The following is a 57,671-nucleotide window of genomic DNA, read 5'->3' as shown; positions in this document are numbered from 1 at the left end:
GGATGCCGGCTGCCCACGCGGCTTCGTGGGTGGCGGCGGCCTGGTCGTCCACGACTTCCGCGTACAGCCCGGCCAGCGGCGCGGTGCCCAGGCCGAGACGGGTCACCGTGACGTCCGTGCGGCCCAGCGGCACCCGTTCGGCGAACCACTGCGGCTGCGCGGCGGCCATCACGCCTGCCCGGGAACGTGCCGCGACCGGCCGAGCCCGACCGCCGGCGGCGTCAGGTCGTGGGCGTGCTGTTCCCGGCTCACCGGGCCCGCACACGGCGGTCTCATCGGGTTCCTCCTCGGCGGGGGCGGGCGGGCAGCGGCCGGTCGTCGGTGGGCAGGGCGTCGCCGTCCCGGTCCACGTGCTCGCGCAGCCAGCGCTCGGTGGTGCTGATGTGCACCAGCGCGGCGGCCTGCGCGAGGGTGGCGTCCCGGTCGACCAGGGCGTGGTAGATCGCCTCGTGCTCGGCCAGGGTGCGGCTCGCCGCGTTGTCGTCGACCAGTCCGCGCCAGACCCTGGCGCGCACCGTCGGGCCGGAGATGCCTTCCAGCAGGGTCGTCAGCGTGACGTTGCCGGTGGCCGCCACGACCGCCCGGTGGAACGCGGCGTCGTGCTTGTTGAGCAGTTCCACGTCGTCGCGGGCGAGACGCATCGCGAGGAGGTGGCGTTCGACCTCGGCCAGTTCGGCGGCGGAGATGCGGGTGGCGGCGAGCCCGGTGGCGACCGGTTCGAACAGCAGGCGCACCTCGGTGAGCTCCAGCAGGGTGTCGCCCCTGAGCAGCTCCACCGCGGAGGCGATGCTGCCGAGCAGCACCTCCGGTTCCAGGCTGGTCACGTAGGTGCCGTCGCCCCGCCGGATCTCCAGCACCCGGGCGACGACGAGCGCCTTGACCGCCTCCCGCATCAGGTTCCGGGACAGGCCCAGCTCGGCGGCCAACTGCTGCTCCGGGGGCAGCTTGGACCCGGGTGGCAGCTCACCGGACTGGATCATGTCCCTGATGCGGTCGATGGCCTTGTCGGTCAGTGACATTCGGTGGCTCTCCCGGGAACGTGGCATCGGCGCCGGGGCAGGCTAGCAATACATCCCATCTCTGGGAAAGACATGGGATGTCGCATGAACACCGCCGACCAGCCCCAGATCCAGTCCAGCAGCCAGATTCGTGGGTTTTCCGGACCGAATCGGCCGATCGATCTGGACATCACCCCACCGAGAGCCTATACATTCATCCCATGTCCAGGGGCGGTTCGTCGCACCGCTGACTTGCCGGCGACACACGACGAGGGGTGGTTGCCATGCCGTCGAACCGACGTGGGGGCGCTCGGACCGAAGGTGCCCCGCACGATGACTGAACTGATCTCCGCGGTCGACGCGGTCGACGTGCGGTTCCCGACCTCGCTCGAACTCGACGGCTCCGACGCCATGAACCCCGAACCCGACTACTCGGCCGCCTACGTGACGATCCGCACCAGCGCCGGGGCCGAGGGGCACGGACTCGCGTTCACCGTGGGACGGGGCAACGAGGTCGAGGTCGCCGCGGTGCGCGCGTTGGCGCCGCTGGTCACCGGCCTGTCCGTGGACGAGGTGCTCGGCGACCTCGGCGCGTTCTCGCGGCGGCTGACCGGCGACAGCCAGCTGCGCTGGCTCGGACCGGAGAAGGGCGCCATCCACATGGCCGCCGCCGCGATCGTCAACGCCGTCTGGGACCTGTACGGGCGGCGCGAGGGCAAGCCCGTGTGGCAGCTGCTCTCCGAGCTGTCCCCGGAGCGGCTGGTCGACCTGGTCGACTTCCGCTACCTCGAAGACGCCCTCACCCGCGACGAGGCGCTCGCCATCCTCCGCCGGGCCGAACCCGGGCGTGCCGAGCGCACCGCCCACCTCCTGCGGCACGGCTACCCGGCGTACACGACCACGCCCGGCTGGCTCGGCTACGACGACGAGAAGCTCGTGCGCCTGTCGAAGGAGGCGGTCGCCGAGGGCTTCACCCAGATCAAGCTCAAGGTGGGTGCCGACCGGGCCGACGACCGCCGCCGCCTGCGGCTGGCCCGCGAGGCGGTCGGACCGGACATCCGGATCGCCGTCGACGCCAACCAGGCGTGGGGCGTGCGGCAGGCGATCGACTGGATGTCCGCCCTGGTGCAGTACGACCCGTACTGGATCGAGGAGCCCACCTCGCCCGACGACATCCTCGGCCACGCCGCCATCCGGCGGGCGCTGGCGCCGGTGAAGGTGGCCACCGGTGAGCACACCCACAACCAGGTGATGTTCAAGCAACTGCTCCAGGCGGGCGCCCTGGACATCCTGCAACTCGACGCCAGCCGCACCGCGGGCGTCACCGAGAACGTCGCCATCGTGCTGCTGGCCGCCAAGTTCGGCATCCCCGTCTGCCCGCACGCGGGCGGCGTCGGACTGTGCGAGATGGTGCAACACCTCGCGATGTTCGACTACGTGGCCGTCAGCGGCACGACCGAGGACCGCGTCATCGAGTACGTCGACCACCTGCACGAGCACTTCACCGACCCGGTGCGGATCCGCGCCGGCCGCTACCTCGCCCCGACCGCGCCCGGCATCAGCGCCGAACTGCACCCCGCGTCCATCGCGGCCCACCGCTTCCCGGACGGGCCGGTCTGGCAACGGCAGGCCACCGCGTGAGCGCACCGGCACCGACCTCGCGGTCGACGGCGACCTGAACGGCTCGTACCCGGCACAGCACCCCTCGCCCGCCCCTCCGAACCACACCGCACGCTAGGAGAACCGCCGTGCAGACCAGAACCCGCGCGCGCCTCGCCGCCGTCGCCACCCTCACCGCCGCGCTCAGCGCCTGTGGCACACCGGACTCCGGGCCGGGAGCCGCGGGCGGCGCGCCGGTGGTCGGCGTCGACTACCCCCGGTCCGACACCGACTTCTGGAACTCCTACATCCAGTACAGCCCGGGGTTCGCCGACGAGCTCGGCCTCGAACTCAAGACCACCAACTCGCAGAACGACGTCGCCAAGCTCACCGCCAACGCCCAGACGTTCATCAGCCAGGGCGTCAAGGGCGTCGCGATGGCGCCGCAGGACACCGCGGCCATCGCGCCCACGCTGGACCAGCTGGAGGCGAAGAAGATCCCGGTGGTCACCGTGGACACCCGACCCGACACCGGCAACGTGTACATGGTGGTCCGGGCCGACAACCGCGCGTACGGCGAGAAGGCCTGCCGGTTCCTCGGCGCCAAGCTCGGCGGCAAGGGCAAGGTCGTGATGCTGCAGGGCGACCTCGCCTCGATCAACGGCCGCGACCGCACCGAGGCGTTCAACGACTGCATGAAGTCCGAGTACCCCGGCATCACGGTGTTCGGCGAGGCCACGAACTGGGACGGCGCGATCGCGGCGCAGAAGCTCCAGACCGACCTCACCGCCCACCCTGACATCAAGGGCGTCTACATGCAGTCCAGCTTCGCGCTCGCCGGCACCCTCCAGGTGCTCAAGCAGAAGGACCTGCTGGTCGGCCCGGAGGACCCCAAGCACGTGTTCGTGGTCTCCAACGACGGGATCCCTGAGGAGCTCAAGAACATCGCCGAGGGGCGGATCGACGCCACCGTGTCCCAGCCGGCCGACCTCTACGCCAAGTACGCCCTGCACTACCTCAAGGCCGCGATCGAGGGCAAGACCTTCGCCCCCGGCAAGACCGACCACGACAGCACGATCATCCAGGTCCGCGACGGTCTGCTGGAGGACCAGCTCTCTGCTCCCCTGGTGACCGCGGACGGCGGCACCTACGACGGCGTTGCGAGCCTCAAGAGCGACGACCAGTCGTTGTGGGGCAACAAGCTCGGTTGACCGGGAAGGCGACACGCGAGATGGCTACGACTGCGCCCGTTGCCGAGGCGACGGGGATAACGAAGCGGTTCGGGTCCACGGTGGCGCTGCACGAGGCCGCCATCAGGATCGAACCCGGGCAGACCCACGCCCTGGTCGGGCGCAACGGAGCGGGCAAGTCGACCCTGGTGGCCATCCTCACCGGGCTCCAACCGCCGGACGAGGGCACGATCAGGTTCGGCGGCGAACCCGCACCGCGGCTGGCCGACCGCGACGCCTGGCGGCAGCGGGTGGCGTGCGTCTACCAGAAGTCCACGATCATCCCCGAGCTGACCGTCGCCGAGAACCTGTTCCTCAACCGGCACGACCGCGGCCGCGGCGGGTTGATCAGCTGGAAGACGGTGCGCGACCGGGCACGGGAACTGCTCGACACCTGGTCGGTCGACGTGGACGTGCGCACGCCCGCGCGGGAGCTGGACGTGGAGCAGCGGCAGTTCGTGGAGATCGCCAGGGCGCTGTCGTTCGGTGCGCGCTTCATCATCCTGGACGAGCCGACGGCCCAGCTGGACGCGGCCGCCATCAACCGGCTGTTCGCCCGGATCGACGACCTCCAGCAGCAGGGCGTCACGTTCCTGTTCATCAGCCACCACCTGCAGGAGATCTACGAGATCTGCGACACGGTGACGGTGTTCCGCGACGCCAGGCACATCCTGACCGCCCCGGTCGACGAGCTGCCGCGCGCCGAGCTGGTCGCGGCCATGACCGGCGAGGCCGCGGCGGAGGTCGGTGGTGCGCGGCGCGGCCCGTCGGAGGACGCCGCCGACGTGCTCAAGGTGGACGGCGCGTCCCTGCCCGGTGCGTACGACGACGTGTCGTTCCGCGTCCGCGCCGGGGAGATCGTCGGTCTCGCCGGCGCGGCGAGCAGCGGCCGCGTCGAGATCGCGGAGACCGTCGTCGGGTTGCGGGCGGCCGCCCGCGGCACCGTGGAGGTCGCGGGCTCACGGCCCCGGCCGGGCAGCGTGCCCGCCGCGCTGAAGGCGGGCGTCGGGTTCGTCCCGCAGGACCGGCACCACCAGGGTCTCGTGCCGGAGATGTCCATCGCGGACAACGCGACCCTGACCATCCCGGAACGGCTCGGCCGGGCCGGGTTCATCGACGGCCGCCGCCGTGACGACGTCGCCAGGTCCATGATCGGGAAGCTCGCGATCAAGACACCGGGGCCCGAGCTGCCGGTCTCCGGTCTCTCCGGCGGCAACCAGCAGAAGGTCGTCATGGCGCGCGCCCTGGCAGGCGACGCCGAGGTGCTCGTGCTGATCAACCCGACCGCCGGCGTCGACGTGCGGTCGAAGGAGTTCCTCCTCGGCAAGGTCGAGGAGATCGCCGAGTCCGGCACCGGCGTGCTCATCGCCTCCGACGAACTCGACGACCTGCGCCTGTGCGACCGGGTCCTGGTGGTGTTCCAGGGCCGCGTGGTCGCCGAGACCGCCCGCGGCTGGCACGACCACCAGCTCGTGGCCGCGATGGAAGGAGTGGACCTCGATGCCTGAGACCACGACCGCGGCCGCGGTCACCGGGAACGGCTCGACCGCCGATCCCGGCGGGAAGGGCCCGTCCGCCCGGCGTGCCGGTGGGCGGCGGCTCGCCTTCGCCCGCCTGCGCGACCTGGCGCTCATCCCCGCGATCATCGCGATAGCCATCGTCGGGCAGCTCGTCAGCCCGGTGTTCCTGCAGGCCGACAACCTCGTCAACATCCTGCAGACCATGTCCGAGATCGCGGTCCTGGTGCTGGCCCAGGCACTGGTGCTGATCGTGAAGAAGATGGACCTCTCCCTGGAGTCCACCGTCGGCCTCGCGCCCGGCGTCGCCGCGTGGCTCACCGTGCCCGTGGGCGCGGGCCACGGGCTGGGCCTGCTGCCGGGGGGCTGGTCGGTGCCCGTCACGTTGGCGGTCGGCGTCCTGATCGGCGTCGTCAACGCGCTGTTCATCATCCGGTTCGGGCTCAACGGCTTCATCGTGACGCTCGGCATGCTGATCGTGCTGCGCGGCATCCTCACCGGCATCTCCGGTGGCCAGACGTTCTTCCGGCTCCCGGAGTCGATGCTCTACCTGGGTAGCACCCAGTGGCTCGGCGTGCCCGCGTCGGTGTGGCTGTGCCTGGTCCTGTTCGCCGCCGGGATCGTGGTGCTCGGCTTCACCAGCTTCGGCCGGTCCCTCTACGCCATCGGCGGCAACGTCGACGCGTCGAAGGCGGCCGGCATCCGCACCGACCGCGTGCTGTGGATCGTGCTGGTGACCGCGAGCCTGCTGGCGGCCCTCAGCGGCCTGCTGCTGTCCGGACGGCTGGCCTCGGTCGCCTCGGGCCAGGGCAACGGTTACATCTTCACCGTGTTCGCCGCGGCCGTCATCGGCGGCATCAGCCTCAACGGCGGCAAGGGCACGATGTTCGGCGCCTTCACCGGCATCCTGCTGCTGTTCATGATCCAGAACGTGCTCACCCTCGGCGGCGTCCCCGCGCAGTGGATCGGCGCCCTCAACGGCACGATCATCCTCATCGCCCTGGCACTGTCCCGCGTCACCGGGGGCAAAGCACAGGAATGAGGCTGCGGCTCCCCCGCCGGGCGCGCGGAAATGTTGTCGTCAGGCGGCGTGGTGGTCCGTAGGGTGCCGCACGGTGTGGGGAGGGCGACGATGAAGGCAGCAGACGCCGCACGTGCGGTGACCGCGACCGTTTCCACGGCCGCCGAGCTCGGTCTGGTGGTCGACGAGGCGGTCGTCCTCCAGGACTCGAACCGGCTCACCCTGCGGCTGCTGCCGTGCGACGTCCTGGCCCAGGTGGGGCCCGTGGCGCGGCAGGTCGCGCGGTTCGAGGTCGAGCTCGCCCAACGGCTCGCCGGGGTCGGGTGTCCGGTGGCCGCCCTGGAGCCGCGGGTGGAGCCACGCGTGTACGAGCGTGACGGCTTCGTCATCACGCTGTGGACCTACCACGAACCCGTGACGCGGCAGGAGGTCCCGCCGGCCGACTACGCCGACGCGCTCCGACGGCTGCACGCCGGGATGCGCGAGCTCGACGTCCGCACGCCGCACTTCACGGATCGGATCGAGGAGGCGCAACGGCTCGTGGCCGACCGCGACCTCACTCCGGCGCTCGTCGACGCCGACCGCGAGCTCCTCGCCGACGCGTTGCGCAGCACGAGACGCGCGATCGGCGAACGCGGCCTCGCCGAGCAGCTGCTGCACGGCGAGCCGCACCCGGGCAACGTGCTCCCCACGGCGGACGGGCTGCTGTTCGTGGACCTCGAGACGTGCTGCCGCGGTCCCGTCGAGTTCGACCTCGCCCACGCGCCCGAGGAAGTCGCCGCGCACTACCCCGGTGTCGATCAGGACGTGCTGCGGGAGTGCCGGATCCTCATCCTGGCGATGGTCACGACGTGGCGCTGGGACCGGGGCGACCAGCTCCCGGACGGGCACCGGCTGGGCGTCGAGGGGCTGGACCGGCTCCGCGCGGCACTCGAACGGCACCGCTCGGACGCCCGTCGTTGACCACCACGTCCCGTGCGGCCACCCGCTGCGCCGGATGACGTCGGCCACCTGCGGTTACGGTGGGCACCCGGAGTCGGACAGGGGTGCTCATGATCAGTCTGGACCGCCTGGTGAACGTGCTGGGCGGCTACGGGGTGCGCCTGGTGTGCTGTCCGGTGTCGCGGTCGACGGAGTTGCGCAGTGTGGTGCTGCGCGAGTCCACCGCCGCCCGCGCGGTGGCCGGGGACGTGTTCCTGGCCGTGGGCGCCGGGTCCGTGCACCGGGCCGTGGAGTGGGCGGTGTCGGCACGGGCGAGCGTGGTGTTGGTCCACGGCGACGACGAGGTCGGCGGCGAGGCCGTCGCGTTCGGGCAGGCCGAGGGCGTCGCCGTGCTGGTCGTCGACCCCGAGGTGTCCTGGAGCCAGCTGGCGGGGGTGGTCTACGGCCTGGTGCTGGAGGGGCGCGAGACCGAGTCCGGGCGGGGGCCGACCGACCTGTTCGCCCTGGCCGACAGCCTGGCCGACGCGGTCGGCGGCGCGGTGACCATCGAGGACCGGTCCTCGCGGGTGCTGGCCTACTCCGGCGCACAGCAGGACGCCGACCAGGCCCGCCTGGAGACGATCCTGGGCCGTCAGGCCCCTGAGCGGCTGCGGGCGCTGCTCGACGACCGGGGCGTGTCCGCCCACCTCGCCGCCCACGACGGGCCGCTGTTCGTCGCCCCGGACCCGGCGCACGGCCTGACCGGCCGCATGGTGGTGGCGGTGCGCGCGGGCCGGGAGCTGCTGGGCGCGGTGTGGGTGAGCTGCGGCAGTGCGCTGACCGGCGCGCGCCGGGCCGCGCTGGTCGAGGGCGCCCGCACGGTGGCGCTGCACCTGCTGCGCTGGCGGGCCAGCGCCGACCTGGAGCGGCAGGTCGAATCCGACCTGGCGATCCGCCTGCTGGAGGGCACCGCGGACGCCGCGACGGTGGTCAGCCGGCTGGGCCTGCCCCAGGAGCCGCTGCGGGTCATCGCGGTCCGGGCGCACATCGCCGACGAGCGCCACGCCGCGCTGCTGCTCGCGTTCGAACGGGCCACCACCGGGTTCGGCTGGTCGAGGCCGGGGCGCAGCACGCTCGCCGGCACCACGCTCTACACGATCCTGCCCGGCGAGCGGGCCGACACCGCGCGGGAGTGGGTGGCCGCGTTGTGCGCCGCGCTGCCCCCGCAGGTGACGGTGACCGCGGGCATCGGCGGAACCGCGTCCGCGACCGAGCTGCCCGCGAGCAGGCAGGAGGCCGACGAGTGCCTGGCGCTGCACGAAGCACGCCCACCGGACGCGGCGCTCCCGGCGTACGACGAGTCGTGGGACGACATCCTGCTGCAACGCCTGCGCGACGCCGCGCGGGCGGGTCGGACCCCGTCGCGGGGACCGGTGGCCGAGCTGCGCCGCCACGACGACGCCCACGCCACGCACTACGTGGCGACGCTGCGCGCGTGGCTGGGATCCCAGGGCGACCTGGCCCGTGCGGGCGACCGGCTCGGCGTGCACCCGAACACCATCCGCTACCGGCTGCGCAAGATGGCCGAGGTGACCCCGCTGGACCTGGACGACGACCGCAAGCGGCTCGCCATGATCATCGACCTCGCCGTCGCCGGGGACGACTGACCACCCGTTGTCGGGATCGGACAAAACCACCGGGCCGGATTGACGGGAACGGACAGCGGTGTCCGGGGTCCTCGGGGCGAAGCTGGCTTCGACAGCAGCACTCGTCCCGGTGGAGGTGGTCATGGTCGACGTCGAGCGCATCGACGGCGGACCCCGGTCGGCGGTCGTGGTCGGCGCGGGCATCGTGGGTCTGTCGACGGCGTGGTTCCTCCAGGAACGCGGCGTCGAGGTGACCGTGGTCGACCGGACCGGCGTGGCCGCCGGCGCGTCGTGGGGCAACGCCGGGTGGATCGCCCCCGGTCTCGCCATCCCGCTCAACGAACCGACCGTGCTGCGCTACGGCCTGCGCTCGCTGCTGAACCCGACCGCGCCGCTGCACGTCCCGCTGACCGCCGACCCCGGCCTGTGGTCGTTCCTGACCAGGTTCGCGGCGAACTGCCGCTGGTCGTCGTGGGGGCGCGCGGTGGCCGCCAACCTGCCGCTGAACGCGGAGTGCGTCGAGGCGTTCGACGTGCTCACCGCCAACGGCGTGCACGCACCCACCGTCGACGCGCCGATCACGGCCGCGTTCGAGACGCCACGCCAGGCCCGGGGGCTGCTGCGGGAACTGGACAGGATGGCCGACGCCGGACAGCCGGTCGAGCACGTCGAGCTGGACGGCGACGGGTTGCGCGAGCACGTACCCCTGGCCTCGCCCGCCCTCACCGCAGGCGTGCGGGTCGACGGCCAGCGCTACGTCGACCCGGGCGCCTTCGTGCGGGCGCTGGCCCGGTCGGTGGTGGCGCGCGGCGCCACGATCCGCCTGTTCGAGGTCACCGACATCCGCGGCCACGGCAGGGGCGTCACGGTCCACCCGCGCCACGGCGCCGCCGTGCACGCCGAGGTCGCCGTGGTCGCCACCGGCGCCTGGCTGTCCCGCCTCGCCCGCCGCTGGGGCGTGCGCACGCCGGTGCGCGCGGGCCGCGGCTACTCGTTCACCGTGCCCGTGGAGCGCCCGGTACCCGGTCCGGTCTACCTGCCGGAAGCACGCGTGGCGTGCACGCCCTACCAGGACGGGTTGCGGGTGGCGGGCACGATGGAGTTCCGCGACCCCGACGCCCCCGGCGTCCACGCCCGGCTGGAGGCGATCACCGCCTCTGCCCGCCCGCTGCTCGACGGCGTGCGCTGGGACGAACGCCGCGACGTGTGGGTCGGCCCCCGGCCGGTCACGCCCGACGGACGCGCGCTGGTCGGGGCGGTGCGCGTGCCGCGCGTCTACGTCGCCGGCGGGCACGGCATGTGGGGCCTGGCCCAGGGCCCGGTCACCGGGCGACTGTTGGCCGAGCAGATCACCACCGGCAAACAACCCGAGGCGCTGAGGGCGTTGGACCCGCTGCGCTGAGGAGGACCGCATGGACACCGCGGAACCCGTCGACCGCAGCGTCCCGCTGACCGACGAGGAACGTGACGAGCTGGTCTGGCTGCGCACCGAGAACGCGTTCCTGCGCGTCCAGCGCGACGTCCTCACCCGCATCGCCACCGGCTACGCGCACGACGTCGAGGTCTTCCTCGGCCGGCGCCCGGACAACGCCGCCCGCCGCTGACCCCGCCGGCCCTCGACCACCGGCCACCGACCGCCGTCCACCACCGACCCTGTCCACCACCGACCCGCCGACCACCGACCCTGTCCACCACCGACCCGCCGACCGCCGGCCCCTGTCCACCACCGATCCCGCCGGCCACTCGACCACTGTCACGTCCGCGGCGCCGGCGTCCTGGAGACCCGGCAAGGCGGACACCTCCGCCGTCAGGGCGGCCCCGTCCTCCCAGGCCGCCCTGACGGCACCCACCGCACGTCCGCGAACGGGCGGGGAGGTGGCGTCACGCGACGGCGGTTCCCTCCAACTCGACCATCAGGTCGGGGATCGCCAGCCGCGCCACCCCGAGCATCGTCATGCTCGGCGCCACCCCGGCGGCGCCCAACCGCGACGCCAGCACGCCGTAGTGCCGGAACAGCAGGTCGACGTCGGTGGTGTAGACGTTGAGCCGGACGAGGTCCGCGAGGGACATGCCCGCCTCGCCGAGCACGGCCTCCAGGCTGTCGACGCTCAGCGCCAGCTGCGCCGCCATGTCACCGGCGTGCTGGGGCTCGCCGTCGCCGTTCATCGCGGTCTGCCCGGAGCAGTACAGGGTCCGGGTGTGCCCGGAGACCAGCTCACCCTGGTTGAATCCCATCTTGACCGACCACGTCACCGGGTTGACGGCCGTTCGCTGCACTGCCACATCAGCTCCATTCGGTCCACTGAGGACACCTACGTCCGCCGGCTCGGTAGCCGGCACCTTCGACGTCTTGAGGACAAGCCTCCCAACCAATCACGACATCCTGTGTCGTGTATTCCGGGCGAGTTTTCCGTTGGGCGTGAAGGCGCCTTGCTATCGTGCGGTCGTGCATCCGGCCTCGCGGCGACCCGTGCGATGAGCGGCCCGCGTCCGCCGAGGCGCCGGCTCTCCGCGTCGCGGACCGGTAAGGCGGTCGCCGGCAGGGGCGGCTACGCCAACAGCGGTATCCACATCGGCGATGTCACGGTGGCGCAGCCCGCGCGTTCGCGGTACTTGGAAGAAGTGCGCGCTCTCGCCCCCGAGCGACTGGTCGGACGGGCGCGCGAGTTGGACGAGCTCGCCGACTTCTGCACCGCCGACCCGGAGCCGGAGGCGGGCTACCTCTGGTGGCAGGCCGATGCCTGGACGGGCAAATCGGCCCTGATGTCGTGGTTCGTGCTCCACCCGCCGCCCGGGGTGCGGATCGTGTCCTTCTTCGTGACCTCCCGCTATTCGGCGCAGAACAACGCCGACGCGTTCGTCAGGACCGTCGTGGAGCAACTCGCGGACCTGCTCGGGGAGCCGCTGCCCGCCGCCGGCCACATCCACCTGCGCGGGCTGCTCCGCGAAGCCGCCGAGGCGCGCGAGCGCGCCGGTGAACGGCTCGTGCTCGTCGTGGACGGGCTGGACGAGGACCACAACGTCGACGGGACCGGCGAGGTCCACAGCATCGCGGCCCTGCTGCCCGCGTCGCCGCCGGCCGGGATGCGGGTGGTGGTGGCGAGCAGGCTGAACCCGACCCTGCCCGCGGACGTGCCCGACGACCACCCGCTGCGCGACGCGTCCGTGACCCGCCGGTTGGGGCCCTCCCTCCAGGCCAAGGTCGTCCGCGTCGACATGGAACGCGAGCTCAGGCGCCTGATGCAGGGGTCGCCGGAGGAACGGGACCTCCTCGGCCTGGTCGTCGCGGCGGGCGGTGGTCTGTCGGCGGCCGACCTGGCGGAACTGACCGGACGACCGCGCCGGCAGGTGGACGACCACCTCGCCTCGGTGGCGGGCCGCAGTTACCTGCCACGACCCGCGCAGTGGGCGCCGGACGCGGTCGTGTACCTCCTCGGCCACGAGGAACTCCAGGTCGAGGCGCTGGAGTTCGTGGCGGACGAACTCGACGGGCTGCACGGTCGACTCCATGACTGGGCGGATCGCTACCGGGAGCGGTTCTGGCCCCAGAACACCCCGGAATACCTGCTGAACGGCTACTTCCGCCTGCTGGTCCGCCTCGGTGACGTGGACCGGATGGTGGACTGCGCCGCAGATCCCGCACGGCACGGAACCCTGCTCGACCTGTCCGGTGGCGATGCGATCGGCCTCTCCGAGATCGACAGGACGTGGCGGGCGCTGATCCACCGGGGCGAGCCGGACCTGGAGGCGTTGACCCGGCTCGCGGTGCACCGCAGCCACCTCGCGTGGCGCAACGCCGCGGTTCCGGAACGGTTGCCGGCGTTGTTGGCCCGGCTGGGACACGAGTCGATCGCGGAGTCCCTCGCGTTGTCGATACCCGATGCGGAGAGGCGCGGGAACGCGATCCGCGCCTTGCGCGACGGGGTGCTGCCCGCCGCGGAAGCGCCGTCCCCCGAGCCGGTGCCGTGGCCGGAGGCGAGCACCGACACCTGGTCCCGCGTGCTCGCGCTGCTGGAGTACGTGCACCAGGCCGCATACCGCGGTGCTCGGGACGACATGCTCAGCGGAGCGTACGAGATCCTCAGGGAGGCGCACTCGCTGCGGTTCAACCGGGGATCGCGGGCCTTGGAGGACCTGGCTTCCCACCTCGCCCAGGGCGATGAATGGCACTTCGCCATGCAGATCGTCGAGCAGATCACCGACGACGCCCACCGGGTGGCCGCCCTCACCAGGATCGCGGAGCACTGTGCCGCACGTGATGAGCAGGAGGACGCCGAGTACATAGCGCTGCACGCCGCGGACGTCGCGCGGGTCCGGTTCCCGGCCACGGCGGTGTTCCCGTTGCTCACCGACGCCATGCAGGCCGCCGCCGACATCGGCGACACCGAAGCGATGAACGACTTGGCGCACTGCGGGACCTTCATGTCGTCGCGGATCGCCGACGACGTCGAGCGGGTGATCGTGCTGACGGCGTTGGCAACCGCGGTCCGCGGGTGCACGGAGGTCGTGACGTCGTTGACCACCGGTGTCGAGCAGTGGTTCGCCGACGACTACCTCGGCCCGAGGCTCCACGCGCAGGTCGTCCGGGCGCTGATCGCCGGTGGCGACCTCGGGGCCGCCGAAGCCGCCGCGGCGGGGATCACCGACCCCTTGCACGCGGCCGACGTGGGAGCCGACCTGGCGCACGCGGCGGCGCTGGCCGGTGACCTCGGCCAGGTGGAACGGCTCGTCAACCGGGTGGAGCACGTCTTCGACGCGATCCCGGCGCACTGGGATCCGGAGGCGCAGCTGGTCAAGCTGGTGGCGGCCTGTGCCGCCGCCGGGGACACGACACGCGGCGCGGCGGTCGCCACCAGGATCGTCGCGCCTCATCACCAGGTCAGGGCTTGGGCCGAGATGGCGACGGGCAGCAAGGACCCGGAGCTGGCAAGGGACTTCGCGGAGCGTTCGTACGCCGTCATGCGGACCATCCGGACTCGGGGGCAACAGGGCAACGGTCTGGGCTGGGTGGTGGGCGCGTTCGGCGCCATCGGCGACATCGAGCGCGCGTTGTCCCTGGCCGAGGAGGGGCACGAGCTGGAACGCGCGTGGATCGCCTTCGATTTGGCACGGCTCTCGGAGTCCGCCGCGCACGCCGACCGGATCTGGCAACTGGCGGCGGCTCCGCGTGACCGCGCGCTGGTGTTCGCCCACCTGGCCGCCATGCACGATTCGCTGGACTTCGCGCGGCGGGCGGAAGCACTGGCGGAGGGCATCGACGACCCCGATCGGTGGGCGGAGGTGTTGGCGTTGACGGCGACGCACGTTCCGGCCGTGCGCCGTCGACTGGTGGTGAAGCTGCTGGCCTCGGACCGGTGGACGGTCGGGCTTCCCGCGCTGGCACGGACTTCGCACCGGGCCTTCCGGCTCGTGATCGAGGAAGTCGAGGGACTGTTGTAGTGAACGCGCGGGGGTGGGTGGTGGCGCGTGCCCTCCGGGACACGGGCCGGCGTGCTGCGGGGATCAGGCGCGTCCGATGAGGGGCGACCGCCGCGTAGAGGTGACCGGCAGCGGTGATGCGATCGCCGGGCCGGGCGGGTACGCCAACACCGGTGTGCACATCGGGGACGTGCACGTGTGGCCGGGCCGACCGGTCCGCAGCGGCTACCTGCACCAGGTGCGGCGGATAGCGCCGGCCGAACTGGTGGAGCGCGACCGCGAGCTGGCCGAGTTGGCGGCGTTCTGCACCGGTGAGGGTGGCGCCTACCGGTGGTGGCAGGCGCCCGCGTGGTCCGGCAAGACCGCGTTGCTGGCGTGGTTCGCCCTCAACCCGCCTGCCGGGGTGCGCGTGGTGTCGTTCTTCGTCACGGCGCGGTTGGCCGGCCAGAACACCAGGGCCGCGTTCGTGGACCACGTCCTGGAGCAGCTCACCGGTCTGCTCACGGTGCCGGAGCCCGCCGCCGACACCGCGCGGGAGACTCGCCTGCTCGGCCTGCTGGACACCGCCGCGCACGCCTGCGCCGGCCGCGGGGAGACGCTGGTGCTGGTGGTCGACGGCCTGGACGAGGACTCGGCGGCGGTGGCGGGAGCAGGCGAGGACCGGAGCATCGCGGCCCTGCTGCCCGTCGCTCCCCCGGCGGGTATGCGGATCGTGGTGTCGGGACGGCCGAACCCGCCCCTGCCGGGTGACGTGCCGGAGCACCACCCGTTGCGTGATCCCGCCGTGGTGCGCCGCCTGGCGCCGTCGGCAGCGGCGCGGGTCGTGCGGGACAGCATGGAACGCGAGGTCACGCGGCTGCTGCACGGCTCGGCCGTCGGGTCGGACCTGCTGGGTCTGCTCGCCGCTTCGGGTGGTGGTCTGACCGGTGACGACCTGGCCGGGTTGACCGGGTTGAGCCGGGCCGAGGTCGAGGAGCAGCTGCGGACCGTCGCCGGGCGGAGCTTCACCCGGCGCGGGAGCCACTTCCGGCCGGGGACGTTGCCGGACGTGTACCTGCTCGGTCACGAGGAACTACAGGTGGCCGTGGTCGACCACCTGGGCGAGCGGATCGTCGAGTACCGCCGCCGCCTGCACGCGTGGGCGGATGAATACCGCGATCGCGGCTGGCCGGCCGACACGCCCGAGTACCTGCTGCGCGGCTACCACGCGGTGCTCGTGGCCATCGGCGAGTTCGATCGCGCGCTGGCGCTGTGCACCGACCCCGACCGCCAGGAGCGGATGCTGGACATGTCCGGCGGTGACGCGCACGCGCTGGACGAGATCCGCTCCTTGAGCGAAGCCCTCGCCGCCCGGGAACAGCCCGACCTGGGTGCTCTGGCCAGGCTAGCCGTGCGGCACGAGGTGCTCTCCGCTCACAGCGCGGGTGTGCCCGACGAGCTACCCGCGTTGTGGGTGTCGCTGGGCAGCGCCGCCCGCGCCCTGGCCCTGGCCAGGTCGGTGTGGCAGCCGTTCAAAGCGTTGGTGCGGGTCGCCGAGGAGCTGTTCGCGGCCGGCCACCGCGACCTGGCCGCCGAGGCGGTGCGGCACGCGCTGGCGGCCGTGCAGTCGGAGTCCCTGCACCTGGAACGCCGTAGCATGCTGGCGACCGTCGTCGAGGTGCTGGTCATGGCAGGCGAGCCGACCTGGGCCGAGGCGGTCGGCCAAGAGTTGGACGATCCTCCGTGGTGGGCGCACGCGCTGCTGAACGCGGCCGACCAGATGATCACCCGCGGCGAGTCCGAGCGCGCGCTCGCGTTGGCCAACCAGGCCGCGACGGACTCGTTGGTGCCGCCCGTGGAGAAGTCGGAGGCGTACGCCCGGTACTCCTCGGTCGCACGACGGGCGGGGGACCACAGGCTCGGAGGCGCGTTGGCGGCCAAGGCAATCGCCGAAGCACGCCCGTTGAGCGTCGTGACCAAGCTGTCCGTCGCGCAGGCGTTGGTCCGCTTCCCCGGTGGCGCGGGGTGGCGTGCCCGCTGGTTCGCCCGGCGTACCGCCCTCACGTACGCACGAGAGGCCGACGACAACGTCTGGACCGCGACGCAGGCGGCAGAAGTCCTCGCGGTGCTCGGGCACCTGCGCGCGGCCCGGCGTGTCGCCGACCGCGTCACCGGGACGTTCATGATCGGCGGAGTCGTGCGGCACCTCGTGCTCGGCTACGCCCGGCGCGGCCGACCACGAGAGGCGGTGGAGGTCGCCCGGCTCGGCCGACCATCGCTGGAGGTGGGGGTCGACTCAGATTCGACCCCGACGTCGGCGGCCGCCGCCGTGGTCCTGGCGGAGCACGGTCACCACGACGCGGCGGTGGCCGTCGTCGAGGAGTTGCACCGCGACACCCGGGCGGGCGCCGTGGCGCCGCAGATGGCGGAAGCCCTGTGCGCCGCGGGCCGGTGGGACGAGGCCGAGGAGCTCGCCTACGGGGTCGACCGAGCCGACTACCGGGCACAGGCCCTGACGGCGGTCGGCGCGGCCCTGATCCGGGTCGGCGAGGTCGGCCGGGCCCGCCGCCTGGTGGAGGACGCCGAGGTGGCGCTGCGGAGCCGGGACCGTCGGAACTCCTGACCTCGGGGCTGGTGGACACGGCGGTCAAGTCGGTCGAACTCGGCGACCTCGAACGCGCGGGTCACCTCGCCGCTCACGTCGCCGATCCGGTGGACCGGGCGCGGTTGCTGCACGTGCAGCGGCCGACCGGTCCGGACGTCGCCGGCCGGTTCACCGCGCTCGCCGACGAGGTCGACTACCCGGGCACCCGGGCGCTGGTCCTGGCGTGGGCCGCGGAGGCCGCGACCCGCTGGGGGGATGTCGAGCAGGCGTGGCGTCTCCTCGACCAAGCCGAGCACCTGGTGGACCACGACCTCGGTGGTGCCCACGGCGAGCTTGAGGCGATCGGTGTGGCCCTGGTGCGCGCGGGCGACCCGGAGCAGGCGGTGCAAGTGGTGCTGGCCCGTCCCCGATCCCGCGCCTGGCGGGAGGTCTGCACGGCGCTGGTGGAGGCTGAGCAGACCGCCTTGGCGCGGACCATGCTCCAGGTCCTGGAGATGCGCCACTGGACCGAGCCGAACCTCCGGGCGGAGCTGATCGGACCGTTGATCGCGGTCGGTGACGTCGTGCGGGCGGAGCAGATCGTCGGGGAACTGCGGGAACTGCTGCGCACCGAGGCCGACGAGGTGCCGACCGCGTCCCTGGCCGACATCGCCCGCAACCTCTTCGCCAACCGCGATCCGCACGACCTGCCTGAGGTCGTCGACCAGGTGCTCGCCCGCGTGCGGTCCGACCTGGGCGACGTCACCGGCCCGATCCCGGGCGACTTCGGGTACCCCCTCGCGGCGGCCATGACGAGGACCGACGACCTCGACGGCGCGCTACGACTGGTCGAGGACACCGACGATCGGGAAGAACGGGCGGAGATGGAGCTGGCCATCGCGGTCACCCTGCTGCACCGGAACCGGGTCGACCTGGCCACTCCCCTCGTCGCGCGGCTCCTGCACCCGGACAACCACTTCAACTGGTACCACCTGGTGCGCGCATTCGGCGCCCACTTCCCCGAGCTGACCGCCGGCGGCGCCGACGAACTGACCGCCCACCTGCGCCGCACCTGACCGCACGTCGACACGGCCGTACGTTTTTAGCCTTCAGCCCGCCACGTTTTCAGAACCTTAGTCGCGGCCAGTGTGCTCGGGTGTCGGTCGCCCAACAGGCGTACCGAGTCGGCGACCAAGCGCTCCGTCAGGGCGATGGCCTCGCTCATGCGACCGACCTGCCAGTACGAGACGGCCAGGTTGCCCCGCGCGGTGAGCGTGTTTGGATGGTCCTCACCCAACAGACGTACCGAATCGGCAACCACCTGCTCCTCGATGGCAATGGCCTCGCTGGTGCGACCGGCCTGCCAGTAGGAGCTGGCCAGGTTGACTCGCGTGATGAGTACGTCCGGGTGATCCTCACCCAACAGACGTGTCCGGTGGGCAACGACGTGCTCCAGCAGTTCGATGGCCTCGCTCGTGCGACCGGTGTACCAGTAGGAGACGGCCAGATTGGTCTGTGCGATGAGCGTCTCCTGGTGGTCCTCACCCAACAGACGTACCGAATCGGCAACCACCTGCGCTGTCAGATTGATGGCCTCGCTCGTGCGACCGACCTGCCGATAGGCGCTGGCCAGGTTTGCTCGCGTGGAAAGCGTTTCAGGATGTTCCTCGCCGAGAATGCGTTGGGCTTGTGCGATGGTGTGGTGCCAGTAGGTGACGGCGGGGTCGTGAAGTTGGGCACGGAGCAGGCTGATACCCGCCTTGTTCAGTAGTGGGTGGGCACCGGGGCGCCAGAGGCGGTCGCCGGCGATGGTGGTGAGCGTCGTGGTGTTGGCAAGGAGGGCGACGAGGAGATCGGTGGCGTTGTAGTCGTTGTCGGGCCACAGTTGCAGGAGTGCGTCGGCGGCGGTCCGGGCGGTGGTAGCGGAGTCGGTGGTGATGGTTTCGCGGGCGGCGCGGGCGGTAAGGGCGTGGATGCGGACGGCGCGGGGGCCGTCCCCAGGGGTGTGCGTAACCAGGCCGTAGCGGTGGAGGGTGCGCAGGGCTTTGCGGGCCTGTTCGGGAGTGATCGGGTTGCCCATGTGGGCGGTCAGGTAGTCGGTGACCGCCTCGGTGGCCCAGAAGGCGTCCGGGTGGCCGTCCGGATCGCAGAAGGCGGCCAGTGCCAGCGCTGGACGGGCCAGTCCGGCGGGTGGTCTGGTGTCTGCGGCCTCCAGGGCGAGCAGGAGGGCGACGGCCACCGGCCGGCCGTAGGCGTCGGGGTCGACGCCGGCGGGCATCAGGTCGTCCAGCCGTTGGTCCCCGGCGGTGTAGCGGGCGAGGTACTCACCGCACGCCTCGTCCTCGTCGAGCATGTAGGCGGCGGCGTGGGACAGCGCCAAGGGTAGGTGGCCCAGGGCGGCGGCCAGGTCCGCAGCGTGGTCGTCGAGCAGGTGGCCGCCACCGGCGTCGGTGAGCCGGTCGTGCAGGTAGCGGACGGACTCCGCGGGAGTGAAGGTGTCGACGTCGACGCGTTGCCGGCCCGAACCGGTGAGCGCGGCCTCGCGCAGTCGGGTGGTGGCCAGCGTCCAGCCGCCTGGGCGGTGCGGTGGCCACCGGCCCGCCAGGTGGGCCGGATCGGTCACGTCGTCCAGCACCACCAACCAGGTGCGGTCGGTGGTGTGCAGCCAGTCCACCAACGCGGCGGCGTCCGCATCAGGATTGGCACCGTCGGCTCCGGGCACACCCACCCGTGCCGCCGCCCTGGCGTAGGAGGTGATCACCTGCTCCGGGCCGGCGGCGTTGACCCACACCACCAGGTCCGTGCCGGCCGTCACCGCCTCCTGCGCGAACCACGCCGCCAACTGGGACTTGCCGACCCCTCCCCCGCCCGCGAGCACCCGCGTCCCCATCGCGCCCCGCCGGTCCGCCTCGTCCTGCGCGAGGACCACGTCCTCACCCCGGAGACGCGCGGCCAGCACCTGCTCGCGCACGTCCTCCCGGGGTTGGAAAGCCGAGGCCAGCGGCGGGGGTTGCCCCACCACCACCGGCCACACCGGCACCGCGGCGGGGTGATGGTGGTGCTCGACGCGCACGTCGCCCATCACGCCGGAGTTCGCCACACCCCCGCGGTCGGCCGTCGCGCCACCCGTCTCGTGGACCTCCACCGCGTCCTGCGGCGCGCCGGACGGGGGTGATCCGGCGGTCACGTCCGGGGGCGTCGCCGGACACCGGTGTTGGCCACCGAACCGGGTCCGTCGGCGACCGCGTTCCCCGATCGGGTGACCCGCACGGTGCCCGTGTCGCCGTCGACGGTCTCGGCACCGGTGTTCGCCTCACCGCCGCCCGTCGCGTCGGCGTCGCCGGAGTCCTCCACCACGACCTCGTCCGGCACCGCGGCCTCCTCCCGCCGGGGCAGCAGGTACGGCGCGAGCAACGCCGCCACGGCCGCCACACCACCGATGCTGCTGCCCAGCTTGTCGGCGTCCTCCAGACCGACCTTGAACAGGTACACCGCCAATCCGGCCACGATCAGACCGAAGACGACACGTCCTGCCCACACCCACCGCTGACTGCGCCGAACGACCACGTTCCACCCCTATCGGCAGGACCCCCGACGCCCCGTATTCAACCCTTCGCCGACAGCACGACCGCCGTTACCCCACCGTTCGGCGGCTCACCAGTAGCTGCGCCACTCCGGCCGCACGTGACGCGACAGGGCTTCCAGGTAGAAGTAGTCGCCCCACAGGTTGCCCTCGTCCACGCCGACGTCCTTGGGCTTGTCGTAGACGCCGTGCAGCAACAGCGGGCTCGGAGCGGCACCGGGGTCGGGGACGGTCGCGTAGGTGGTGGCCAGGCTGGTCAGGATGGCGTCGCCCTCGGCGCGGTAGTGCCGGGCGGCGTCCTGGTCGTCCAGGTGGTCGGCCAGTTCGTACAGACCGCACACGGCGATCGCGGCGGCCGAGGAGTCGCGGTCCTGGTCGCTGCCGTCGGTGAACACCAGGTCCCAGTAGGCGACGCGGTCCTGCGGCAGGCGGGTGAGGAAGTAGTCGGCGCAGCGCCTGGCGGCGTCGAGGAACGACGGTTCCCGCACGTGGCGGTAGCCCAGGGCGAAGCCGTAGATGCCCCACGCCTGCCCGCGTGCCCAGCAGGACCCGTCCTGGTGCCCCTGCTCGGTCGCGCCCCGGAGCGGCTCGCCGGTCTCCGGGTCCCAGTAGAACGTGTGGAACGTGGTGCCGTCCGGCCGGATGATGTGCTGTCGCAGCTGTTCGGTGTGCCGGATCGCGGCTTCGGTGGACGTCCGGGAACCGGTCACCTCGGCCGCCCAGTACAGCAGCGGCAGGTTCATCAGGCTGTCGATGATCGTGCGGCCTCGTTGCACGGGGTCGCTCAGGTCGCCCCAGGCCTGGATGATGCCCGCCGGTTCGAGGAAGCGGTCCATCAGGTGGTCGGCGGCCTTCAGCGCGGCGCTGCGGGCTCGCGGGTCGCCGAGCAGCCGCCACGGCGTCACGCACGACAGGGTGTAGAGGAAGCCCAGGTCGTGGGTGTCCAGGTCGATCCCCTGCACGACCCGGGCCTCGAAGCTGTCGACCTCGCGTCGCGCGGCACCCAGCACGGCGTCGTCGCGGGTGGCCTCCCAGACCAGCCACAGCATCCCCGGCCAGAAACCGGTGGTCCACCCGGCGTTGGCGCCCTCGGGCTGGCCGCCGCGAGGCGTGCGCGGCCGGTAGACGCCCGCGGTGGTCGTGTCGTCCGGGTACCAGGACGTGAACTCCGCGATGTTGTGCCGGACGGTCGCGACCGCGGCGTCCCAGGCCGCTGCCAGGTGGTCGGTGGTGATCGGTGCGGCGCGGTCTGCTTCCGCGGACATGGTTCTCCCTCAGAACGGGTGACAGGGACGACGGACGCAGGTCAGCGCGTGGCGGCGGAGCGCGGGTCGGTCTCCGGGGCGGTGCGGACGGGTCGCAGGGTCGCGCGGTTGCCCACCCAGACGACGTACAGCGCCGGTCCGGTGAGCAGCGCGAGCGCCGGGACGGGCAGGGCCACGACCGCCGCCGCCAGCACCCACAGCACCGCCACGGACACCGCGGTGAAGTGGGCTCGGCGGATCGCCAGGAACAGGCACGCCTTCGCGAGGCGCCGGACGGGCACGTCCGGGTGCTCGACCACACCGGTGAGCGCCACCAGCGCGGTCACGGCGGTGAGCACGACGAGCACGGCCAGGACCGGGATGACGACCGCGCCGACGGGTGTCCCCCAGGCGGCGTGGACGTCCACCACCAGCACGACCAGGACGGCGGTCGCGGCACCCGTGACGGTGAAGGCGCGGCGCGCGTGCCGGCGCCAGGCCCGCAGGTACCCCCGCAGCACCGGTGCGCTGTCGTCCTGTGCGGTGGCGGCGAACACTGCGTGGGCCGCGGCGACGGCCGGGCCGAGCAGCGGCGCGGTCAGCACCAGCAGCGGCCAGGTCGCCGCGACCGGCGTGAACAGCAGGACCGCCAGGAACGGCGTGCTCGCGCCCACCACGAGGGCGCTGGTCGCCAGCAGTGCGTAGGCGGTGGTGAACACCCGCGTGTAGGTCTCGTACCTCACGGCCGTCACCCCTTCAACCCGCTCGTGGCGACGCCCTCGACGAAGTACTTCTGCCCGAGCAGGAACACCACCGCGACGGGCAGCACGGACAGCACCGAGCCGGTCATGATCAGCGCGTGCTCGGCGTTGTACTCGCTGACGAACGACTTGAGCCCCAGCTGGATCGTCCACAGGTCGGGGTCGCGCAGGTAGATCAGCGGCCCGAGGTAGTCGTTCCAGGTGGTGACGAAGGTGAGCAGCGCCAGGCTGGCGAGGGCGGGCACCGACAGCGGCAGCATGATCCGGAAGTAGATGCCGTACTCGCTCAGGCCGTCCACCCTGGCGGCCTCGCACAGCTCGTCGGGGATGGTCAGGTAGTACTGGCGCATCAGGAACACGCCGAAGGCGCCGAACGCCTGGAGCGCGACGACCGCCCACAGCGTGTTGGTCAGGCCGACCTCGGACATCATGATGAACTGCGGGATCATGTAGGCCTGCCACGGCACCGCGATCGTGCCGATGTAGACCACGAAGAGCAGGTTGCGCCCCGGGAAGCGGGCCTTGGCGAACCCGTACGCGGCGAAGCTGCCGGTGAACAGCTGGAGCACGGTGACGACCACCGACAGGAAGACCGTGTTCTTCAGCCACCCGAGCATGTCGGAGATCCGCCAGATCTCGGCGTAGTTGCCCCACTGCGGCGACTCCGGCAGCCAGGTCACCGGGACGGAGAACACGGTGTTCGCGGTCTTCAGCGAGGACGAGATCATCCAGAAGAACGGCAGCAGCAGCGCGGCCGCGGCCACCACGAGGACGAGGTAGCCCAGGACCTTGCCGGGCGCGGGCAGCCGCCGGTCCGACGGCGCGACGGGTCCCCTCCCCCGGTCGACCGTCCCGGGTGCGGCGAGGTCGGGCAGGGCGTGCGGGGCGGCCATCAGGCGTTCCTCCTGCGGTTGATGGCGAACTGCACGACCGTGACCGCCATGCAGAGCGCGAACAGCACGACGGAGATGGCGGAGGCGTAGCCGAACCGGTTCTCCACCAGGCCCTTCTGGTAGATGTACTGGGACAGCACCAGCGTCGACTGACCCGGACCGCCGTTGGTCATCACCAGGATCAGGTCGAAGACCTTGAAGCTGCCGATGGTGAGCATCACCGTCACGAAGAACGTCGTGGGCCGCAGGCACGGCAGGGTCACGTTGCGGAAGCGCTGCCACGCCCCCGCGCCGTCGATGCGGGCCGCCTCGTGCAGCTCCGGTGGCACGGTCTGCAGCCCGGCGAGGAAGAGCAGCATGTAGTAGCCCATCTCGCGCCAGACGCCGACGACGATCACGGCGGGCATGGCCCAGTCCGACGACGCGGTCCAGCCGGGTGGGTCGTCCACCCCGAACAGGCCCAGGATCTGGTTGATCGGTCCGGCGTCGCGGCTGAACAGCAGGTTCCACGCGATCGCGATGGCCACGATCGAGGTCACGTACGGGAAGAAGGCCGCGGTGCGGAAGAACGCCACGCCGCGCAGCTTCCGGTTGAGCAGCAGGGCCAGGCCCAGCGACAGCGCGAGCGTGAGCGGGATGTGGAACGCGGAGTAGTACAGGGTGTTGAGCAGCGCGGTGTGGAAGCTCGCGTCCTTGAGCAGGCGGGTGAAGTTGTCCAGCCCGACCCACTTGGCGGTGCCGAAGACGTTCCAGTTGGTGAACGAGATGTAGAACAGCGCGACGACCGGGCCCAGGGTGAGCAGGCCGAAGCCGAGGAAGTTCGGCAGGACGAACGACACGCCCTGCAATGACCGGCGGGCCTTGTACCACCGCTTCGTGCGGTTCGCCCCGGTGCCGCGCGAACCCGGGTCGCGCGAACCGGAGCCGCGCGGGTCGGTGCTTCGCGGGCCCGGGCCGCGCGGACCGCCGACAGTCGTCGTGCTCATCGGCTCTCTGTGCTCCTGCGTAGGTGGTGTGCTCGGCGCGGCGCGGGCCCGGGTGTCGAGCCCGCGCCGGGTGTCACCGGGATTCGAGGACTTCGGTGCGAGCGCGGTTGCCCGCCTGGCTGAGGGCCTCGTCGACGGGCGTGCTCTTGGACATGATCGCGGAGTGGGTCTCCTGCAGGATGTTCTGCAGGGCGGCCGTGTGCGGCGAGACGGGGTTCTCCGCGCGGGTGTCGTGCGTGGTGAAGGAGAACCGGGACAGCTCGTCGGTCGGCACGCCCTGGACGCCGAAGTACGCCTTGGTCACCGGGTCGGTCAGCGTGGCCGGCGTGATGCCGATGGACGCCAGCGCGGTGGCGCCGCCCTCGCCCGCGACGAAGGTCAGGAACTTCTTGGCGGCGGCGACCTTGCCCTCGTCGATGGCGGCGTTGACGCCGAGACCGGTGGGGTCGCCGAAGGTGACCGGGTTGTCCTTGGTGGCGGCGTCGGCCTGCGGCGCCGGGGCGAAGCCCCACTGGAACGACTGCGCGTCGCCCTTCTTCTGCTGGGCGATGAGGGTCGCGACGTACCAGCTGCCCATCAGCATGGTCGCCGCCTGCTGCGTGCCGAACTGCGCCTGGTACTGCAGGGTGTTCGTGGTGGCCGTGCCGTAGTCCACCTGCGCGCCGGCTTCCTGCTGTTGCAGCGCACGCCGGTAGTAGGGCGCCAGGTAGCCGTAGTCGCCGCTGACCAGGTCGGCGCCGGACGTCTGCGCCAGCGCCAGGCCCTGCACCGTGGACTGCCAGACGTGCTGGTAGGCGGCCTTGGCCGGCGAACCCGCGGTCTTCAGGCCGGTCGTCAGGGCCGCCACCGCCTGCTCGTACTCCGCCCACGTCCAGGTCTTGTCGGGGGGCGTGACGCCCGCCGCCGCGAACAGGTCCTTGTTGTAGTAGAGGTACCAGGAGTCCTGGCGGTAGGGCACGGCGTACGTGGTGCCGTCCACCTTGTAGTTGCCCAGGCCGTTGACCTTGTCGCCGAGCCCGCCCGCGACGTCGGACACGTCCAGGAGCTGGTCACCGGCCTGGTAGGTGATGAAGTTCTTGAGGTTCTTCAGCACGTAGAGGTCGGGCGCGCTGCCGGCGGCCAGGTCCGCGGTCAGCTGGGTGTCGTAGTTGGTGGCGTCGTACTCCTTGAACTCGACCTTCACGTCCGGGTGCTGCGCCTGGAACGCCTCGGCGAGCTTCGCGAACTCGGGCGTGGTCTTCATGCTCCACGCGCTCATCGTCAGCGTGACCGGTCCGCCGCTGTCGGCGGGTTCGTCGGCGCCGCAGGCGGTGGCGGTGAGCGTGAGGGCGGTGACGGCGGCCGCGATGGCGGTCCACCTGGATCGGCGGTGTCGCATGGTCCTTCACTTCCTGGTCGAGCCACGGGGAGAGCGGGAGGGTGTGGGGCGGCGCCGGGTGGGCGGCCCGGTGGTCAGGACAGCGCGACGCGGGTGTGCGCGCCGTCGGGCCACCGCGTGGTGACCCAGGTCGTCGATCCGCCGCCCACGAGCCGGACCTCGGGCTCGGCGGCCGGGGGTCCGGTGTCGCGGGTCAGTTCCAGCAGCACGGCGAACCACTCGCCGGGGACGACGGGGCAGTGCGCCCAGGGGACCGCGGCGACCGGTCCCAGCGGGCCGGCGTCCGGGTGCACGGACACGCCCGAGTCGGTGGTTCGTCCCAACAGGACGCGCAGGGTGGAGTGCGTGCCGTCGGCGCCGCGGACGCACGGGGACCCGGTGGAGACGATGTCGACGTCCGCGCCCGCGACGGCCCACCCGGACAGCCGCAGCGTCGTGGGTGGGCGGTCCCGCGCGACGTCGTCCACGCGGACCAGGCGCACCTCCCACGGGCCGCGCACGAGCGAGTGGACCGCGACGGTCCCGGCGTCGTGGTGGCGGCCGGTCCAGCCGGACCCGTGGTGCTGCTGGGTCTCGTCGGGCTCCAACCAGCGCACGACGCCGGACGACGACCCGACTCCCACCGCCGTGCCGCCGGCGTCGACCACCTCGGTGGCGCCGACGTCCATGCCGGACCGGTGGGACGCCCGGCCGCGGGCGTCCACCAGGACGACGGCCTGGTCGTGCGGGTCGGTCCAGCTGTCCCGGTCCAGCAGGGGGCTGGTCGCGGTGGAGTAGCCGAGGCGCGCGTAGAGCGGGGAGTCGCCCTTGGTGTCGCCGGGGACCGCGTGGTCCGTGCCGTGGTTGACGACGCGCACGACGCCGTCGGCGGCGGTGCCGCTCACCAGCCAGCCCGGTGCCCTGATCGCCCGGACGAAGTCGCCCTGTTCGACCGGCAGCGGCAGTTCCTCGGCCGCCCACACCGGGTGGTCGGCGGGCAGGGCGAGCCCGAGCATGCCCTTCACCGCCCAGTAGGGCGAGCCGGGACCCGAGTAGGCCTGCGCGATGCGCGGCCACGGCCCGTGCCAGCCCAGGTTCAGCAGGCCGCGGTCGTCGGGGGCGCCGCGTTCCGCGAAGTGGCGCACGACGCTCGACGCGGCGCGGCGCAGGACCCCCGCGGGCGTGGACGGGACCTCGGCGAGGGCTCCGGCCCAGAACGGCGCCGCGGCGGCGAACCGGTAGGTCAGGCTGCGGCCCTGCACCAGCGGTGACCCGTCCGCGCCGACCAGGTGGACGGCGTCGAGCAGGAAGCGGTCGAGCGCCGCCGTGTCGCGCGCCCTGCGTTCCTCGGCGAAACCCGCCGCGCCCGGCATCCGCGCCCACAGCTGCGGGTAGACGTGCAGGGCCCAGCCGACGTAGTGGTCGAACGCGCGCTCGTGGCCGTCGGCCATCCAGCCGTCCGCGCGCCGGAAGCCGTCGTGGGTGGCCAGGTCCTCGGCGACGTCGGTGGCCGACCAGGGACCGCCGACCGACCGCAGGAACGCCTGCACCACGAGCCGGAACCACACCCAGTTGATGCGCGGGTACGTCGGGTCGCCCACGGCGGGGGCGAGGTAGGCGACCACCCGATCCCGCACGGCCGGGTCGAGGCGGTCCCACAGCCACGGGCGGGTCAGGTCCAGGGCGAGCGCCAGCGAGGCTGCTTCGACCTTGGCCTGCGGGTGTTCGTCCAGGCGCACCCAGCGCTCCGGGGACCTCGGGTCGGTGCCCGCGGCGATGCCCTCGGCGTAGAACTCGGCGAGGTTGTCCGGGTCGGCTCCGCGCTCACCCGCGATCCGGAACCCGGCGAGCAGGAACGTGCGGGCGAAGCCCTCCAGACCGTCCACCTCGGCCCCGTACCCCCCGACCGGTCCGGGCAGCGCGATCCTCGCCCGTCCCGGGGAGGCGAAGGGCCGCACGGCGCGCAGCATCGCGTCGGCCGTCCGGGCCCACTGGTCGCGGGTCCACCCGGCACGCGCGGGCGGCGCGTCGGCCCTCGGGAGGGGTTGCGGCGGCATGTATCTCGTCCTTCGTCGTCGGAAGACGTTCGATCACAACGGTGCACAGTTGCTTTCGTTTTTGATCGCTTTGCCTGTTAAGCAGTAAATACGTGCAGGAGTGATCGTGTCAAGGCTCACATGAACGTTTGTTACCCGCCACCGCGGCCGCCGGCGCCCGGCTCGGCGCCGCACGCCCCGGCCTGTCACCGCAGGGCACGGCGGACGGCCGACACATAATTGGTCGAGGTCCACGACGGGAGGATGTGCGGTGACGAGAGCGTGCACGGGGAACGGTGCCGTCAGCACGGAACGGGTGCCGACCGGGTCGCCGAACCGGCCCGACGTCCCACCGCTCGGCGCCCCACCGCTCGGCGCCCCACCGCTCGGCGCCCCACCGCTCGGCGCCCCACCGCTCGGCGCCCCACCGCTCGGCGCCCCACCGCTCGGCGCCACCGCGGCGGGAGCGGCGTGAACGCCGAGTCCCGCACCCTCGCCGCCAAGAGGCGCGCGTCGATCCTCGAAACGCTGCACCGCGACGGCGTGGTCCGCATCTCCGACCTCAGCGAGCGGATGGGCGTCACCGCCGTGACGCTGCGCCGCGACATCGCCCACCTGGACGGTGAGGGCCTGCTGCTCAGGGTCCACGGTGGAGCGACCCTCCGCGCCGCCTCACCGCCGCCGCCCGGGGAGCGGTCCACCGACACCCCGGCGGAGCCCGCGGTCCTGGGCGCCGCGGGCATGCTGGTCCCCTCGCTGGACTACTACTGGCCGGAGGTGGTCCGCGGCGCGGAGGAGGAGGCGGGCGCGCGGGGATTGCGGATCATGCTGCGGGGTTCGTCCTACGAGAGCGCCGACGACCGGCCCCAGCTGGAGCGGCTGCTGGAGCACGAGGACGTGTGCGGCCTGATCGCCGCGCCGAGCCTGACCGCGCCGTCCGCCGCCGCGACGATCGAGTGGCTGAGCACCATCGACACCCCGGTCGTGCTGGTCGAGCGGGTCGCGACCGTCGGCGCGCGCCAGACCGTGGTGGAGTCGGTCGTGTCCGACCACGCCCTGGGCGCGGCCATGGCCGTGCACCACCTGGTGTCGTTGGGGCACCGCAGGGTCGGCGTGGTGACCAGCGAGAACAGCCCCACCTCACCGCACGTGCACCGGGGTTGGCTGGACGCGTGCGCCGAGACCGGCCTGGACGCGGGGTCCACCGTGGACACCGCCGTCCCGGCACCCGGCACGGCCGGGTGGGACACCGCGCTGGACGAGGTGCTCGACCAGTTGGCGGCCACCGGCACCACGGCCGTGCTCGTGCACGCCGACACCGAGGCGATGGCGCTCGTGCAGCGGGCCGAGCAACGCGGCATCCGGGTGCCGTCCGGGTTGTCGGTGGTGGCCTACGACGACGAGGTGGCGGCGTTGTTCACCCCGGCGCTGACCGCCGTGCGCCCGCCGCGCCGCTCCATCGGGCGGGCGGCGGTGTCGCTGCTGGCGGCCCGGCTGCGGGACCCGGACCGCCCGACGCACCGGGTGGTGATCACCCCGTCCCTGCGCGTGCGCGGCTCGACGGCCCCACCGCCGGGCTGACCGCGCTCACCGCGCCAGCCAGCCGCCGTCCACCGGCAGCACGACGCCGTGGACGTAGTCGGCCGCGCGCGAGCACAGGAACAGCACGGCGCCCGCGATGTCGTCCGGTTCGGCCCAGCGCCCGGCGGGGATCCGTTCGAGGATCGACCGGTTGCGGTCCGGGTCCGCGCGCAGGGCGTCGGTGTTGTCGGTGGTGACGTAGCCGGGCGCGACGGCGTTGACGTTGACCCCGCGGTGCGCCCACTCGTTGGCCAGCGCCTTGGTCAGGCCCGCCACGGCCGACTTCGACGCGGTGTAGCCGGGCACGGTGATGCCGCCCTGGAAGCTCAGCATCGACGCGATGTTGACGATCCGGCCCGAGCCACGCTCCAGCATCCCGCGGCCGACGTCCCGCGACAGCGTCCACGTGGCACGCAGGTTGACCGCGAGCACGTGGTCGAAGTCCGCGTCGGTGTGCTCGGCGGCGGGCGCGCGGCGGATCGTCCCGCCGTTGTTGACCAGGATGTCCACCTGCGCGCGGGCCAGCAACGCGCCCAGTTCGGCCACCTGACCGGGATCGGCGAGGTCGGTCCGCACGGGGGTGAACCCGCGGCCCTCCGCCTCGACCGCCGCCCGGGCGGCGCTGTCTCCCTCGGGCATGGATCCGCTGATGCCCACCACGTCCGCGCCCGCGGCGGCCAGCAGTCGCGCCACGGCCAGGCCGATGCCCCGACTCGCCCCGGTGACGGCCGCGGTCTTGCCGGTCAGGTCGAGCAGGCCGGCCACCTCCGGCCTCATCGCAGCGTCGCCGCGGGGTGCGCGTCCATGTCGTCGAAGGCCTGGTTCTCGCCCGCCATGGCCCAGACGAAGCTGTACGCGGCGGTGCCCACGCCGCTGTGCACGGACCACGGTGGCGAGATCACCGCTTGGCGGTCCGCCACGACCAGGTGGCGGGTCTCGCTCGGCTCGCCGAGCAGGTGCACGACCCGGGCCTCCTCGGGCAGGCCGAAGTAGAGGTACACCTCCATGCGGCGTTCGTGGGTGTGCGGCGGCATGGTGTTCCACATGCTGCCCGGGTGCAGCGTCGTCACCCCCATCACGACCTGGCAGCTGCGGACGCCGTTCTCGTGGATGTACTGGGTCAGCGTCCGGCGGTTCGACGTCAACGGGTCGCCCAGCTCGCGCACCGTGCCGTCGCCCGGCTCGACCAGCACCGTCGGGTAGGTGGTGTGCGCGGGCGCGGAGAACAGGTAGAAGGCGGCGGGCGCGGCGTCGTCGTCGGACGCGAACGACACCTCCTGCGCGCCCCGGCCGACGTAGAGGCACGCGGTCGGCGCGAGCCGGTGCTCCCGGCCGTCCACCGTCACCGTCCCCGCACCGCCCACGTTGACGATCCCGGCTTCACGGCGCTCGAAGAAGTACTCGGACCGGATTTCCGGGAACGTCGGCAGGCGCAGGGGTCCGGTGCGCGGCAGCGCGCCGACCAGCACGACCCGGTCGTGGTGGCTGTACACCGCGCGGACCTCGTCGTCGGCGAACAGGTCTTCGACCAGGTAGTGCCGCCGCAGCTCGTCCGTGCCCATGGACGGGACCTGCTGCGGCGCGGTCGCGTAGCGCTGCTCCACGTACGTCGCCTTCTTCCGTCGATCGTTTCACCATCAGAGGGTCGGAAACAGTCAATCTCAGACACAAAGTAAGTACAAGACTGTACAGTTTGCTTGTTACGATCAGTTTCGATCAAAGTCGACGGGGCGGTCATGGCGGACAAACCGGCTGCGGATGCCCAGGGCGCGATGCTGCCCGCCGCCCGGCGGCAGTGGCTGCTGGAGCACCTGGCGGGCCGGGGCGTCCTGCGGATCACGCACATCGCCCGGATCATGGGCGTCACCCCGGTCACCGTGCGGCGGGACGTGAACGACCTGGCCGTCGAAGGTCTCGTGGAGCGCGTGCACGGCGGTGTCCGGCTCATCGCCGACGCCGTCGCCGCGTCGTCCGGTCCCGACGCCACGCCCGCCATCGGGATGGTCGTGCCCTCGCTGGACTACTACTGGCCCGAGGTCATCCGCGGCGCGCAGGACACCGCGCACGAGCGGTGCGCCCGCCTCGTCCTGCGCGGCGCGTCCTACCAGGTCGAGGACGTGCGGCACCAGGTCGAGTGGATGATCGGCAGCGGCGCGGTCGACGCGCTGCTCGTCGCGCCGCCCACCCGCGGCGCCGGTGCCGAGGAGCTCGTCGCGTGGCTGATCGCCCTGCCCGTCCCGGTGGTCCTGGTCGAGCGCTCCGCGGTGTCCGGCCCGTACCGCGAGCACGTCGAGTCCGTGCGCACCGATCACGCGGCGGGCGCGGAACTGGCCGTCCGCCACCTGCACCGCCGGGGGCACCGCGGCATCGGGCTCGCCGTCAGCGCGACCAGCCCCACCTCCGGCCAGGTCCGCGACGGGTGGCGGCGGGCGACCGCGGAGCTCGGGCTGCGCCCGGTGCCCGAGGTGCTCGTGGCCGCCTACTACGAGCCCGCGTGGGGCGTCGACGTCGACCGGGTGCTGGACCTGTGCGTCGAGCACCGCGCCACCGCGCTGGTCGTGCACTCCGACCGGGAAGCGGTGTCGCTGGTGCAGCGGGCCGAGGAGCGCGGCATCCGGGTGCCCGCCGACCTCTCCGTCGTCGCGTACGACGACGAGGTCGCCAGGTTCGCCCACCCGCCGCTCACCGCGATGCGACCGCCCAAGTACGCCGTGGGCAGCACCGCCGTGCAGCTCGCGCTCGACCGCCTGGCCCAGGGCGCCGAACGCCCGGTCCGCCGGGTCGTGCTGAGCTCCGAACTGCGGGAGCGCGACTCGACCGGGTCGGGGTCAGCCGAGCCGGAGGTCGGCCACCCGGATCGGTGACGGCGTGGTGCCCGACGACGTCTGCTGGTACTGCACCGACACGACACCGTCGACCGCCACCCGCGAGGCGTCCACGTTGACCTCGCCGAACGCCCGCAGCGAGGTCGGCTCGAAGGCGGTGGCCCAGTCGGTCCAGCCGCTGGCCCTGCTCGCCGCCACGACCTTGCCCCGCGGCATCACCAGGTAGGCGTTGTCCGCGCGGTCGAACACCAGCTTGGTGCGCTGCGAGCTGTCCGGCGGCACGGGCACCTCGCGCTTGGTCCACGTGCCGTCCGGGTCGCGCACGAGGTGGAACGTGCGGCCGTGCTCGGCGCGCTGCCGGGCGTAGTCCGAGACGCACCGCGTGAACCGGTCGGGCACGTAGCTGATCACCACGTGCGGCGTGCCGGTCGAGTCCGCGACCATGCTCTCCTGGTTCATGAGCCCGTGGTCGGGGTCCAGCGGATCGACCACGACGCCGGGGGACGACACCGAGACCGGCGTGCCACCGGTGGTGCCCACCACCGCGCCCGACGAGTTGCGCCACGTGCGGCCCCGGTCGTCGCTGTAGACGTACCCGGTGTCGTGGTTGGTCAGGCCGCCCGGCGCGCACGACACACCCGCGTTGCCCTCGCGCCAGGTGAACGCCGCGTGCAACCGGCCGCGGCCGTCGTAGTCCAGCCCGTGCAGGTACATGTTCCGGGTGGTGGACACGACGCCGTTCGGGCCGGTGTAGTCGCCGGTCGCCGACGACCACGCGCCGAGCACGCGCCACACCCCGCCGTCGTACTCGGCCAGTTCGTTCACCCCGTTGCCCGACCGACCGGTGCGGTAGCCGAACTGGAGCCTGCCCTCGGGCGTCACCAGGAAGCACGGGTAGGTCATGCCCCCCAGGTCGACTCCGCCCAGCGTCCGCCACACCCCGCCGAACGCCGACGACGTCCATGGGGTGGTCGACGGCCGGGTCGCCACGCCCGCGTTCGACCGCACGTAGTGGATCCGGTTGTCGTGGGTGTCCATGGCCACGTGCAGGGTGCCGTCCTGCGGTGAGATGCCCAGCGAGATCACGTTGTGCGAGTCGTCCACGCTCAGCCGGTGCGGGAGCGTGACCTTCTCCCAGCCCCCACCGAGCCGCCGGCGCGCCACCACGGCGTTACGGCTGCCCGTGTACCAGGTGGCGTACTGGTAGCCGGCGTGCGTGAGGATCGCGTGCTGCTGGAAGGAGTTGTTGTTCACCACGCCGTCGTAGGACACGAAGAACAACGCGGACGGGTCCAGCACCGTGTCCGACACCAACGTCACCCTCGGCACCACCGCCCGCGCGGTTCCCGGCGCCGTCATCGAACGGCCGGGCCGTGGGGCCGGTGGCCCACCTCGGCGCGGATCCGCTCCCCCGGGACGACCGCCACCGCGTCCACCACGAGCGTGCCGCTGAGCACCTTCACCTGCACCGAGTGCGGGCCGTTGGCCAGACCGCGCAGGGCGAAGGTCTGGTAGAACTCGGCCGCGGCCGACGTGGGCGCCGACGGGTCGACCACCTTCCCGTCCACGGTGACCTCCAGGACCGCCGACCCGTTGTTGGGCCCCAGGACGTCCAGCCCGGTCCCGGTGAAGGCGTAGGTCAAGGTCGCGCCCGCCGCCTGGCTGGTGGACAGGGTCCGCTGGATGTTGAACATGCTCTTGCCGCTCTCGTGCGCCCACGCGCCGCCGTAGCGGAGCTTCGGGGCGGGCACGGCGGCGAGGTCGTGCATCTCCAGGTTGTCCAGCAGCTCGGTGTAGTAGCCGATGGTGCCGTTGACCCGCTCGACCTTCAGGTTGTCGAACCGGGTGTGGTAGTAGCCGGAGGCGAGCTCGACCCGGCCGGACAACCTCGGCTTCGCGTCGGTGTGGGTGGCGAGCGCGACGCCGTCCAGGTACGCGGTCACCTTGTTCCCGGTGGCCTGCAAGGCGATGTTGTGCCAGGCGTGGTGCGCGGTGTCGAACCCCGGGATCGTCACGCCCCCGGTGCCGTCGACGACGTTCCCGCTCGCCACCGCGTTGTTGTCGACCAGCAGCTGCCACCCGCCGTCGAACCAGAACTTCAGCCGGTAGGGAGCGCCGACGTCACCGTGCTGCTGCCGGACGCCGATCGCGGCGTAGTTGGCGCCGGCCTGGGTGTCGTCGTTCTCGAACGAGACGTCCGCGCTCGCCTTGTAGTTCAGCCACCGGCTGTCGCCGATCCTGGTGATCGGGTCTCCCCCGTTCCACGCCCCGCCCAGGCCCATGACGGACCGGTCGAGCTGTTGGCGCAGGACGTAGTCGGTCGACCCGTCCGGGAGGTAGGCCTCGAACGCGCCGTTGTGGTCGCCCGTGTAGAGCGGGATCGCGCCCTTGGCGCCGCCGCGGGACGCGATGAAGTCCTCGGTGCCGGTGATCCGGCCACCCGCGCCGATCACCGGGACCGTCTTCCTGGTGTAGTCGAACTTGTCCGCGTAGAGCACGTGGTCCAGGGTGTTGCGGCCCTCGCCGGTCGCGCCGGTGTCGAGGACGGTGCGCTCACCCTCGACCGGCAGCGGGACGTCGAACCCGGGCTTCGCGCTGTTCGCCAACGTCGTGGCGGTCAGCGCCGAGTAGGGCTCCACGGTCACCACGTACGTGCCGCTCGGGTCGGTCGACACGGTGCCGACGTGCTTGAGGTAGTGGGTGTTGAAGGCCTTGCCCGCGTCGGCGGCACGGCTCTCCCACATCTCCAGCGAAGGGAACCCGGTGTAGCCCATGTCGACCGTCTTGAGCCGGTAGGTCTGGGTGAACTCGCTGTCGTTGACGAAGACCGTGGAGAAGTTCTTCTTGTCCGGCGCGGCGAGCGTCATGTAGCTGGGCGTTCCGTTGCGGCCGTTGACCGGGTTCGTGCCGCTCGCGCCCGAGTGGCTGGCCTTGGGCACGGCCCGCCAGATGCCGGCGGTGTTGTCGGCGTTCTCCCAGCCGGTCTTCGCGAACCAGCTGAAGTGCCGCAGGATGTCGATGGCCAGGTCGTAGTGCATCCAGCCCGACCACGGGTCACGGGCGCTGACCAGCTCCTTGTAGCTGTACTGCCCGCCCTCGTAGAACGCGCCGACCGCGGGCTGGTAGACGAAGTTGGTCCGGCGCGAGTTGGCGAACCCCTTGATGACGGTGTTGCCCATCTCCAGGGCGCTGTTCCGGCCGCCCACGCCGGTGCCCGCGACGGTGGGGTCCTTCATGTTGTTGTTGGGGCGGAACGCCGAGTTGCCGAACGTCGCCTGCGCCTCGCTGTTCCACACCTCCTCGTCGAACGACTCCGCGAGGCGCTTGAAGTCGCCGGCGGTCGTGTCGTCGGTGTTGTAGTGGTACGCGGCCACCGCGACCGCGTCCCGCAGGGAGGCGTCGGCCACCATCTCGTCGCCGAACGACCCGAGCCCGGCCTCGTCGGAGATCGTCACCCCGATCCTGCGGTACAGGGCCTGTTCGGTGGGGTCGGCGAACCCGGCGTCGTCGGTCCGGACGAGCTCGGCGTACCGCTTGGTCCACGTCAGGTCGGCGGTGTGCTCGTTGAGGCCGGGGTTGACGTGGTCGACCATGTAGCCGTAGTCGCGGTAGGCGGCCAGGATCGTCTTCTTGAACCAGGTGTAGACCTTGTCGTCGGTGTTCGCCCACGCCGGGGCGTTCCACCGCAGGATCGACACCTTGATGTCCGGGTTGAGCTTCTTGGCGTCGGCCGCGAGCTGGAAGCCGGGGTGGCGCTTGACGTTGGGTTCCTCGGTCTCCCACCGCATGGTCGCCGGGTCCGGCCCGGTGGAGTTGTTGCGGTCGTTGCCCATCTCGATCTTGATGTTCGTCAGGACCGGGTGCTCGCCGCCGAACAGGACCTCCAGCATCTCCAGGTACTTGTCGGGGTGCTGGGACTTGTAGTCCATGAGCAGCGCGCTCGTGCTGTTGGCGCTCAGCAGCCCGAACCCCTTGAAGGTGAGGCCGTTGACGTTGTCGGCCTTGATGTCGTCGCCGTCCAGCACGATGGTCGTCGGCCCGATCCCGGTCACCGACCACTGCTGGTTGTTGCTGCCGGAACCGCCGTACTGCTTCAGGTCGGCGCCGTTGTCGGTCCGCCCGGCGCCGTCGAGGTAGAGCCCCGTGGCGCGGTTGCGGAACTTGACGTGGTCGCCGACGACCTCCCGGGTCCACTGCCGGCCGGCGGAGGCCGGGTCGGCCCACTGCCCGACCACGGACCCACCGGTGGTGCGGCCCATGCCGTCCAGGTGCAGCCCGGTCGCCCGGTTCCTGATCCGCACGTGACCGTCCACGTCCTCGATCACCCACTGCTGGGTGTGGCTGGTGGAGCCGCCGTGCTGCGCGGCCGCCGCCCCGTCCGCCGTGCGCCCCATGCCGTCGACGAACAGGCCGGTGGCCCGGTTGGCGATCTTGACGTAGGTGACGTCGGGTTCGGCCTGCGCGGTGGCGGTGGGCGGTACCCCGGTCGGCGACACCACGCCCAGCGCCAGCAGCACCGCGAACAGCACCGCGCTCGCCGCGCGCGATCGCGGGTACCTCCGCGTTCGGACGAGTCCGGGTGTTCCCGACAGGGCGGGTGCAGGGCGGCGAGGGGACATGCCCGCTTCTCCGATCGGTTTTTGGCACGGCGGCGCGGCTCGCCGACCCGATTGCGGGGACGACGTGCCGAAATGAGACGAAGGGTGCCCGGCGGCAATCCGACACGGTCGTGGTGTTCGATGATGTCGAATTCTGTCCAGAAGCTTCCCGGCGCCGCTCAGTGATGTCAAGACCTTGTTACGTCCTACCGGATTGAACATAAGCGGCAATCTCCGGATAAATGTGATCCTTCGCGAAAAGAACCGCACACGACCGGGGTTCGACGGATACTTCGAGGATGAGCGAATTGGCGGAGGTACCGGACGAAGTGGTGTCGCGACTGCGCACCGTGTGCACGGCGTTCCCGGAGGTGGTCGAGGAACGGGCGTGGCGCGGGACGCGGTGGCGGATTCGGCAGCACGCCTTCGCGCACGTGCTGGAGGTCGAGGACGGCAAGCCGTTGTCGTACGCGCGGGCGGCGGGAACCCGTGGGCCGGTGAGCGTGCTGACGTTCCGGTCGGCGGGTCCGGAGTTGGACGCGCTGAGCCACGCACCCCACCCGTTCTTCAAACCCGCGTGGGCGGCGAACGTCGTGGGCCTGGTCCTGGACGACGACACGGACTGGGACGAGGTCGCCGAGTTGCTGACCGAGAGCTACCGGGTGTCCGCGCCCAGGAAGCTGGTGGAGCGGATGCCGTCGGCGTGAGCCCGCTTGCCACGACGGCGGATGAGTTCTAGAGTTCTAGAAGTGTCCGTTCAAGAGGTAGCCGGCGTGATGCGCGCACCCGACGCGGCCGGTCGGTTCGGGAGGTTCGGCGGGCGTTACCTGCCCGAGGCGCTCATGCCCGCCGCGCTGGCGGTGGAGGCGGCGTTCCGCGAGGCGTGGGCCGACGCCGCGTTCACCGCGGAGTACCGGCGGCTGCTCGCCACGTACGTGGGCAGGCCCACGCCGGTGACGGACTGCGCGCGGCTGTCCGAGGCGTTGGGCGTGCGTGTGCTGCTCAAGCGGGAGGACCTGGCGCACACCGGGTCACACAAGATCAACAACGTGCTGGGCCAGGCGTTGCTGGCCAAGCGCATGGGCAAGCGCAAGCTGATCGCCGAGACCGGCGCCGGGCAGCACGGCGTGGCCACCGCGACCGCGGCCGCGTTGCTCGGCCTGGCGTGCACCGTCTACATGGGGCACACGGACGTGCGGCGACAGCAGGTGAACGTCTTCCGGATGGAACTGCTCGGCGCCGAGGTCGTGCCCGTCACCTCCGCCAACGGCGTCGGCACGTTGAAGGAGGCGACCAACGGCGCGCTGCGCGCGTGGGTGAACGAGACCGAGGACGCGCACTACTGCGTCGGTTCGACCATGGGCCCGCACCCCTACCCGTGGATGGTGCGCGAGTTCCAGCGGGTCATCGGCGACGAAGCCCGCGCCCAGTGCGCCGAACGCCTGCCCGCCGCCGTGCCGGACGTGGTGGTGGCGTGCGTCGGCGGAGGGTCGAACGCGGCGGGCACGTTCGCCGGGTTCGCGGACACGCCGGCCCGGCTGGTCGGCGTGGAGGCCGCCGGTGGCAGCGCGGTCGACAAGGGCAAGCTCGGCGTGCTGCACGGGTTCATGTCGCACTTCCTGCAGGACGACGACAGCCAGGTCCTCGAAGCGCACTCGATCTCGGCCGGGCTCGACTACCCCGGCGTCGGCCCGGAACACGTGCACCTCGCCGAGACCGGGCGCGTGCACTACACGAGCGTCACCGACGACCAGGCCCTGCGGGCGCTGCGGCTGGTGACCAGGACCGAGGGGATCCTCCCCGCGCTCGAATCCGCGCACGCCCTGGCGTGGGTGGTCGACGCCGCCGCGACCGGTGAGCTCGCGGCCGGGACGACGGTGCTGGTCACCCTGTCCGGCCGCGGCGACAAGGACATCCAGCAGATCAGGGAGCACCTCCGATGAGCGTCGCCGTGGCCACGTTGGAACAGCACTTGCGGGCTCGGCGCGCCGGTGGGCGTCGGCTGCTGATCCCGTACGTGATGGCGGGTGTCGTGCCGGACTGGCTGGACCTGGTGCGCGGGCTGGTGGAGGCGGGCGCCGACGCGGTCGAGATCGGGTTGCCGTTCTCCGACCCGATGCTGGACGGGCCGACGGTGCAGCGGGCCGCCGCCCTGGCCGCGGGTCGCGGTGGGCGGCCGAGGCCGTTGCTGGACGAGCTGGCCGGGCTGGACGTCGACGTGCCGCTGGTCGTCATGACCTACGCGAACGTGGCCATGACCTTGGCACCCGAACGCGGTGTCGGCGGGTTCGTGGACCACCTGGCGTCGGTCGGCGTGCGCGGCGTGATCGTGCCGGACCTGCCGCTGGAGGAGTCGGCGGAGTACCTGGCGCGGGCGGCGGACGCCGAGGTCGCCGCGGTGCTGCTGGCCGCGCCCGCGTGCGATGACGACCGGTGCCGCGACATCGCGCGGGCGTCGTCGGGGTTCGTGTACTGCATGAGCTCGATGCGGATCACCGGTGAACGCGCCGACCTCGCCGCGACCGCACGCGAGACCGCCCGGCGGCTCAAGGCCGTCACCGACCTGCCGGTGGTGACCGGGTTCGGCATCTCCACGATCGAGCACGCGGTACAGGCCTGCGCTGACGCCGACGGCGTGGTGATCGGCTCGGTGCTGCTGCGGATGCTGGTCGACGGCGCGCCGGTCGCCGAGGTCGTGGACGAGGTGGCCGCGTTCCGCCGGGCGCTATCCTCGGTGCGCCCTCCCTCGGCAGGGGGTTGAGAGTCGGGAGTTCCCACCGGTGGACGACGGGCGGCGCACGGGCCGCGAGTACGAGACGCGCGTGCCCAAGTACCTCGCGATCTACCGGGTGCTGGCCGACCGGATCACCGACGGCCGGTACCCGGCGGACGCGCCGCTGCCCGCGCAGCGGGAGCTGGTCGACGAGTTCGGGGTCTCGTTGATGACGGTGCGCCAGGCGATCCAGGCGCTGGAGGCGGACGGGCTGCTGGAGACCCGCCACGGCGTCGGCACGTTCGTGCGGCCGCCCGGCTTCTCCTACGGCCTCACCGGGCTGCGGAGCCTGTCCCAGGACCTGGTCGACCAGGGCATCGAGCTGGAGACCGAGGTGCTGGACGCGCGGCTCGTCGTGCCGCCCTCGGACGTGGCCGCCCGGTTGGGTGTCGCGGACGGTGCCGAGGTGCTGGCGGTCGAGCGGTTGCGCAGCACCCGGACCACCGGCCCGCTGCTGTTGCAGACGTCGTACCTGCCGGAGCGGGTCGGGTCGCGGATCGGCGCCGAATCACTGCGCCACCAGTCCCTCTACCGCCTGCTGGAGGAGTCGGGGCGGCCGGTGCGGCGGGCGAGCGAGACGATCCGGGCGGTGGCGCTGACCGCCGAGCAGGCCGGGGTGCTCCGGCGCGCTCCCGGTTCGCCCGCGCTGCTCAGCTCCCGGCTCAGCCGGGGCGAGGACGGCACGCCGTTGGTGGACGACCGCGCGTTGCTGGTCGGCGACACCGCGGTGATCACCGCGGAACGTGCCGTGACCGGGACGAACCTGGCCTACGAGCACCGGTGACGCCGCATCAGGGGTGATCGGCGGACCGGCGGTGCGCGGCCAGCCAGACCTCGGCGTGGGCGACGGCGTCGGCCAACGAGAACAACCGGGTGACGGCCGCGCCCACCGTGCCGCGTGCGACCGGGCGTTCGGCGGCGAAGGCCGCTCCCAACTCCTCGAAGTCGTCGTCGTGCAGGACGATGTCGCGCACGGTCGTCCAGCGCCGGCCCTCCGGGGTCGTGACCGCGAAGGAGTTGTCGGTCTCCGCCGCCGGGATCCGGTACTCGGCCAGGTGGAACGCGGTGCAGGAGTCGAAGCCCACCCCCAGCAGCAGCACCCGGGCGTCGATCGCCTCCAACCGGGCCAGAGGGCTGCGCTCACCGAGCTGGCTGTCGAGGGCGTGATCCGCCACGACCTCGGCGGCACGCGGCCCGACGGCGGCGAACGACGTCTGCGGATGGGCGCTGCGCAGCGCTCCCGGCCAGGTCCGCACCGCCTCGGCGATCACGCCCATGCCGCTCGACGGGGTCGTGCGCGGGTCGTAGGGCGGCATCGACGCGCGGATCCCGGGCCACCACGACGCCGGCACGGGCGGGTACCGCCAGCCCGACGGGTCGGAGTTGTCGGCGGACTGCGTGGGCACGACCAGCGTCCCGTCCTCACCGAGGACGTCGAGCAACGCCTGCACGACCGCGACCGCTCCCCCGCAGACCCAGCCGAGCGAGCGCAACGAGGAGTGCACGAGGACGGTGTCGCCGGGGCGCAGACCCACCGCGGCGAGTTGGTCGCCGATCGACTCGCGCGTGCACAGCGGCCCGGTGGGCGGCTTCACGTCCCCACCGCTTCCAGCCAGGCGCGCCGGGCGGCGGCGCGGGTGAACTCGCGGACGTGCAGGCCGGCGCGCAGCCACGAGAGCGGGAAGTCGTCGCCGACGTCGCGCACCACCCGGCCGAACGCGTCACGGCCGCGGTCGCGCGAGGCGTCGGCCAGGTCGGCCAGCAGGTCGGCGGTGGCGGTGAGGCCGTTGCGGGTGAGCGCGGCGACCTCCCGTTCGGCTGAGGCGACGGCCGCCACGGCACGTCCGCCCAGCGCGATGCGGTGCAGCACGTTCTCCAGCGGGCGCACCGGGCGGGGGACGCGGTCGGCCGGTGCGGGTCGCGGCGGCAGCTCGCGGGTGCCGTCGCCCGCGACGTGGGAGCGTTGGAGCCGGTCCAGGCCGAGGTCGATGTGGTGGCGGAGTTCGTCCGGGAGGTCGAGGTCACCGGAGACGGCGAGGGCGAGCGCCGTGCCGGGGCGGTCCGGCAGCAGGCGTGCCACGACGCGCAGCCGGAGACCGGCGGCGTTCGCGAGCACCCGCAGGTTCTCCCGGGCCCGCTCCCCCTCGCCGACGAGGTCGACGTGGCTCTCGTCGGTGGCCAGCCGCACCGCGTCGCCCGCCGCACCCAGCACGGTGCCCGCCAGGAACAGCAGATCCGCGCCCGCCGGGCGGTGCGCCTCGGGTCGGGTGCGGGCGTGGAAGGCGCGTGACACCTGGTCGGGCAACGGTCGTGTCCACAGGTCGGCCAACGGCGGCTCGTCCCAGGACGCTGCGGACGCGGCCACCGCGCGGACGCTCTTGCCCGCGCCGAGCCGGTGGTCCGCCGACGCCGTGCCGCCGGACAGCAGCAGACCGGCGCGGCCCAGCGCGCGCTGGGTGAGCCCGGACTCGCCGATCAGCACCGGCCCGCTCGCGGCGGCCAGGACCCGTTCCGCGCCGCCCGGCAGGATCGCCGGGACGGTCCACAGCACACCGCTGTCGTCCACCAGGTGCGTGACGACACCCGCGTAGCCCGACGTGGCGACGACCGCTTCGGTGCACAGGCCGTGCAGGCGCAACGCCCCGATGGGCCGGTACTCACGCCGAGCGGTGCCACGCAGCTCCGCCGCCGAGCCGGGGCCGGCGGTGGTCGGCGTGCCGGCGGTGGCGGCGGTGGTCGAGGTGCCGGCGGTGGCTGCGGTAATCGAGGTGACGGCGGTCGAGGTGCCGGCGGTGCGCAGGTCATGGCAGAGCAGCATCAGCTCGACCAGTTCGGCGGTCAGCAGCTCGCGGTCGAAGGACGCGGCGCCGGACCGGGCGGCGGCCAGCGACGCGGCGATGCGAAGACCGTCGGCGGCAGCCCGGTGCAGGCCCGCGACGCGCGCCGAGTGGACGGCGCGCAGCAGTTCCGCGCGGACCACGGCGCCGCTGCCCGTCGCACCGGCCCGCAGCACCGTCGCGCACGCTTGCCACAGGGCGGTCGCGGCGGCGCGTTCGTCATCCGACACCGGGTCCTCGACCTCGGGTCCGGGGTCCGGTTCGGTGGCCTGGGTGGACGCCGGGGTGGTGTCCGGAGTGCCGTCCGAGGTCCCGCCCGAAGTGCCGTCCGCGATGTCGGCCGCCGCCACGGCGATGCCCCGGTGCAGGCACTTCGGTGCGAGCAGGCAGCTGCACACCAGGTCGTCCGCCGCCGCGAGCACGCCCTCGCGCAACGTCCACGTGAGCGTGGTCTCGGGATCGAGCGTGGCCCGCGCGGTGACGGCGTCGGCGGTCACCTCCCACTCGGCGACCCGCCCCACCGCCGCGTCGACCCGCTTGCGCAGCCGGGGCGGCAGGGCGTCGAGCACGTCCGCCACCACCGCCGGGAACACCGGGGGCACGCTCATCCGCGCACCTTCTCCCCCACCCAGCGGGCCAACTCCTGCGGGCTCAACGCGGCCACCGGCATCCCCGCCGCGACCAACGCGCCCGCTACCGACGTGGAGTAGCGGGCGGCGCCGCGGTCGTCGAGGCTCGCGCACCCGAGCACCGTCACCCCCGAGGTGACCAGCTCCCGCACCTGCGCGAGGAGCGGCCCGACCGGACCGCCCTCCTCGAAATCGCTGACCAGCACCACCATCGTCCTCTCCGGCACGGCCACGAGGGAACGGGCGTGGCGCAACGCTCCCGCGATGTGGGTGCCGCCACCCACCCGCACCTCCAACAACAACGACAACGGGTCGGCCACCCGCTCGGTCAGGTCGACGACCTCCGTGGAGAACGCCAGGAAGTGCGTCGACAACGCGGGCACCCCGGCGAACACCGACGCGGTCAGCGCCGACCACACCGTGGACGCCTCCATCGACCCGGACACGTCCACCACCAGCACCAACCGCCAGTCGCTCGCCTTCCGGCCGCGGGTGCGGAACACCGGGCGCTCCGGCACGACCACCACCCGCCCATCGGCGTCACGGCGCGCGGTGGCGAGGTTGGCCCGCAGGGTGCGCGCCAGGTCCAGCCGACCACCGGGCCGACGGGTCGGCGTCGGCAGCTGGATCCCGGTCAACGCGGGCCGCACCCGGTTGGCCAGCTGCGCGGTCAGCTCGCGCACCAGCCGCGCCACCAACGGCCGCAGCCGCGCCAGCGCCGACTCCGACAACCCGCCCGCCAACGACAGCACGTTGCGCAACAACTCCACCGACGGCCGCACCGAACCGGGGTCGATCTCCAGCGCCGCCTCCAACCGACCGCCCTCCGCGGCGGCGGCCAGGACTTCCTCCCGGACGTGGTCGCCGAACAGCTCGCGCAGCTCCTCCGACCACTCCCGCACATCGGGGAACGGGCTGGAGCGGTCGGCGCCGAGATCACCCCGAGCCGCACCCTCGCCCCGATCACGCCCGTACAGCTCGTCCAACGCGGCGGCATAGCGCGCCCCACCCGCCGGACGCTCGCCATTCGCGCCGAGGATGAGCCTGTATCTGATTTGCCGCTGTGTTATTTGCCGCTGCTCCGCAGACGGCGGCTCGGTCGCCACGAAGTCGACCGTTCGCGCCTGATTTCCCGACGATCGAAAAGCGTGATCGTCGGGAAATGAGTCGCGAACGGTCGACGCGACCTCGCGTGGGGGTTGCGTTTGAGTGGGGAGCAAGTGGTGTGAGCGCAGAGTGTCGGTGGCGGTTTGTTCGGCGTGCAGCCACACGGCCAGCAATTCTGGGTCGAGGGCGTCGGTGGAGTCGATCCGGTCGCCGATGCGTTCCTCCACGACGGCCAGGATGCGGGCGCGGGCAGCCGGGCCGATGGAGGTGAAAGCACCGCGCAGGGAAGGTAGTCGGTCGAGGAAGTCTCGATCACTGAGGTTCTCGACGCGGTCCAGCAGTGGGGTCAGGGCTTCCGGGGTTTCCAGCAATGGGGCGGCGGCTGCGAGGACGCCGGTCAGGGCTTGCCGCAGCACGCCCCGCTGCTCCGGTGTCGTCGCGCTGTCCACCCAGGACGCCACGCGCTCACCGAGTGCCGAAGGTGGCGTCAGGCCGAGCAGTACTCGGGCGGCACCGGCGGCGCCGGCGATCAGCGGGGCGCCGGAGTCGGCCAGGCGGCGCAGGCACGCTTCGAGTCGCAGCCCGTGCACCTCGGGGCGCTGCCCCAGTTCCACCAGTGCCCGCGCGTCGGCGACGTCCTCCGACCCGGCGAGCCCGTCCAACTGGGCCACCGCGGCGGTTTCCAGTTCGCGCGCCAGCAACGGGTGGGCGTCGAGCACGTCGCCGGGGGTGCCGGGCACGTGCCCGGCGCGCAACCGGTCCAGCAGGTCCAACGCCGCCAGCAACTCCCGCAGCGTCGCCGACGACGGCAGCACGGTCGCCACGTCGTGCAGCAGGCTGCCCACGGTGTCGGGCAGGCCGCACAGCGCGGCGTCCAGGAGGTCGGCCAGGACGGCGCCGGCTGTGTGCCCGCCCTGCCGTTCGCGTTCGGCACGACGTGCCCGCAGCCGTCCCGACGCGGCCGACTCCACGGTCGTGCCCCACAACCCGGCCACCGGGAGCGTGGCCGCCGTCGCCGGGGTCCACGCCACCGTCCACCGGGTGGTGAGCGCATCACCACCGCCGACACCGGTGGTCGCGGTCTCCTCCGCATAGGTCACGCCGAGCACGGTCAACCGCCGCAACGCCACCTCGCGCCGCGCGTCCAACGCCGACCGCAACGGGTCCAGCCGCAACGACACCGGCTCGCGCGAGTCGGGGCCGGGCAGCCGCAGCGACGCGACCAGCTCCTCCACCGCCGGCGCCAGACCGGACCGGGGCGTGCCGGGTGCGAGCACCCCGGTGCGCCGCCCGACCAGCACGTCACCGGCGGCGCGCGCCACCACCCGCCCGCGGCCCAGCGGCTCGGCGTGGGTCAGCACGGTCTGCACCGCCTCGACCAGCTCGCCACGACCCGGCGCGGGCAGCCCACGCAACCGGGCCAGGTCGACGGCCAGCCGCAACGCCTCCCGCGCCTCGCCGGGACCGGCCGGGTGGCCGAGTTCCCGCACGCGCGCGCAGATCCGCACGATCAGCGACGCGGCGGCGGCCTCGACCGCGTCCGGGTCGCCCGCCGCCTCCAGCACGGCCTGCTGCCACTCGGGGTCGCGGATGCCCGCCGGGTAGCCGGAACGCTCGTCCAGCAACGCGAACCCGTACGGCACCAACGACGTGACGACGTCGGCGTCACCGGGGTCAGCGGAGTCCACGGGCCCGTCCAGCAACGCCGCCGCGTGGAACGAGCCGATCACCGCCGCGCAGCGCCGTCCGTCCACGGCCTGGACGGCCCGCCGCATCCACGCCTCCCGCCGCAGGTCGAACGGGTCGATCCCGGTGGCCTCGGCGTCCTGGCGCAACGCCCACCCGACCATCAACGCGGCCCGCCGCACGGCCTCCGGGGTCTGGCCCGGCGCGGAGGCCTCCACCAGCCGGTCCCACATGTCGTCGCCGTCACGGCCGGTCGTCGCGCCGCGCAACGCGTCCGTCAGCGGCGACGCGCCCCGCTCCGGCGGCCGACGCCCGTCGTCGCGCGACGCGAGCGGCAGGTCGCAGGGCCGGACCTGCACGCCGTTGCGGTGCGCCCAGCGGATCGCGGCCAGCTCCGGCGAGAAGTCCGCGAACGGGTAGAACGCCAGGTCGCCGGCCGGCGACGCACCCGACAGCGCGACCGGCGCGACGAGGTCCGGATCGGCCAGGAACGGCAGCCACCGCCCCAGCTCCTCCGGCAGCTCGACCAGCACGACCTCCGGCCCGAACGCGTCCAGCAGGGCCGGCACCGCACCCGCCAGCGCGGGCGAGTGGTGCCGCACCCCGATCAGGAACGGGTGCCGGTGGTCGGCCACCTCATGCATCGAGGACGTCACGGAGTTCCCACAGCCTGCGCCAGGTGCGCGCGCCGGACTCGGCCCGCCGCCGCACCGCGCCGTCCCAGTAGCCGAGCAGCCGGGCCGCGTCGCCCGGGTCGTCCTTGCGGACCACGCCGAGCAGGTGGCCGGGCAGCAACGACAGCGGGTCGCGGTCGCCGGGGAAGTAGGCGTCGGCCAACCCGAGCGAGGTGGCGACCGACACCGCTTCCGCCGTGCTCATCACGGTGGACGGCCGCTCGACCGCCCACCCTTCCTCCGACACCCCGTTGCGCAGGTCGCGGAACGCGGTGACCAGGACCTCCAGCACGACGTCGTCCACCGCGAACGGCGCGCTGACCCGTTCCAGCGCGGCACGGGCCTGCCGCCGCACCAACGCCGTCTCGGCGGCCAGGTCGCCGATGGGGCCGACGGCCTCGAAGTTGAACCGCCGCTTCAACGCCGCCGACATCTCCGACACGCCCCGGTCGCGCAGGTTCGCCGTGGCGATCACGGTGAAGCCGGGCGCGGCGTGCACGGTCGCGCCGTCGGGGCCTGACAGTTCGGGCGCGGAGAGCTCGGGCACCGCGATGCGCCGGTCCGACAGGATCGACACCAGCGCGTCCTGCACCTCGGGCAGGCACCGGGTGACCTCCTCGACCCGCACCACGCCGCCGCCGCGCATCGCGGTGAGCACCGGCGACGGGACCAGCGCGCGCGTGCTCGGCCCCTCGGCGAGCAGCAGCGCGTAGTTCCAGCCGTAGCGCAGCTGGTCCTCGGTGGTGCCCGCGGTGCCCTGCACGACCAGCTGGCTGCTGCCGCACACGGCCGCGGCGAGCAGTTCGGACAGCATCGACTTGGCCGTGCCGGGTTCACCGACCAGCAGCAGCCCGCGTTCGCCCGCCAGCGTCACCACGGCCCGCTCGACCAGTGCCCGTTCGCCGACGAACTTGGGGGTGATCACCAGCCGGGACGGCACGCCGTCCACCTTGACGCCCTTGGGCAGCGCCAACGGATCGCCGCTGCCCATCACGAACGTGACCACGGCGCGCGGGGTGAGCCGCCACCCCGGCGGACGGGGGCCGCCGTCGTGCGCCGCGAGGAACGCCAACTCCTCTCGGAAGGCGTCCTCGGCCGGTTCGACCTGCCTGGGTGCGGTCACCTGCGTCCTCCGGTCCTGAGCTCTTCGTATGCGGGGGTGTCGCCGTCGAGCACCCGTTGCCAGGCGCGGGCGAACAGGTCGGCGACGGGTTCCAGCGGCACGATCGCGCCGGGCCGGTCGGCGGTGTAGTCGAACATCGGCGCCTTCCACACCTCCAGCGGCAGGTGCGGCGCGGACAGCGCCAGCCACCCGCCGGGCAGGAACAGCGACCGCCCGGCCCTGGCCCGCTTCGCGGTGAGCACCAGGTCGGTCCCGGCCAGCGCGGCACGGGCGTGGCGCAGCCGGGCGGGCTTCCACCCGGTCCACCGGGCCACGTTCGCGTCCGTGGGGTCGGGCAGGGCCAGCAGCTGCAGGTACAGCGCCGCCGCGTCCTCGGTCAGGTCGAACCGGGTGGCGACCTCCGCCACCAGCGCGGGCACCGACACCGTCGGGTCCTGGTGGTAGGCCTCCGGGTCGACGCCCTCGGGCGCCGGGACCGCGCACAGGGCGGTGAGGCGCTCGTCGGCCAGCCGGTCCAGCATCCGCAGCACGTCCTGCCCGCCGCCCAACTCCGCCACCGCGACCAGCAGGTCGCGGTCGGCGGGCCCGACGAGGCCGGGCCTGGCCACCAGCCGGCAGTACTCGTCGCCCGCGCGGGTCAGCTCCAGCCAGTCGCGGTACCGGTGGACGCCGCCGTCGGCGGGCACGTCCACGCCGAGCAGCGCGCAGACCCGGTCCAGCGCGACCCACCGGCCCAGTTCCACGGCGAAGCCGGGGTGCGCGACCCGCTGCCGCGCCGCCGACAGCGCTTCGAGCAGCCTGGGCCGCAGCGGCGAGCCGGCCGAGAGCCGGTGCGCGAGCCACGGCAGCGCCTGCGGCACCGCCCACAGCGCGGGGCGGCCGAAGCCCTCCGGGTGGCGTGCCTCCAGTCCGGTGCCGGTGAACGTCCAGTCGGCGTCGGTGGTCAGCCACGGCGTGAGGTCGGGGTTCACGACACCGGCCACGCACTCGCCGGGGTTGGGCACCTGCAGCAGCTTCGCCGCGTCCACCAGCACGTCGTCCGGCACCGGGGAACGGCGCCCGTGCCGGGCGGTCCACACCCGCGCGACCGCGGCCACGTCCGGGCCGCTCGTCCACAGGTCGGCCGGGTCGGCGGGCACGGCGGCGGCGAGCAGCTCCAGCCGGGCCCAGCCGGGCAGCCTGCGGAACCGCTCCTTGGCGGCCTTCGCGCCGGCGGCGGACAGGCCGAGCAGGTGCCGTTCGGCGGTGGTCAGGTAGTGGGCGTCCCACCGGGCCACGCCGGGCAGCCCGGCCAGCAGCAACGTCGCCTCGGCCGTGCCCAGGCCGGTCAGCTCGACCAAGGCGGGCACCGCCTCGGGGAACCACGGCGCGGGACCGCGCTCGGCGAGCACGTCGAGGAACCCGGCCACGCGTTCGGGCCCGAACGGCGTGCGCACCTCCTCGGCCGACTCGACGTGCCAGTCCTTCGGCAGGTCGAACACCCCCGGCGTGCGGCTGAACTGCACGCCGTCGAACCGGCTGCCCGGATCGTTGCGCCACTGCGTCTCGAACAGCGCGATGAACCCGTCGCGCACCGGCGTCACCCGGTCCTTCGGGTTCGACTGTCCCTTGTGGATGACCACGCCGACGGTGCGCCAGTGCCCCGACCCGTCGGCCAGGCCGTTGTCGGCCACCGACCGCAGCACGAGCGCCAACGCGGCCCGCTGGTCGTCCGGGGTCAGCGGCGACGCGGCGCGGTGGGCCAACGCGGCCAGGTGCGGCAGCACGTCGAACCAGCGGGGCGCGTTCGCCGGCGGCAGGGCGCGCCCCTCGGGGCTCGCGGCCGCCTCGCCGAGCGCGGTGAGCAACGCGGGCAACGTCGTCGGCACCGGGCCGCGCGAGTTGTAGGACCGGTAGCCGCCGAACCAGTTGAGCGCGGCGTCGACCTCGTCCTCGGTGACCCTCGGACCGGTGGGCGCGACGACCGGGTCGACCTCGCGGGCCGCCGCGGCGATCTCGGCGTAACCCCGGTAGGAGCGCTCCAGCTCGGCGGCACGCCGGACCAGGTCGACCACACCGGAGATCAACGCGGGGTGCGTGAGGCCGGGCAGGGAGGCGGCGACGACATCGGCGAGCCCACCGCGCTCGCCCTTGAACAGCGCCGTCAGCCGCTCGCGGATCGTGCGCTTGTCCGGCCCTTCGTCGCGGGCGGCGGCGAGCATCCGGTCCACGGCCTCCCGCGTCACGCCGCGCAGCGCGGCGGAACCGACCTCGTCGCGTGGCCGCAGGAGGTGCCACCACTCCGCCGGCGGCACGAACGGCGTGCCCGTCGCGTACACCGGGTGCTGCGCGCCCGGAGACACCGTCGCCAGCGTGACGCCCTCCGCGTCGAGCAACACCGTCGTCTGGTTGCCGGACGCCACCGTGACGTCCGCGCCGCCGGGCAGCCGCAGCACGCCGGTCGGACGTTCCGGACCGGCGGCCAGCCGGACCCGACGGCCGTCCACGCCCTCGCCCACCCACGAGCCGTCCGCCTCGCGGCGCACACGCCACCCGTGCAGGCCGTCGGCCGCACCGAGCGGGCTGGCCTCCGTCGCGGGGACGACGGGCCGCAGGTCGCACTCGGCGAGCTGGAGCGACGCGCCGTCGGCGGCGAAGTCCTCGATGAACCGGGGCAGGCTCGCCCGACCGCGCCGGCCGGTGGCCGGGTCGACCTCGAACCAGCGCCACGCGTGGTCGTGGTACTCGGCGGTCCACACGGTGGTGCCGTCGCCGTGCGCCTCCGACAGCGCCGACACGTCCGTGTCTCCGGGGTGCACGACCCGCTCACCGGCGAACCGGCCGCCGCCGGGCAGCGCGATGGACGCCTTGGCCATCTCGTGCCGGTAGTAGCTCCGGCTGCCGTCGCCGGACGCGAAGACGCGGTCCGGCGCGTCGCTCCAGTAGGCCAGCTCGCCGTCCGGGCCACGCCAGCGCACGAGCAGCACGCCGTCGAACCACGACGCGGTCGGCGCGAACCCCCAGCGGTGCCGGGCGTCGGCCGGGATGCGGGAGAGGTGCTCGGCGAGCACGCCGTCCGGGCCGGCCACCACGAACGTCTCGCCGCGGCGCAACACGAGCGCGGGCCACCCCTCGCCGCACACCACCACGCTGTTGTCATTGGGCGTCCCGGCGGCGGCCAGGCGCGCGACGGCTTCCTCCAGGCCAGGCCACCCCAACTCGTCCAGCAGGCCGGCGCGCAACGTCCGGTGCAGGGCGGCGGCGACGTCGGTGCGGGAAATCGTCTCGGCCGCCCCCGGCACGTCCACGTACGCCTCGGGCAGCCGCACGACGGCCAGCTTGTCGAGGTGGTCGGCGAGGTCGGGCAGGCCGGTGGCGGCGACGCGCTCGACGCGCGCGCCGATCCACGAGCCCAGCGCGCTGCGCAGGCCCGGCACGGCCATCGCGGACGACAACACGTCCGGTGCGACGGCCGTCGGACGGGTGTGGGAGCGGGCGTGCGCGACGAACCCCTCGCCGAGCGCGCCGCCGAACCGCTCGGACGCGGCCAGCGCGGCGAGGTCGCGGCGGCCCGGCTCGTCGTCGGCCAACCACCCGGCCACGTCGAGCTGCTGGTCCCGGTCGGCGGGCGCGATCGGCACGTCCCGCGACACCAGCAGGTCCAGCACGTCCAGGTCGCCCTGACGCCAGTAGCGCAGCGCCCGGACCGGCACGCCGTCGGCCGCGAGCCGGCCCGCCATCGCCTCGACCAGCTCCAGCAGCCGCACCGAGCGACCGGTGCCGCGCCACCCCGACGTGCGGACCGCCAGGACCGACGACAGCCACTCGGCCGGGTTCGCCTCCACCTCGTCCGGCCCGATCAACGCGCGGGTCGCGCCGCACGAGGCCAGGAGGTCCAGCCACGTGTCGAGCACGGACGCAGAGTCCGGCACGAACGACAGCAGCCGGCCGCGCACCTGCGCGTCGTCCGACGCCAACGCCACCAGCGAACCGCGGTAGGACTTCCAGAACGCGCCGCCCGCGCGGCTGATCGCGGAGCTGTCCAGGATCGCGCGCAGCAGCCGCTGGTCCTCGACCACGAGGTCGCGCTTGGCGGCCTTCGCCAGCCGCCGCAGGTCTTCCGGCATCCCGGTGTACGGCGGCAGGCCACCCCGCGTGCGCTCCACGCACAGCGTGAGGAACAGCTCGTAGGCCGCGTCCGGGTCGTGCTTGCGGGCCAGGCCCTTGGCGTGCGCGGACAGCGCCTTGGCGGTCAGCGCGCCGGCGAAGGCGAACTCCAGGAACACCTCGCGCGTGCGTTCCGGGTCGACCGCCAGGTCGTGCACCTCCTCCGCCTCGCGCGCCTTGCCGAACATGCTCGCCGCGTAGGTCGTGTTGCCGTGCTGGAGGAAGATCCGCCCGGCCTGCTCGTAGAACGTGGGCAGGAAGTGCGGCGCGGAGCGGCCGAGCATGGTGCCGAGCCGGGTGAAGCCGTCCTTCGCCGAACCCGCCTTGGACTTGGCGGTGCGCGCCAGCCGTTCGACGTCCTTGACCAGGTTGAGCGCGTGGTGGGCGTTGGCCGGGTCGTGCACCAGCGCCCACGCGGGGAAGCCGAGCGCGCTGCGCTTGCCGGTGCCGACCTCGGCGATCCGGGCGGGCGCGGCGAACCCGAGGTACTCGCAGGTCAGGTCTTCGGCCCGGCCGAGCACGGCGGGCACCAGCCGCACCACGACGCGGCCGTCCAGACCCTCGTGGGCGTAGTGGCGGGCGGTGATGGTGTCGCGGTCCTCGCCGACGTCGTCGGTGCCGGGCAGCACCGCGCCGGCGGCGATCAGCGCCTTCTGACCCGGGGCGTTCAGGCTCCCGGCGTTCAGGTTCCGGGCGTTCGGGTTCCGGGCGTTCACGGGGCCACCACCGCTTCCTCGACGACGCGACCGGCGTGGATCGCCGCCGCCATGCGCATCCCCTCGGACCACGCGACCGGTCCGACGTCGGACAGCGGCAGCGCGGTTCCGTCCTCCAACGCCCACGTCAGCTCGCCGGTCCACGTCTCGCTCTCGGGGTAGTCCGAGCCGAGCCAGTAGCGCGCCTCCACCACCCGGCCGTCCTCGAACGCCGCGTAGACCGCGTCGCCGCCGCGCACCGGGTAGCCGAGCGTGCGGCAGCGGCCGAGCGCGTGGTTGAGCTGCTCGAACTTGCCGCCCGAGTAGTCGTCCACCGAGGTCTTGCCCGCCAACCCGGCGGGCCGGGTGTGCGTCTGCCGGAACAGCTGCTGCACCTTCTGCTCGACGCCGAGCTCCGCGCCGAACTCGCGCAACTCCTCCAGGTCGTCCAGCAGCACCGGGTGCGGGATGTCCACCACCTGCGGCCGCAGCCGCCGCGTGTCGCCGTCGAGGGTGACCACGCCCAACCCGCGCTCGGGGTCGGCGTCGCGCAGGAACCCGGTCTCCGCGCCGCTGCCGTCGTCGGCCGTGATGACGAGGTCGCGCAGCGCGTCGGCCCAGGCGGCGTCCGCCCAGACCTCGGCGATCAGGGCCGCGGGCACCGGCAGCGACCGCACCATCCAGCCGTCCACGGTGGCCAGGCACTCGGCCCGGTGCCGCGTCAGCCACTCGGACAGCTGCCGCAACTGGACGACCTGGGGGGATTCCTTGATCGACGCGGGCACCGAGGAGAGGAGCTTGCCCTTGGCGTTGCGGCACTGGACGCGCCCGTTCTCCGCGAGCCGGACCTGGTACCCGGATGGGTCGCCCTGGTCATGTCGGGCATCGAGCCAGCCCACGGTGCCTCCTGCTAGTCGTTCACGACGGTGTGGCGCGGAGGCTAGCGACGGGGTCCGACAGAACGATCACCAACGGGGGGTTCGTCGCCTCGCCGTGACCGTCGGTCACGGGACCCGGTCACGACCGTTATCTCAAGTCTTCCCCAAATCGGTGTCGTTGTGACCCGCATCTCCCTAACCTCTGGTTCATGAGACTGCTGCTGTGGATCGCACTCACGTGCGCGCTGGCGGTCGAGGGGGCCATGGTTCTTCCGCTGTTGGCGGGCTTGGCGATCATCGGCTGCGCCGAGGCGCGACGCCGGTCGCCCCGGCCACGCCCGCGGACACGCCATGATCTTTTCGCCAGTTGACCGAAATAGTTGCGACCAATAGAGACGAACAATTTCGTGCGTAGTGTGGCGCACGTTACTTGACCTGCCCGCCGACGAACGGTTTTACTGCGGTCGCGCATTCGCCTACTGACCGGTAAGCGATCTTCGCGCGTACCGAAACGAGGGCGGGCACGCCCATTGTTCCCTGTTGGGTCCGACTTTGTCGTCGTGATCGACAGTGGGTGCTGCCTGCCGTACCGGGAGTCCGGCATGTCCCTGTTCAAGCGGAATGACCACGTTCGACACCGGCTTGCGCGAAGCGGCCGGACCCGCATACTGCTCTCCGTCGTGGTCGGCGTCACGACTGCTGCGGCGCTGATCGCGCCCACCGGCGCGGTGGGCGCGGGCGAGCAACCGGTCGCGAGCGGAGGGGGGAACGTGCACTCTTTCTGGCTGCACATGAACTCCACCCCGATCTCGGACGAGGTGCTGGCCACCGAGGCGCGCAGACGTTCCTACGTCGTGCTGAACGCCTGGGAAGGCGCGTTGATCCCGAAGCTCAAGGAGGCGAACCCGGCCGTCCAGGTATTCGTCTACAAGGACCTGTCGTCCACGCGCTCGTACGCGTGCCGCAACGGGGTGGACGACGCTCAGTTGCCGGCGGGTGTCGGGTATTGCCAGGCGGAAAAGGACCACCCCGAGTGGTTCCTGCTCGACCCGAACGGCCGCCGGTTCGAGTACAGCGGCTATTCCGGCCACTGGCAGATGGACGTCGGCAACACCGCCTACCAGGACGCGTGGGCGGCCAACGTGATCGAAAGCAGCACCGCCGCCGGATTCGACGGCGTGTTCATGGACAACGCGCTGTTCCCCTGCGACGCCTACCACCAGGACGTCTGCCCGGCGAAGTACCCGACCGACGCCGCGTTGCAGGACGCGTACAAGTCGATGTTGGCCAACACCCGGGACGACTTCGTCGGCGCGGGGTTGAAGACCGTCGCGAACCTGTCCAACGCCCGCCTGCACGCCGGCGCGTGGGACGCCTACACCGAGCACCTCGACGGCGGCTTCGACGAGTGGTGGCTGACGTTCGACGACACGAACCTGCTGTCGGAGTACCCCGAGGGCTGGAGCAGGCAGGTCGCCGAGATCACCTCCAACGAGGCGCGCGGCAAGATCACCTGGGTGCAGCCGCACCACACCGACGGCGCCGACCGACCGTTCCGGTTCGCCCTGGCCAGCTACCTCCTGGCCGCCGGCGACCAGGCCGCGATCGCGAGCATCGACCAGACCGACGGCTACGGCGACGCCTCCCCGTGGCACCCCGAGTACGACTGGGACCTCGGCAAGCCGTCCGGCCCCTACCGGTCCGTGGGCACCAACCTCTTCGTCCGCGACTTCACCTGCGGCACCGTCGTGGTCAACGCCAACCGCACCGACAGCAAGTCCATCACCGTCCCCCTGGACGGCGGCCACGTCAACGAACGCGGCACGTCGGTCAACGAGGTCTCCCTGCCCGGCACCTCCGGCGCCATCCTCCGCAAACCCTGCTGACCACCCCACCGGCCGCAGACAGACCAGAGGTGTCACCGGGCTCGGACACCACCCGGATGTCAGCGTCGTGGCGCTCGACCACGATCCGCCACGAGATGTCCGAGCCGAGCCCGGTGACCAGGCACCACACCCGGCCCTGGCCGTAGTTCACCGACAGCCACGACCCTGTGGCACCCGGTGCGCCGCGGCGTGCCACACCCCGAACAACGGAACGGGCTTCGCCGTGCCCCGCAGGTGCATGATGACGGTCCGGGGGTCCGACGACCGGCCGTCCATCGTCGGGTTGAGCTCCAGCACCGGCTTGTGGCCGACCAGCTCCTCGATGTCCTGCGGCTTCTTGATGGCGTCGGCGCAGAGCTGGGTCGCCGCTTTCGCGGCGTCGCCCGCGTTGATGTTGTCGATGAAGGCCCGCATGGCGGTCAGCGCCTCGGGGTCGACCGGTTTCCCGCCGGCGGTGAGCGTGCCGGGATCGGTCGGGGCCTTCGTCGGTCTGGTGGACTCGGGCGCCCGCTCGGCGGTGGCCCCGCCCTCGACGGGAGCGATGTCCTGCCAGCACCACTCGCGGCCGTTCGGGATGAGCGTCACCTCGAACTCCTGCGTTCGCTCGGCGCCGGTGATCTCGACGGTCCCCACGGCCTTGTCGGCGGAGGTCTTCGGCTCGCCCACCACCTCGGCCCTGCTCACCGAGGAGACGTCGCTGATGGCCCGGTGCACGGCGGGTCGCGTGTCCGGGCAGGTGTAGCCCCTCAGGGTGGAGACCTCCTGGGAGGTCAAGCCGCGGACCAGCGCCGGCAGGAATTCCTCCGGCTTCGAAACCGGGGCGGAGGACGTCGTGGGCGGCGGCGTGCCGGTCGTGCTGGTCTCGACGGTGCCGTTCCCGGCCAGGAAGAAGCCGGGCGTGACGAATCCGGTGACTCCGACGAAGACCAGGATCAGCACGGCGGTCACGACCGCCGCCACGTTCGCCACGGTGTTCTTCTTCCGCGGCGGTGGCGGTGGCGGTGCGCCGGAGCCGCCGCCGTACTGGGCGGTCGGGTCGTGGTACCCGTGGTGCGGTCCGGGCTGCGAGGACGTGCCTGATGGGCCCTGTCCGCCGAACGGCTGTTGCGGGTACGTCATGCGGCCTCCGTGGTCGTGGTCGTCACCGCCTCTGATGGGCGATCGGCGGCCTTCGTTCCCCCGGTTCGCCGAGAAGTGGTTCCCCAAGGGGCCATTCGGCTGATCCACGCGGTCGTCCGGTCCCGGCGGGGAACCGCTCACCGTCCTGCCGCATCGGATCGGACCAGTTGTCCGGAAGTTGTCGCAGGGGGAGCTCTCAGCATGGCTTCAGCCCATCGCCTGGTCGCCGCGGTGATCGGAGTCGTCGCGCTCGCGACGACCACCCCACCCGCACACGCCGGGCCCGGCACGCCGGGCGTGGTGACCGGCCAGGTGCTGACGGTCGCGGGCATCGGCGAGGAGGGGTACTCCGGCGACGGCCACCCCGGCCGTGACGCACGGCTGGGGACCAGCCTGAGCGTCGCGGTCGGACCCGACGGCTCCGTCTACATCGCCGACATGATGAACGGGCGGTTGCGCCGGGTCGCCCCCGACGGCGTGATCGACACGGTGCCCGGCACCCGCGCGCTGCGCTCACCGAAGGACGACAGCCCCGAGATCGCCGGGTGGATCCACAGCCCGAGCAACTCGCCGTACGCCTCGGCGGTCGCCGAGGACGGAACCGTCCACCTGGCGGCGAAGCTGGACATCCGCCGCATCGACCCGGACGGGACGATCACCGTCGTCGGCGGCAACGGCGAGTCCGTCGACGGCCACGCCGACGGCGGCCCGGCGACCGCGGCCTCGATCCACGAGCCGCAGGACATCGCGGTCGACCCGGACGGCGCTGTGTTCGTGGCCGACGGCAACAACGCCCGGATCCGCCGGATCGACGTCGGAGGCACGATCACCACGGTCGCGGGCGGCGGAACCCTCGACCGAGCCGCGGCCGAGGGCAAGGCCGCGACCAGCGCCCGGATCGGGCGGCCCAACCGGGTCGCCGTGGACGCCTCCGGCACGGTCTACTTCTCCTCGGAGGGCGATCGCGCCGTCCACCGGGTCGGGAGCGACGGCGTGCTCACCCGCGTCACCGAGCTGCCGGGCGAGGACACCCGGATCGGCGGCATCGCCCTCGACCGCGACGGCGTCCTGCACGTCACCGACGCAGGCCGCGGCGTGCTGTTCCGGGTCGGCGCGGGCGGCACCGCCACGCAGGTCGGCCCCCAGTTCGCCGACGGGGCCCGGGACCTCGCCATCGGCCCGAACGGCGACTTCTACGTCGCCGGCAGGGCCCGCGTGGTGCGCTTGGTCCGCGCCGGCGGGGACAGTCCCGCGGTGAAGGTGGAACCGGCCCGGTCCCGCTGGGCGGGCGACCAGCCGGGCACCGTGCACACGGTCGCCGCGGGCGGCCCGCGGGACCAGG

The 57,671-nt window shown here is 72.8% G+C and carries 43 protein-coding genes (2 of these 43 only partly in view); 21 read left to right on the top strand and 22 right to left on the bottom strand.

The window, feature by feature from the left end:
- Both AB0K14_RS07305 and AB0K14_RS07300 read right to left on the bottom strand, forming a co-directional pair.
- Positions 1-169 carry the 5' portion of an aldo/keto reductase gene (locus AB0K14_RS07305; protein WP_360461353.1) on the bottom strand. The gene continues 818 nt to the left of window position 1, outside the view, so 169 of the gene's 987 nt are visible here — the first part of the coding sequence; it begins with the start codon at positions 167-169; its stop codon lies beyond the left edge, outside the window.
- A 103-nt stretch (positions 170-272) separates the two neighbouring features.
- Positions 273-1,019 (bottom strand): FadR/GntR family transcriptional regulator, encoded by a 747-nt coding sequence (locus AB0K14_RS07300; RefSeq protein WP_360461356.1) that lies wholly within the window; start codon positions 1,017-1,019, stop codon positions 273-275.
- Between the two features lie 312 nt (positions 1,020-1,331).
- Here AB0K14_RS07300 and AB0K14_RS07295 point away from each other — a divergent pair, with 312 nt between their 5' ends.
- The 8 genes from AB0K14_RS07295 to AB0K14_RS07260 all read left to right on the top strand — a co-directional run bounded on the left by AB0K14_RS07295 (position 1,332) and on the right by AB0K14_RS07260 (position 10,535).
- Positions 1,332-2,639, top strand: coding sequence for an enolase C-terminal domain-like protein (locus tag AB0K14_RS07295; RefSeq protein WP_360461359.1), 1,308 nt, complete (start codon positions 1,332-1,334; stop codon positions 2,637-2,639).
- 107 nt (positions 2,640-2,746) lie between these two features.
- Positions 2,747-3,808 (top strand): sugar ABC transporter substrate-binding protein, encoded by a 1,062-nt coding sequence (locus tag AB0K14_RS07290; protein ID WP_360461362.1) that lies wholly within the window; start codon positions 2,747-2,749, stop codon positions 3,806-3,808.
- Between the two features lie 20 nt (positions 3,809-3,828).
- Entirely contained in the window at positions 3,829-5,334 is a 1,506-nt protein-coding gene (locus tag AB0K14_RS07285; RefSeq protein WP_360461365.1) for a sugar ABC transporter ATP-binding protein, read from the top strand.
- Entirely contained in the window at positions 5,327-6,385 is a 1,059-nt protein-coding gene (locus tag AB0K14_RS07280; protein ID WP_360461368.1) for an ABC transporter permease, read from the top strand. Before AB0K14_RS07285 ends, AB0K14_RS07280 begins: the two co-directional genes overlap by 8 nt.
- A 90-nt stretch (positions 6,386-6,475) precedes the next feature.
- On the top strand, positions 6,476-7,327 hold the full coding sequence (locus tag AB0K14_RS07275) for an aminoglycoside phosphotransferase family protein (protein ID WP_360461371.1): 852 nt from the start codon (positions 6,476-6,478) through the stop codon (positions 7,325-7,327).
- Between the two features lie 89 nt (positions 7,328-7,416).
- Positions 7,417-8,952 carry a helix-turn-helix domain-containing protein gene (locus AB0K14_RS07270; RefSeq protein WP_360461374.1) on the top strand — a complete coding sequence of 512 codons (1,536 nt, stop codon included), beginning with the start codon at positions 7,417-7,419 and terminating at the stop codon, positions 8,950-8,952.
- A 121-nt stretch (positions 8,953-9,073) separates the two neighbouring features.
- On the top strand, positions 9,074-10,333 hold the full coding sequence (locus tag AB0K14_RS07265; RefSeq protein ID WP_360461377.1) for an FAD-dependent oxidoreductase: 1,260 nt from the start codon (positions 9,074-9,076) through the stop codon (positions 10,331-10,333).
- Between the two features lie 10 nt (positions 10,334-10,343).
- Positions 10,344-10,535, top strand: a complete 192-nt coding sequence (locus AB0K14_RS07260; protein ID WP_360461379.1) for a hypothetical protein — start codon at positions 10,344-10,346, stop codon at positions 10,533-10,535.
- A 277-nt stretch (positions 10,536-10,812) separates the two neighbouring features.
- Here AB0K14_RS07260 and AB0K14_RS07255 read toward each other — a convergent pair whose 3' ends face one another.
- Entirely contained in the window at positions 10,813-11,208 is a 396-nt protein-coding gene (locus AB0K14_RS07255; protein ID WP_360461414.1) for a RidA family protein, read from the bottom strand.
- Between the two features lie 198 nt (positions 11,209-11,406).
- Here AB0K14_RS07255 and AB0K14_RS07250 point away from each other — a divergent pair, with 198 nt between their 5' ends.
- From AB0K14_RS07250 to AB0K14_RS07240, 3 genes are all read left to right on the top strand, one after another.
- On the top strand, positions 11,407-14,370 hold the full coding sequence (locus tag AB0K14_RS07250) for a hypothetical protein (RefSeq protein WP_360461382.1): 2,964 nt from the start codon (positions 11,407-11,409) through the stop codon (positions 14,368-14,370).
- A 76-nt stretch (positions 14,371-14,446) separates the two neighbouring features.
- Positions 14,447-16,951 (top strand): hypothetical protein, encoded by a 2,505-nt coding sequence (locus AB0K14_RS07245; protein WP_360461385.1) that lies wholly within the window; start codon positions 14,447-14,449, stop codon positions 16,949-16,951.
- A gap of 11 nt (positions 16,952-16,962) precedes the next feature.
- A complete protein-coding gene (locus tag AB0K14_RS07240) occupies positions 16,963-17,988 on the top strand; it encodes a hypothetical protein (protein WP_360461388.1) in 1,026 nt (341 codons plus the stop codon).
- A 26-nt stretch (positions 17,989-18,014) separates the two neighbouring features.
- Here the strand turns inward: AB0K14_RS07240 and AB0K14_RS07235 are convergent, their stop codons facing one another.
- From AB0K14_RS07235 to AB0K14_RS07200, 8 genes are all read right to left on the bottom strand, one after another.
- Positions 18,015-20,057, bottom strand: a complete 2,043-nt coding sequence (locus tag AB0K14_RS07235) for a tetratricopeptide repeat protein (RefSeq protein WP_360461391.1) — start codon at positions 20,055-20,057, stop codon at positions 18,015-18,017.
- Between the two features lie 38 nt (positions 20,058-20,095).
- Positions 20,096-20,419 carry a hypothetical protein gene (locus tag AB0K14_RS07230; protein ID WP_360461393.1) on the bottom strand — a complete coding sequence of 108 codons (324 nt, stop codon included), beginning with the start codon at positions 20,417-20,419 and terminating at the stop codon, positions 20,096-20,098.
- A 147-nt stretch (positions 20,420-20,566) separates the two neighbouring features.
- On the bottom strand, positions 20,567-21,760 hold the full coding sequence (locus AB0K14_RS07225) for a glycoside hydrolase family 88 protein (RefSeq protein ID WP_360461396.1): 1,194 nt from the start codon (positions 21,758-21,760) through the stop codon (positions 20,567-20,569).
- A 41-nt stretch (positions 21,761-21,801) separates the two neighbouring features.
- Positions 21,802-22,482, bottom strand: a complete 681-nt coding sequence (locus tag AB0K14_RS07220) for a DUF624 domain-containing protein (RefSeq protein WP_360461399.1) — start codon at positions 22,480-22,482, stop codon at positions 21,802-21,804.
- A 5-nt stretch (positions 22,483-22,487) separates the two neighbouring features.
- Positions 22,488-23,393 carry a carbohydrate ABC transporter permease gene (locus AB0K14_RS07215; RefSeq protein ID WP_360461402.1) on the bottom strand — a complete coding sequence of 302 codons (906 nt, stop codon included), beginning with the start codon at positions 23,391-23,393 and terminating at the stop codon, positions 22,488-22,490.
- Positions 23,393-24,379: a sugar ABC transporter permease gene (locus AB0K14_RS07210; RefSeq protein ID WP_360461405.1), complete on the bottom strand. Its 987-nt coding sequence runs from the start codon at positions 24,377-24,379 to the stop codon at positions 23,393-23,395. The genes AB0K14_RS07215 and AB0K14_RS07210 overlap by 1 nt, the downstream gene beginning before the upstream one ends.
- Before the next feature lie 73 nt (positions 24,380-24,452).
- A complete protein-coding gene (locus AB0K14_RS07205) occupies positions 24,453-25,757 on the bottom strand; it encodes an extracellular solute-binding protein (protein WP_360461408.1) in 1,305 nt (434 codons plus the stop codon).
- A gap of 74 nt (positions 25,758-25,831) precedes the next feature.
- Entirely contained in the window at positions 25,832-27,793 is a 1,962-nt protein-coding gene (locus AB0K14_RS07200; RefSeq protein WP_360461411.1) for a DUF2264 domain-containing protein, read from the bottom strand.
- Positions 27,794-28,043: 250 nt separating this feature from the next.
- Between AB0K14_RS07200 and AB0K14_RS07195 the strand changes: the two genes are divergently transcribed.
- On the top strand, positions 28,044-28,247 hold the full coding sequence (locus AB0K14_RS07195) for a hypothetical protein (protein ID WP_364337640.1): 204 nt from the start codon (positions 28,044-28,046) through the stop codon (positions 28,245-28,247).
- A complete protein-coding gene (locus tag AB0K14_RS07190; protein ID WP_360466113.1) occupies positions 28,244-29,353 on the top strand; it encodes a substrate-binding domain-containing protein in 1,110 nt (369 codons plus the stop codon). The genes AB0K14_RS07195 and AB0K14_RS07190 overlap by 4 nt, the downstream gene beginning before the upstream one ends.
- Before the next feature lie 6 nt (positions 29,354-29,359).
- On the opposite strand, the gene AB0K14_RS07185 is transcribed toward AB0K14_RS07190, so the two are convergent.
- On the bottom strand, positions 29,360-30,130 hold the full coding sequence (locus tag AB0K14_RS07185; RefSeq protein WP_360466110.1) for an SDR family oxidoreductase: 771 nt from the start codon (positions 30,128-30,130) through the stop codon (positions 29,360-29,362).
- Positions 30,127-30,957, bottom strand: coding sequence for a 5-dehydro-4-deoxy-D-glucuronate isomerase (gene kduI, locus AB0K14_RS07180; protein WP_360466107.1), 831 nt, complete (start codon positions 30,955-30,957; stop codon positions 30,127-30,129). The genes AB0K14_RS07185 and kduI overlap by 4 nt, the downstream gene beginning before the upstream one ends.
- 132 nt (positions 30,958-31,089) lie before the next feature.
- Here kduI and AB0K14_RS07175 point away from each other — a divergent pair, with 132 nt between their 5' ends.
- On the top strand, positions 31,090-32,217 hold the full coding sequence (locus AB0K14_RS07175) for a substrate-binding domain-containing protein (protein ID WP_360466104.1): 1,128 nt from the start codon (positions 31,090-31,092) through the stop codon (positions 32,215-32,217).
- On the opposite strand, the gene AB0K14_RS07170 is transcribed toward AB0K14_RS07175, so the two are convergent.
- Both AB0K14_RS07170 and AB0K14_RS07165 read right to left on the bottom strand, forming a co-directional pair.
- The gene (locus AB0K14_RS07170) at positions 32,182-33,498 is read right to left on the bottom strand and encodes a BNR repeat-containing protein (protein WP_360466102.1); all 1,317 of its coding nucleotides are present in this window, start codon (positions 33,496-33,498) and stop codon (positions 32,182-32,184) included. The two genes, AB0K14_RS07175 and AB0K14_RS07170, sit on opposite strands and share 36 nt — an antisense overlap.
- A gap of 35 nt (positions 33,499-33,533) precedes the next feature.
- Positions 33,534-36,707: an RICIN domain-containing protein gene (locus tag AB0K14_RS07165; protein ID WP_360466099.1), complete on the bottom strand. Its 3,174-nt coding sequence runs from the start codon at positions 36,705-36,707 to the stop codon at positions 33,534-33,536.
- A gap of 368 nt (positions 36,708-37,075) precedes the next feature.
- Between AB0K14_RS07165 and AB0K14_RS07160 the strand changes: the two genes are divergently transcribed.
- The 4 genes from AB0K14_RS07160 (at position 37,076) to AB0K14_RS07145 (ending at position 40,333) form a co-directional block, all read left to right on the top strand.
- The gene (locus AB0K14_RS07160; RefSeq protein ID WP_360466096.1) at positions 37,076-37,483 is read left to right on the top strand and encodes an MmcQ/YjbR family DNA-binding protein; all 408 of its coding nucleotides are present in this window, start codon (positions 37,076-37,078) and stop codon (positions 37,481-37,483) included.
- 69 nt (positions 37,484-37,552) lie between these two features.
- Positions 37,553-38,719 (top strand): tryptophan synthase subunit beta, encoded by a 1,167-nt coding sequence (trpB, locus tag AB0K14_RS07155; RefSeq protein ID WP_360466116.1) that lies wholly within the window; start codon positions 37,553-37,555, stop codon positions 38,717-38,719.
- A complete protein-coding gene (gene trpA / locus AB0K14_RS07150; RefSeq protein ID WP_360466093.1) occupies positions 38,716-39,537 on the top strand; it encodes a tryptophan synthase subunit alpha in 822 nt (273 codons plus the stop codon). The genes trpB and trpA overlap by 4 nt, the downstream gene beginning before the upstream one ends.
- A 19-nt stretch (positions 39,538-39,556) precedes the next feature.
- Positions 39,557-40,333, top strand: coding sequence for a GntR family transcriptional regulator (locus tag AB0K14_RS07145; protein ID WP_360466090.1), 777 nt, complete (start codon positions 39,557-39,559; stop codon positions 40,331-40,333).
- A 7-nt stretch (positions 40,334-40,340) separates the two neighbouring features.
- Here the strand turns inward: AB0K14_RS07145 and AB0K14_RS07140 are convergent, their stop codons facing one another.
- From AB0K14_RS07140 to AB0K14_RS07115, 6 genes are read right to left on the bottom strand one after another with little or no spacing between them, the layout of a single operon-like run.
- On the bottom strand, positions 40,341-41,144 hold the full coding sequence (locus AB0K14_RS07140) for an AAC(3) family N-acetyltransferase (protein WP_360466088.1): 804 nt from the start codon (positions 41,142-41,144) through the stop codon (positions 40,341-40,343).
- Positions 41,141-42,994: a hypothetical protein gene (locus AB0K14_RS07135; protein WP_360466085.1), complete on the bottom strand. Its 1,854-nt coding sequence runs from the start codon at positions 42,992-42,994 to the stop codon at positions 41,141-41,143. Before AB0K14_RS07135 ends, AB0K14_RS07140 begins: the two co-directional genes overlap by 4 nt.
- The gene (locus AB0K14_RS07130; RefSeq protein WP_364337635.1) at positions 42,991-46,452 is read right to left on the bottom strand and encodes a DUF5682 family protein; all 3,462 of its coding nucleotides are present in this window, start codon (positions 46,450-46,452) and stop codon (positions 42,991-42,993) included. Before AB0K14_RS07130 ends, AB0K14_RS07135 begins: the two co-directional genes overlap by 4 nt.
- On the bottom strand, positions 46,445-47,605 hold the full coding sequence (locus AB0K14_RS07125) for an AAA family ATPase (RefSeq protein ID WP_360463805.1): 1,161 nt from the start codon (positions 47,603-47,605) through the stop codon (positions 46,445-46,447). Before AB0K14_RS07125 ends, AB0K14_RS07130 begins: the two co-directional genes overlap by 8 nt.
- Positions 47,602-52,467 carry a hypothetical protein gene (locus tag AB0K14_RS07120; protein ID WP_360463802.1) on the bottom strand — a complete coding sequence of 1,622 codons (4,866 nt, stop codon included), beginning with the start codon at positions 52,465-52,467 and terminating at the stop codon, positions 47,602-47,604. The genes AB0K14_RS07125 and AB0K14_RS07120 overlap by 4 nt, the downstream gene beginning before the upstream one ends.
- The gene (locus AB0K14_RS07115) at positions 52,464-53,345 is read right to left on the bottom strand and encodes a DUF4132 domain-containing protein (RefSeq protein WP_360463798.1); all 882 of its coding nucleotides are present in this window, start codon (positions 53,343-53,345) and stop codon (positions 52,464-52,466) included. Before AB0K14_RS07115 ends, AB0K14_RS07120 begins: the two co-directional genes overlap by 4 nt.
- 188 nt (positions 53,346-53,533) lie before the next feature.
- Between AB0K14_RS07115 and AB0K14_RS07110 the strand changes: the two genes are divergently transcribed.
- Both AB0K14_RS07110 and AB0K14_RS07105 read left to right on the top strand, forming a co-directional pair.
- Positions 53,534-53,695 carry a hypothetical protein gene (locus AB0K14_RS07110; RefSeq protein ID WP_360463795.1) on the top strand — a complete coding sequence of 54 codons (162 nt, stop codon included), beginning with the start codon at positions 53,534-53,536 and terminating at the stop codon, positions 53,693-53,695.
- Between the two features lie 399 nt (positions 53,696-54,094).
- Positions 54,095-55,210 (top strand): putative glycoside hydrolase family 15 protein, encoded by a 1,116-nt coding sequence (locus AB0K14_RS07105; protein ID WP_364337632.1) that lies wholly within the window; start codon positions 54,095-54,097, stop codon positions 55,208-55,210.
- A gap of 147 nt (positions 55,211-55,357) precedes the next feature.
- On the opposite strand, the gene AB0K14_RS07100 is transcribed toward AB0K14_RS07105, so the two are convergent.
- Complete coding sequence (locus AB0K14_RS07100; protein ID WP_360463789.1) at positions 55,358-56,329, bottom strand: hypothetical protein; 972 nt, start codon at positions 56,327-56,329, stop codon at positions 55,358-55,360.
- Positions 56,330-56,530: 201 nt separating this feature from the next.
- Here AB0K14_RS07100 and AB0K14_RS07095 point away from each other — a divergent pair, with 201 nt between their 5' ends.
- A protein-coding gene (locus AB0K14_RS07095) for an NHL repeat-containing protein (RefSeq protein ID WP_360463786.1) crosses the window boundary here: on the top strand, positions 56,531-57,671 show its 5' end (the start). 1,997 nt of this gene lie beyond the right edge of the window; only the first 1,141 of its 3,138 coding nucleotides appear in the window; it begins with the start codon at positions 56,531-56,533; its stop codon lies off the right edge, out of view.

It is taken from the genome of Actinosynnema sp. NPDC050801, assembly GCF_040673975.1.
GTDB lineage: Bacteria > Actinomycetota > Actinomycetes > Mycobacteriales > Pseudonocardiaceae > Actinosynnema.
The sequence above is the reverse complement of the archived record's forward strand: the minus strand, read 5'-3'. Positions and strand labels throughout refer to the sequence as shown.

Bases quoted from the DNA above. Each gene is read 5' to 3' on its own strand.
- AB0K14_RS07300 (WP_360461356.1), bottom strand. From the start codon at position 1,019: ATGTCACTGACCGACAAGGCCATCGACCGCATCAGGGACATGATCCAG.
- AB0K14_RS07100 (WP_360463789.1), bottom strand. From the start codon at position 56,329: ATGACGTACCCGCAACAGCCGTTCGGCGGACAGGGCCCATCAGGCACG.
- AB0K14_RS07285 (WP_360461365.1), top strand. From the start codon at position 3,829: ATGGCTACGACTGCGCCCGTTGCCGAGGCGACGGGGATAACGAAGCGG.
- AB0K14_RS07205 (WP_360461408.1), bottom strand. From the start codon at position 25,757: ATGCGACACCGCCGATCCAGGTGGACCGCCATCGCGGCCGCCGTCACC.
- AB0K14_RS07175 (WP_360466104.1), top strand. From the start codon at position 31,090: ATGGCGGACAAACCGGCTGCGGATGCCCAGGGCGCGATGCTGCCCGCC.
- AB0K14_RS07110 (WP_360463795.1), top strand. From the start codon at position 53,534: ATGAGACTGCTGCTGTGGATCGCACTCACGTGCGCGCTGGCGGTCGAG.
- AB0K14_RS07270 (WP_360461374.1), top strand. From the start codon at position 7,417: ATGATCAGTCTGGACCGCCTGGTGAACGTGCTGGGCGGCTACGGGGTG.
- AB0K14_RS07295 (WP_360461359.1), top strand. From the start codon at position 1,332: ATGACTGAACTGATCTCCGCGGTCGACGCGGTCGACGTGCGGTTCCCG.
- AB0K14_RS07250 (WP_360461382.1), top strand. From the start codon at position 11,407: ATGAGCGGCCCGCGTCCGCCGAGGCGCCGGCTCTCCGCGTCGCGGACC.
- AB0K14_RS07185 (WP_360466110.1), bottom strand. From the start codon at position 30,130: ATGAGGCCGGAGGTGGCCGGCCTGCTCGACCTGACCGGCAAGACCGCG.
- AB0K14_RS07280 (WP_360461368.1), top strand. From the start codon at position 5,327: ATGCCTGAGACCACGACCGCGGCCGCGGTCACCGGGAACGGCTCGACC.
- AB0K14_RS07200 (WP_360461411.1), bottom strand. From the start codon at position 27,793: ATGCCGCCGCAACCCCTCCCGAGGGCCGACGCGCCGCCCGCGCGTGCC.
- AB0K14_RS07130 (WP_364337635.1), bottom strand. From the start codon at position 46,452: ATGCATGAGGTGGCCGACCACCGGCACCCGTTCCTGATCGGGGTGCGG.
- AB0K14_RS07160 (WP_360466096.1), top strand. From the start codon at position 37,076: ATGAGCGAATTGGCGGAGGTACCGGACGAAGTGGTGTCGCGACTGCGC.
- AB0K14_RS07275 (WP_360461371.1), top strand. From the start codon at position 6,476: ATGAAGGCAGCAGACGCCGCACGTGCGGTGACCGCGACCGTTTCCACG.
- AB0K14_RS07225 (WP_360461396.1), bottom strand. From the start codon at position 21,760: ATGTCCGCGGAAGCAGACCGCGCCGCACCGATCACCACCGACCACCTG.
- trpA (WP_360466093.1), top strand. From the start codon at position 38,716: ATGAGCGTCGCCGTGGCCACGTTGGAACAGCACTTGCGGGCTCGGCGC.
- trpB (WP_360466116.1), top strand. From the start codon at position 37,553: ATGCGCGCACCCGACGCGGCCGGTCGGTTCGGGAGGTTCGGCGGGCGT.
- AB0K14_RS07245 (WP_360461385.1), top strand. From the start codon at position 14,447: ATGAGGGGCGACCGCCGCGTAGAGGTGACCGGCAGCGGTGATGCGATC.
- AB0K14_RS07260 (WP_360461379.1), top strand. From the start codon at position 10,344: ATGGACACCGCGGAACCCGTCGACCGCAGCGTCCCGCTGACCGACGAG.
- AB0K14_RS07135 (WP_360466085.1), bottom strand. From the start codon at position 42,994: ATGAGCGTGCCCCCGGTGTTCCCGGCGGTGGTGGCGGACGTGCTCGAC.
- AB0K14_RS07215 (WP_360461402.1), bottom strand. From the start codon at position 23,393: ATGGCCGCCCCGCACGCCCTGCCCGACCTCGCCGCACCCGGGACGGTC.
- AB0K14_RS07265 (WP_360461377.1), top strand. From the start codon at position 9,074: ATGGTCGACGTCGAGCGCATCGACGGCGGACCCCGGTCGGCGGTCGTG.
- AB0K14_RS07210 (WP_360461405.1), bottom strand. From the start codon at position 24,379: ATGAGCACGACGACTGTCGGCGGTCCGCGCGGCCCGGGCCCGCGAAGC.